General features: G+C 65.8%; 37 protein-coding genes and 1 tRNA gene. 15 read left to right on the top strand and 23 right to left on the bottom strand.

All coding sequences use genetic code 11. The features are described 5' to 3' along the window. Window positions 1–131: 131 nt before the first annotated feature. The 3 genes from AC0L3A_RS31035 to AC0L3A_RS31025 all read right to left on the bottom strand — a co-directional run bounded on the left by AC0L3A_RS31035 (window position 132) and on the right by AC0L3A_RS31025 (window position 4,593). Window positions 132–2,456 carry a xanthine dehydrogenase family protein molybdopterin-binding subunit gene (locus AC0L3A_RS31035; protein ID WP_473255804.1) on the bottom strand — a complete coding sequence of 775 codons (2,325 nt, stop codon included), beginning with the start codon at window positions 2,454–2,456 and terminating at the stop codon, window positions 132–134. A gap of 231 nt (window positions 2,457–2,687) precedes the next feature. Continuing rightward, the gene (locus tag AC0L3A_RS31030) at window positions 2,688–3,563 is read right to left on the bottom strand and encodes a dihydrodipicolinate synthase family protein (RefSeq protein ID WP_354169414.1); all 876 of its coding nucleotides are present in this window, start codon (window positions 3,561–3,563) and stop codon (window positions 2,688–2,690) included. Window positions 3,564–3,627: 64 nt separating this feature from the next. Then, entirely contained in the window at window positions 3,628–4,593 is a 966-nt protein-coding gene (locus tag AC0L3A_RS31025; protein WP_007596546.1) for a VOC family protein, read from the bottom strand. A 199-nt stretch (window positions 4,594–4,792) separates the two neighbouring features. On the opposite strand from AC0L3A_RS31025, the gene AC0L3A_RS31020 reads away from it, so the two are divergent. Both AC0L3A_RS31020 and AC0L3A_RS31015 read left to right on the top strand, forming a co-directional pair. Next, the gene (locus AC0L3A_RS31020) at window positions 4,793–5,659 is read left to right on the top strand and encodes a S1C family serine protease (RefSeq protein WP_473255802.1); all 867 of its coding nucleotides are present in this window, start codon (window positions 4,793–4,795) and stop codon (window positions 5,657–5,659) included. Next, the gene (locus AC0L3A_RS31015) at window positions 5,656–6,027 is read left to right on the top strand and encodes a response regulator transcription factor (RefSeq protein WP_007596549.1); all 372 of its coding nucleotides are present in this window, start codon (window positions 5,656–5,658) and stop codon (window positions 6,025–6,027) included. Before AC0L3A_RS31020 ends, AC0L3A_RS31015 begins: the two co-directional genes overlap by 4 nt. Here the strand turns inward: AC0L3A_RS31015 and AC0L3A_RS31010 are convergent. The 4 genes from AC0L3A_RS31010 to AC0L3A_RS30995 form a co-directional block, all read right to left on the bottom strand. Continuing rightward, window positions 6,024–7,097 carry a sensor histidine kinase gene (locus AC0L3A_RS31010; protein WP_473255801.1) on the bottom strand — a complete coding sequence of 358 codons (1,074 nt, stop codon included), beginning with the start codon at window positions 7,095–7,097 and terminating at the stop codon, window positions 6,024–6,026. The genes AC0L3A_RS31015 and AC0L3A_RS31010 overlap by 4 nt on opposite strands. Continuing rightward, on the bottom strand, window positions 7,084–7,776 hold the full coding sequence (locus AC0L3A_RS31005) for a response regulator transcription factor (protein WP_219683023.1): 693 nt from the start codon (window positions 7,774–7,776) through the stop codon (window positions 7,084–7,086). The genes AC0L3A_RS31010 and AC0L3A_RS31005 overlap by 14 nt, the downstream gene beginning before the upstream one ends. Before the next feature lie 97 nt (window positions 7,777–7,873). Further along, window positions 7,874–8,377 (bottom strand): hypothetical protein, encoded by a 504-nt coding sequence (locus AC0L3A_RS31000; RefSeq protein ID WP_007596555.1) that lies wholly within the window; start codon window positions 8,375–8,377, stop codon window positions 7,874–7,876. A gap of 300 nt (window positions 8,378–8,677) precedes the next feature. Next, window positions 8,678–11,014, bottom strand: a complete 2,337-nt coding sequence (locus AC0L3A_RS30995) for a Tex family protein (RefSeq protein ID WP_354169407.1) — start codon at window positions 11,012–11,014, stop codon at window positions 8,678–8,680. A 399-nt stretch (window positions 11,015–11,413) separates the two neighbouring features. Between AC0L3A_RS30995 and atzD the strand changes: the two genes are divergently transcribed. Then, a complete protein-coding gene (atzD, locus tag AC0L3A_RS30990) occupies window positions 11,414–12,526 on the top strand; it encodes a cyanuric acid amidohydrolase (RefSeq protein ID WP_007596559.1) in 1,113 nt (370 codons plus the stop codon). A 125-nt stretch (window positions 12,527–12,651) separates the two neighbouring features. Then, window positions 12,652–14,121 (top strand): amidase, encoded by a 1,470-nt coding sequence (locus AC0L3A_RS30985; protein WP_354128968.1) that lies wholly within the window; start codon window positions 12,652–12,654, stop codon window positions 14,119–14,121. A gap of 38 nt (window positions 14,122–14,159) precedes the next feature. On the opposite strand, the gene AC0L3A_RS30980 is transcribed toward AC0L3A_RS30985, so the two are convergent. Next, complete coding sequence (locus tag AC0L3A_RS30980; RefSeq protein WP_007596563.1) at window positions 14,160–14,480, bottom strand: hypothetical protein; 321 nt, start codon at window positions 14,478–14,480, stop codon at window positions 14,160–14,162. Between the two features lie 150 nt (window positions 14,481–14,630). Here AC0L3A_RS30980 and AC0L3A_RS30975 point away from each other — a divergent pair, with 150 nt between their 5' ends. Together AC0L3A_RS30975 and AC0L3A_RS30970 are read left to right on the top strand one after the other, a co-directional pair. Continuing rightward, window positions 14,631–15,539 carry a PaaI family thioesterase gene (locus AC0L3A_RS30975; RefSeq protein ID WP_007596564.1) on the top strand — a complete coding sequence of 303 codons (909 nt, stop codon included), beginning with the start codon at window positions 14,631–14,633 and terminating at the stop codon, window positions 15,537–15,539. 68 nt (window positions 15,540–15,607) lie between these two features. Continuing rightward, window positions 15,608–15,973 carry a hypothetical protein gene (locus tag AC0L3A_RS30970; RefSeq protein WP_007596565.1) on the top strand — a complete coding sequence of 122 codons (366 nt, stop codon included), beginning with the start codon at window positions 15,608–15,610 and terminating at the stop codon, window positions 15,971–15,973. Here AC0L3A_RS30970 and poxB read toward each other — a convergent pair. The 3 genes from poxB to AC0L3A_RS30955 form a co-directional block, all read right to left on the bottom strand. Beyond that, window positions 15,970–17,706 (bottom strand): ubiquinone-dependent pyruvate dehydrogenase, encoded by a 1,737-nt coding sequence (gene poxB, locus AC0L3A_RS30965; protein ID WP_007596566.1) that lies wholly within the window; start codon window positions 17,704–17,706, stop codon window positions 15,970–15,972. The genes AC0L3A_RS30970 and poxB overlap by 4 nt on opposite strands. 80 nt (window positions 17,707–17,786) lie before the next feature. After that, window positions 17,787–18,419 (bottom strand): 2-dehydro-3-deoxy-6-phosphogalactonate aldolase, encoded by a 633-nt coding sequence (locus tag AC0L3A_RS30960; RefSeq protein ID WP_473255798.1) that lies wholly within the window; start codon window positions 18,417–18,419, stop codon window positions 17,787–17,789. 13 nt (window positions 18,420–18,432) lie between these two features. Then, window positions 18,433–19,347, bottom strand: a complete 915-nt coding sequence (locus AC0L3A_RS30955) for a 2-dehydro-3-deoxygalactonokinase (RefSeq protein WP_007596568.1) — start codon at window positions 19,345–19,347, stop codon at window positions 18,433–18,435. Between the two features lie 240 nt (window positions 19,348–19,587). Here AC0L3A_RS30955 and AC0L3A_RS30950 point away from each other — a divergent pair, with 240 nt between their 5' ends. After that, on the top strand, window positions 19,588–20,685 hold the full coding sequence (locus tag AC0L3A_RS30950) for an LLM class flavin-dependent oxidoreductase (protein WP_007596571.1): 1,098 nt from the start codon (window positions 19,588–19,590) through the stop codon (window positions 20,683–20,685). Between the two features lie 57 nt (window positions 20,686–20,742). Beyond that, window positions 20,743–21,312: a flavin reductase family protein gene (locus tag AC0L3A_RS30945; protein WP_007596573.1), complete on the top strand. Its 570-nt coding sequence runs from the start codon at window positions 20,743–20,745 to the stop codon at window positions 21,310–21,312. 211 nt (window positions 21,313–21,523) lie between these two features. On the opposite strand, the gene AC0L3A_RS30940 is transcribed toward AC0L3A_RS30945, so the two are convergent. From AC0L3A_RS30940 to AC0L3A_RS30925, 4 genes are all read right to left on the bottom strand, one after another. Next, complete coding sequence (locus AC0L3A_RS30940) at window positions 21,524–23,389, bottom strand: sigma-54-dependent Fis family transcriptional regulator (RefSeq protein WP_007596575.1); 1,866 nt, start codon at window positions 23,387–23,389, stop codon at window positions 21,524–21,526. Between the two features lie 109 nt (window positions 23,390–23,498). Next, window positions 23,499–26,804 carry a carboxyl transferase domain-containing protein gene (locus AC0L3A_RS30935; protein WP_007596577.1) on the bottom strand — a complete coding sequence of 1,102 codons (3,306 nt, stop codon included), beginning with the start codon at window positions 26,802–26,804 and terminating at the stop codon, window positions 23,499–23,501. Window positions 26,805–26,931: 127 nt separating this feature from the next. Beyond that, window positions 26,932–27,615 (bottom strand): aspartate/glutamate racemase family protein, encoded by a 684-nt coding sequence (locus AC0L3A_RS30930; RefSeq protein WP_007596583.1) that lies wholly within the window; start codon window positions 27,613–27,615, stop codon window positions 26,932–26,934. Window positions 27,616–27,626: 11 nt separating this feature from the next. Then, a complete protein-coding gene (locus AC0L3A_RS30925) occupies window positions 27,627–29,309 on the bottom strand; it encodes a methyl-accepting chemotaxis protein (RefSeq protein ID WP_007596584.1) in 1,683 nt (560 codons plus the stop codon). 445 nt (window positions 29,310–29,754) lie between these two features. Between AC0L3A_RS30925 and AC0L3A_RS30920 the strand changes: the two genes are divergently transcribed. Further along, on the top strand, window positions 29,755–30,105 hold the full coding sequence (locus AC0L3A_RS30920) for a hypothetical protein (RefSeq protein ID WP_473255795.1): 351 nt from the start codon (window positions 29,755–29,757) through the stop codon (window positions 30,103–30,105). A 12-nt stretch (window positions 30,106–30,117) separates the two neighbouring features. Beyond that, complete coding sequence (locus AC0L3A_RS30915) at window positions 30,118–30,591, top strand: hypothetical protein (RefSeq protein WP_007596590.1); 474 nt, start codon at window positions 30,118–30,120, stop codon at window positions 30,589–30,591. Window positions 30,592–30,653: 62 nt separating this feature from the next. Here AC0L3A_RS30915 and AC0L3A_RS30910 read toward each other — a convergent pair whose 3' ends face one another. Together AC0L3A_RS30910 and AC0L3A_RS30905 are read right to left on the bottom strand one after the other, a co-directional pair. Next, window positions 30,654–31,583: a CobW family GTP-binding protein gene (locus AC0L3A_RS30910; RefSeq protein WP_473255793.1), complete on the bottom strand. Its 930-nt coding sequence runs from the start codon at window positions 31,581–31,583 to the stop codon at window positions 30,654–30,656. Between the two features lie 3 nt (window positions 31,584–31,586). Further along, window positions 31,587–33,077, bottom strand: a complete 1,491-nt coding sequence (locus AC0L3A_RS30905) for an amidohydrolase family protein (protein ID WP_473255791.1) — start codon at window positions 33,075–33,077, stop codon at window positions 31,587–31,589. A gap of 1,027 nt (window positions 33,078–34,104) precedes the next feature. Here AC0L3A_RS30905 and AC0L3A_RS30900 point away from each other — a divergent pair. Next, entirely contained in the window at window positions 34,105–35,058 is a 954-nt protein-coding gene (locus AC0L3A_RS30900) for an alpha/beta hydrolase (RefSeq protein WP_007596595.1), read from the top strand. 96 nt (window positions 35,059–35,154) lie between these two features. On the opposite strand, the gene AC0L3A_RS30895 is transcribed toward AC0L3A_RS30900, so the two are convergent. Both AC0L3A_RS30895 and AC0L3A_RS30890 read right to left on the bottom strand, forming a co-directional pair. Beyond that, window positions 35,155–35,229: transfer RNA gene (locus tag AC0L3A_RS30895), tRNA-Glu, on the bottom strand. A gap of 188 nt (window positions 35,230–35,417) precedes the next feature. After that, window positions 35,418–35,762 carry a hypothetical protein gene (locus tag AC0L3A_RS30890; protein ID WP_007596596.1) on the bottom strand — a complete coding sequence of 115 codons (345 nt, stop codon included), beginning with the start codon at window positions 35,760–35,762 and terminating at the stop codon, window positions 35,418–35,420. Between AC0L3A_RS30890 and AC0L3A_RS30885 the strand changes: the two genes are divergently transcribed. The 3 genes from AC0L3A_RS30885 to AC0L3A_RS30875 all read left to right on the top strand — a co-directional run bounded on the left by AC0L3A_RS30885 (window position 35,761) and on the right by AC0L3A_RS30875 (window position 38,417). Beyond that, window positions 35,761–36,768, top strand: a complete 1,008-nt coding sequence (locus tag AC0L3A_RS30885; protein ID WP_473255788.1) for an RluA family pseudouridine synthase — start codon at window positions 35,761–35,763, stop codon at window positions 36,766–36,768. The two genes, AC0L3A_RS30890 and AC0L3A_RS30885, sit on opposite strands and share 2 nt — an antisense overlap. Window positions 36,769–36,985: 217 nt before the next feature. Further along, window positions 36,986–37,885 (top strand): RNA polymerase sigma factor RpoH, encoded by a 900-nt coding sequence (gene rpoH, locus AC0L3A_RS30880; protein WP_007596598.1) that lies wholly within the window; start codon window positions 36,986–36,988, stop codon window positions 37,883–37,885. Between the two features lie 190 nt (window positions 37,886–38,075). After that, window positions 38,076–38,417, top strand: a complete 342-nt coding sequence (locus tag AC0L3A_RS30875; protein ID WP_007596600.1) for a hypothetical protein — start codon at window positions 38,076–38,078, stop codon at window positions 38,415–38,417. Between the two features lie 182 nt (window positions 38,418–38,599). Here AC0L3A_RS30875 and AC0L3A_RS30870 read toward each other — a convergent pair whose 3' ends face one another. The 4 genes from AC0L3A_RS30870 to AC0L3A_RS30855 form a co-directional block, all read right to left on the bottom strand. Beyond that, window positions 38,600–39,226: a peptidoglycan recognition protein family protein gene (locus AC0L3A_RS30870; protein ID WP_007596601.1), complete on the bottom strand. Its 627-nt coding sequence runs from the start codon at window positions 39,224–39,226 to the stop codon at window positions 38,600–38,602. A 34-nt stretch (window positions 39,227–39,260) separates the two neighbouring features. Then, entirely contained in the window at window positions 39,261–40,472 is a 1,212-nt protein-coding gene (locus tag AC0L3A_RS30865; RefSeq protein ID WP_219683005.1) for a GGDEF domain-containing protein, read from the bottom strand. 566 nt (window positions 40,473–41,038) lie between these two features. Beyond that, window positions 41,039–41,650 carry a LysE family translocator gene (locus tag AC0L3A_RS30860; RefSeq protein ID WP_473255785.1) on the bottom strand — a complete coding sequence of 204 codons (612 nt, stop codon included), beginning with the start codon at window positions 41,648–41,650 and terminating at the stop codon, window positions 41,039–41,041. A 56-nt stretch (window positions 41,651–41,706) separates the two neighbouring features. Then, the gene (locus tag AC0L3A_RS30855; protein ID WP_007596606.1) at window positions 41,707–42,081 is read right to left on the bottom strand and encodes a response regulator; all 375 of its coding nucleotides are present in this window, start codon (window positions 42,079–42,081) and stop codon (window positions 41,707–41,709) included. 129 nt (window positions 42,082–42,210) lie between these two features. On the opposite strand from AC0L3A_RS30855, the gene AC0L3A_RS30850 reads away from it, so the two are divergent. Next, window positions 42,211–43,044 carry an SDR family NAD(P)-dependent oxidoreductase gene (locus tag AC0L3A_RS30850; RefSeq protein WP_007596608.1) on the top strand — a complete coding sequence of 278 codons (834 nt, stop codon included), beginning with the start codon at window positions 42,211–42,213 and terminating at the stop codon, window positions 43,042–43,044. Window positions 43,045–43,264: the final 220 nt, after the last annotated feature.

The following is a 43,264-nucleotide window of genomic DNA, read 5'->3' as shown; positions in this document are numbered from 1 at the left end:
CGTTTTCTTATTTCGTCTCTGTGTCCCTTCCCCCCCCTCCCCCCCCGCCCCCCCCCGCCGCGGCCGCCCCCCCCCCCCCCCCCCCCCCCCACGAGTTGGATTTGTGGCGACAGCCAGCACGACAATGGCCGCTAACCGCCCACCTTCGCATCCCGGATCGCCTGCCAGATCTTCTGCGGCGTCAGCGGCGTATTCAGCTGGGTGATGCCGAGTTCGGCGAGCGCATCCATCACACCGTTGGTGACGCAGGGCGGACCGCCGATGGCGCCGGATTCGCCGCAGCCCTTGGCGCCGAGCGGATTGGTGCGGCAGGGCGCGGAATCGTCCAGCGTCACAACGATCGGCGGAACGTCGTCGGCGCGCGGGATGCAATAGTCCTGATAGCTCGCAGTGAGCAGCTGGCCGTCGGCATCATAGGACACGCCCTCATACAGCGCCTGACCGATGCCCTGTGCGACGCCGCCGTGGATCTGGCCGCTCACTAGCATCGGGTTCACGGCGACACCGACGTCGTCGACGGTGGTGTAGCGCACGACCTTGGACACGCCGGTCTCGGGGTCGATCTCGACCTCGCAGATATGGGTGCCGTTCGGCCAGCTCGGACCGTCGACCTCGCCTTCGGAATCGACGCTGAGTTTCGCGCCGCCTTCTTTCTCGGCAATGTCGAACAGGCTGATGCGGCGGTCGGTGCCGACCACGGTGAGCATGCCGCCCTGGTATTCGATGTCCTCGATCGAGGTCTCCAGCACGTTCGCCGCCTTCTCGCGCGCCTTCTGGATCAGATCGTTGGAGGAGACCGCGACCGCCGTGCCGCCGACGAACAGCGAACGCGATCCGACGCTGCCGAAGCCCATCGCCAGATCAGTATCGCCCTGGACCACGTCGATCTTGTCCATGGCAATGCCGAGCGTGTCGGAGATCATCTGGGTGTAGGTGGTCTGCAAGCCCTGCCCCATCGCCATGGTGCCGGAATGCAGGATGACGCGGCCTTCCGACGTCGCGTGCAGGCTGACCTTTTCGGTGTGGGCACGGCCGCCGGTCCATTCGATATAGGAGGTGAGCCCGCGGCCATAGAGCAGGCCCTTCTTCTTCGCGGCCTTCTTGCGCGCGGCAAAGCCGTCCCAGTCCGCAAGCTTCACGGCGCGATCGAGCATGTGCGCGAAGGCGCCGGAGTCGTAAACCTGCCCCGCAGCATTGGTGTAGGGCAGTTGCGCCGGCTTGATGTAGTTGGCTTTCCGGATCGCGCGCGGGTCCATGCCGATTTTCCGCGCGGCCGCGTCGAACAGGCGTTCGACGATGAACACGGCCTCGGGCCGGCCCGCACCACGATAGGCACCGACCGGCGCGGTGTGGGTCATCACCGACTTCACCTCGAAATGCACCAGCGGCAAATCGTAGACGCCGGTCTGCACGAACGGGCCGAGCACCAGCGGAATGATGTTGGCCGCGCCCGAGGAATACGCGCCGGTACAGCCGATCGAGCTGACGCGGTAGGCCAGCACCTTGCCTTTCTCGTCGAGCGCGAAGGAAGCGGTCGAGGTGAGATCGCGGCCGTGGGTGCCGCCGACGAATTCATCGGTGCGGTCGCCGCGCCAGCGGATCTTCCTGTTCAGCTTGGTTGCGGCATAGGCGACGATGCCGTCCTCGGGATAGAGGTTGGTCTTCTGGCCAAAGCCGCCGCCGATATCGCCGACCAGGACGCGCACGCTGTCCTTCGGCCGCTTCAGCACGGCCTCGGCCAGCACGTCGCGGGTCGAGGCGGGCGTCTGCGACTGCACATGCAGCAGAAGGCGGCCGGACGTCTTGTCGATCTCGGCAATGGTCGAGCGCGGCTCCATGGCCGACGGCACCAGGCGCTGGCTGACGAGATCGAGCTCGACGGTATGCGCCGCCTTGGCAAAAGCCTCGTCCACCTTGGCGGCATCGCCGTAGCTCATCGCGCCGACGATGTTGTCGGGCGCCTCCGGCCACACCAATGGCGCACCGGGCTTGACCGCCTCGACGGGATCGACCACGGCCGGCTGCACGTCATATTCGACCACGATCGCTTCGGCCGCGCTCTGCGCGTCGGCACGCGAGGAGGCCACCACGGCGGCCACGGCCTCGCCCGCATAGCGCACGATTTCGTGCGCCAGCAGGCGGCGTGGCGGCACCGTCATCGGCTTGCCGTCGGGGCGCTTGAAGATATTCAAGGTCGGGATGATTCCGATGTCGTCCTTGACGAGGTCGGCGCCGGTGTAGACCGCGGTCACGCCAGGCATCGCCGTGGCGGCGGCCGTGTCGATCGAGACGATCTTCGCGTGGGCATGCGGCGAGCGCAACAGGTACAACCACAGCGCGCCATCTTCCGGCTTGTCGTCGATGAACTGTCCCTTCCCGGTGAGCAGTCGCTGGTCTTCCAAACGCTTGACGGGCTGCCCCGCTCCGAAACGCAAATTGCCGGGAAGAATGTTCATTCCGTGGGGTCCTCAGGGTCTTTTCGAAACTGCGGGCCGCCTTTTAGCGGATCGATCAAGGGCATACCAGCCGCGCTTTTAGGCGGTATATCCGCGATTTCGTCATGCCCGGGCTTGTCCCGGGCATCCACGTACTTTTCGTGTGGAAGCGCGTGGATAGCCGGGACATAGGCGAGCGAAAGCGACGCCGTCCTTCGGACGGCTATGCCCGGCCATGACGAGAGGGGATCGCTACGCCAACTCCCGCAAGGCCGCTTCCACGACCTTGCGCGCATCGGCGGTGAGAGCGGTCTGCGGCGGGACGGGATCGCCGACGTCGTAGCCCTGGATGGCCAAGCCGGCCTTGATGCAAGCCGCCAGGTTGAAGCGGGCAAAAGCCTCGTTAATGCGCCACAGCCTGCGCTGGAGCGCCATCGCCTCGTCCCAGCGACCGGCCTTGCAGAGGTCATAGAGCGCGACGCTCTGGCTTGGGATGATACAGGCGGGGCCCGCCATCCAGCCGAGCCCGCCGATCAGCATCACTGCGGCCGGAATGTGGGCGGAGGCCGAGAACACCCGCAAGGCATCGCCGCAGCGGTTCATGATCGAGAGCAGCCGGCCGGTGTTGGTCGAGGCGTCCTTGATGTAGCCGATGCGCGGATGCTCGGCGAGGCGCGCGATGGTGTCGAGGGTGAGATCGGAGCGCTGGAATTGCGGATTGGTGTAGATCACGACGGGGATGTCCACGGCATCCGCGATGGCGCGAAAATAGGATTCGATTTGGGCATCGGCGAGCGGGAAATACGCTTCCAGGATCGCCAGAATGCCGTCGGCACCGAGCTTCTGATACGCCTTCGCCTGCGCCACGGCGTCAGCCGTCGAGGTGGAGGCGACGCCCGCGACGACAGGCACGCGTCCCCTTGCCGCCTCGATCGTGGTCTGCACGACCGCGGTGCGTTGGGCGGCATTGAGATAGGCGAACTCGCCGGTCGAGCCGAGCGGGGTCAGACCGTGGACGCCGGCGCTTATCAGATCGTCGCAGAGCCTTGCGAGCACGTTCGTCCGCACTGCGCCGTCGGCAGCGACGGGCGAGACGAGATAGGGGAAGACGCCGCGAAAATCGGACATGTCAGCTGTAAATCCCGGAAACTGGCTTGCGCCTGACCGGTCTTACCAACGCTCGCGCCCGCGATCAAACCCTGATCAACCGCACCCGCGTGCCCCAGGGATCGATCGCCTCCACGCCATTCGCCAGCGCCGTGACTTTCGCGCCGCCCTTGCGCAGGCGCTCGTCTTGGGCGGCAAGCAGGTCCGGCTTCTCCGTCACCAGCGAAAACCAGGCGAGCCCCGTTGCCTGATCGTCGCGTTGGCCGGCACCCTGGCTCTGCCAGACGTTCATGCCGAGGTGATGATGATAGTGCCCCGACGACAGGAACGCGGCGCCGTTGCGGCTGCGGGTCGGGTCCAGGCCGATGGCACCGTGATAGAAGCGCTCAGCCTGCGTGAGGTCGCCGACGCGCAGATGCATGTGGCCGATGCGCATTCCGTCGGGCGCCTTGGCATAATCAGGCACGCGTGTATTGGTCAGCGACAGCAGGTCGGGAATGTTGAGCTCGTCGGCCGCCATCTTCACGCTGCCCTCGCTCCACTGCCATTGCGAGGGATCGCGGTCGGCATAGACCTCGATGCCGTTGCCTTCGGGGTCGTCGAGATAGACGGATTCGCTAACGAGGTGATCGGCAAAGCCCGACAGCGGCACACGATGCGAGGCCGCTGCGACCAACCAGCGCGCCAAGTCCTTGCGGGTCGGCATCAGGAACGCAGTGTGGTAAAGGCCGGCGGCGCTGCGTGGCTCGATCTCGGCATCAGGACGGGCCTCCAGCACCAGCAGGGTGATACCGGCCGTGCCGAGCCTTGCAGCAGTTGCCGAGCGCTCCATCACGGTGAGTCCGATGACGTCGCGATAGTAGTCCGCAACCTTGTCGAGACTCTTCACCCGGAGCGTCACCATGCCGACCCGCATCGGGGTGCGGCTGGCGTAGGTCGGCCCACCGCCCTGTGGTGCGCCCTCGGCGCGCGCCGCGCCCGCCGCCGCCATTGCAAGCGAGGTGGCGCCGGCGAGTTGAAGCAGGGTGCGGCGGGTGAGGTCGATGGTCATCGGTCAGGGCTCGCTGAAAGGTTTAGGGCCGTGCGGCGCAATTTCTCGATTGCTACACGTTGCCGTGAGCGGCTCCCAATCACATGTTCGTCGGCCGTGGTCTTACGGACCAGCTTTCCCTGCTCATTTCCTGGCCATCCGGCCAGTTTCACAATCGGCCGCGACATCCCAGATTGGGCGCAGCTTACAGGAGCCCCCCATGACCGACTCAACTCCCCTGACCTCGCTATCGTCGGCGCTCGCTGACGTCGTGGCGCGCACCGCGCCCTCCGTCGTCGCCGTGCATTCGCATCGCTCCCGCGCCACCGGCTTCATTTGGAAGCCCGGCCTGATCGTCACCGCCGACGAGGCGCTGGCTGACGAGGGCGACGTCGAGATCGGCCTCCCCGACGGCAGCACCGCAGCCGCCACGATCGCAGGCCGCGACCATACGACGGATATCGCACTGCTGCGCGTCGATAGCGCGATTGCCCCGGTCAAGCTGGCCACAATTGTGCCGCCCCTCGGCGCGTTGTCGGTTGTTGTCGCCACCAACCGCGATGCGCCGAGCGCCGCGCTCGGCATGGTGTCGCTGTCCGGCAAGAGCTGGCGCTCCTTGCGCGGCGGCGACATCGACGCGCGGATCGAGCTCGACGTCCGCTTGCGCTCTAGCCAGCAGGGCGGCCTCGCGCTCGATGCATCGGGCGAAGCCTTCGGCATGGCCGTGCTCGGCCCGAGGCGTGTGCTGGTGATCCCGACAGCGACGATCGAGCGGGTCGCGGCCCAGTTAGAGGCGCGCGGCCGCATCGCACGCGGATATCTCGGCCTCGGGCTGCAGCCGGTCCGGCTCGACGACGGCGTCGGCGCGATGGTGATGAATGTCGACAAGGCCGGCCCTTCGGCGGCGGCCGGCATCCGCCAGGGCGACGTCATCGTCGCCGTCAACGACCAGAAGCTGTCCGGCGTACGCGCGCTGTCGCGGACGCTGGGTCCGGCTAGCGTCGGAGCGGTGGTCGATATCGCGGCGCGCCGCGGCGGCGAACCGGTCAGCTTCAAGGTCACGATCGGCGAGAGGCCGGCGGCGTGAGCGAGGATATCGCCCCCGAGATCGTTCTGGCCTTGGAGATCGACGATCCCGCCCTCGCCGATCGCCTGGCGGCTCTGCTCGGCCATATCGCCGGGCTTCGCCTCGCCGAACCCGGCGAGAAGGCGGCCGCGACGATTGTCACCCGCGATCCGCGCATCATGCCTGAGGACATCGCGCTGACACAGCGCGAGCTCGATGTGCTGGCGTTGATGGCGGAAGGTGGCTCCAACAAGATGATCGCGCGTCAGCTCGGCATTTCCGTCCACACGGTCAAATTCCATGTCGGCTCGCTGCTTGACAAGCTCGACGCCACCGGCCGAACCGATGCGGTGGCACATGCGGCCCGCCGCGGCGTGATCGAACTCTAGGGCAGGTGCGGCGGGAAGCTGAGCTGAACCGTCAGCCCCGGCGCGTTGTCGTGCAGGGCAATCTCGGCGCCATGGAGGCGGGCGACCGCGGCGACCAAGCTTAAGCCGAGGCCGTTACCGGGGGTGTAGCGACTCTGTTCGAGCCGGTAGAAGCGCTTGAACACATGATCGCGCTCATCAGTGGGAATGCCGGGACCATCGTCGGCGATCGCGATCGTCGCACCGCCGTCGGTGCGGCGGCAGGTGACGATCACCTGCCCGCCTTCGCAGCCGTGCTTGATCGCGTTGTCGACGAGATTGGCGATGGCGTCGAACAGGAGGTCGCGATCGCCCGTGATCGCCACCTCGCGATCGCCGCCCAGACTGAGCCGCGTCGCGACCTGTTCGGCGGCGGCATCGTAGAGCTCGACGACCTCGCCGGCGATTTCGGCGAGATCAAGCGTGCGAAACGCGCTGCGGCGGGAGCGGGTCTCGATCTCCGAGATGCGGGTGATCGAGGCAAACATGCCGAGCACCGCGTCGAGATCGGCGATGGTGTCACCAATCAGAGCCGCGTCGGCCTCGCCGTTGCGAGGGGCGTGATAGGCCTTCTCCAGCCGGCCCCGCATGCGCGTCAGCGGCGTACGCAAATCATGGGCGACGTTGTCGCTGACCTGCTTGACCTCGCCCATCAGTGTCTCGATGCGGTCGAGCATCTGGTTGAGGTTTTCGGCGACGCGGTCCCACTCGTCGTGACTGCCGCGCAAGGGAATGCGCTGGTCGAGGCCCGACATCATGATGGCGCGGCTGGTGGCGTTGATCTCCTCGATTCGCCCGACCGTGCGGCGCGTCACCAGCACCGCGGCGAGCCCGGCGAGCACCAGCATCAGCACGGCGACAGCGGCCATCGCGAGCTCGATCATCGCGGTGAAGCTGCTGTGGTCGCCGGCATCGCCGATACGGCTCTGCACATAGGCGATCGTGCCGAAATAGACATAGGCCATGATCGCCGCGACGATCAGCCCAAATGCTGCGATCGCGATCAGCGCAAGGCGGAAGGTCGAGGAGCGGAGCGTTTTAGCCAGGAGCACGGAGACAATATCCGATGCCGCGGATGGTGTGGATCAGCGGATAGGCCTGGGCATCATCGACCTTGCGACGGACGCGCCCGACATAGACGTCGATGATGTTGGTGGAGGGATCGAAATGCAGATCCCAGACATGCTGGAGCAGCATCGCACGCGAGACGACGCGGCCCTCGTTGCGGACGAGATATTCGAGCAGTTGGAATTCCCGCGGCAACAGCGGAATCTTCCGGCCGCGGCGGCTCGCGCTACGTGCGATCAGGTCGACGGCGAGATCGCCAACCCGCAGGATGGTCTCCTTGGCAACGGTGTCGCTGCGCCGGCCGAGCGCCTCCAGCCGCGCCAGCAATTCGGTGAAGGAGAACGGCTTGACCAGATAATCGTCGCCGCCGGCGCGCAAGCCGCGCACGCGGTCGTCGACTTCGCCAAGTGCGGAGATGATCAGGAACGGCGCGGCGATGCCGTCGTCGCGCAACTGGCGCATCACACTGATGCCATCGATGTCGGGCAGCATGCGGTCGATGGTGATCACGGCATAGTCGCGCGCGGCGCCGTGGCTGAGGGCCTCGCGCCCGGTGGCGGCGAGATCGACGTCGTAGCCGGAAATCGTCAGCTCCTCGACGAGCTGGCCTGCGGTTTCCGCGTCGTCCTCGACGACCAGAATGCGGCGGTGACCTCCGGACATGACAAACTCCGCGCGACGATCGCCACCAGACTATCCCGTTCCGGGGCTGAGCGGAACCGTCCGATGACGATCGCGACAATGGTGCGGTACGGCGATGCTAGTACCAAGAGTCTCCGCACACATTGACCCATTGCCACCCATAGGGCGTCCAGCTCCTGCGCCAACAGCCGTCATTGTAGCCGGCATAGATGAAAGGTGCTCCGAAGAAGAAGCGATGGTGGTGCCGGAAGAAGGCGTGGCGGCCGATGAAGGGCCTGCCGTGCCAGCCAGAACCAGCGAAGCGCGGCCCGATCGCCGCATGCGCGAAGCGGGCGCCGCCGAAGCCCGGTCCGCCGACATGGGCGAAACGGGCGCCACCCATGCCGCCAACGTGCATGCCGCCGAAGCCACCGGCGTGCATGCCACCCCCAAAGCCTCCCGCGTGCATGCCGCCGCCACCGAAATGCCCGCCACCGCCAAAGCCGCCATGACCTCCGCCGCCAAAACCACCACCGCCGTGGCCGCCGCCTCCACCGCCGCCGCGGGCGAGCACCGGTGAAGCGAGCGCCATCACCGCTGCGATCGTCACCGCGGTGAGGCCTTTGAAAAGCCTGTTGTCCATCGAAGCATCCTCCGTACTGCGCGGCGATATTTCTGCCGCGCGAGAAGGATCAGATGAGAGGAAGAGACCGGCACCTTCAACTTACAAACGCGCCAGATTCTGACGCGGAAGTTAGGGAGACGGACCCGCGCTCTCTCCTCGTCATTGCGAGGAGCCCTTGCGACGAAGCAATCCAGAGTCCCGCCGCGGAAAGATTCTGGATTGCTTCGCTGCGCTCGCAATGACGACGCGGATAGAACTCTCGATATATCGAGCAGCGATCCGACACCTCCCAGCAGAAGAGCGGGGAGAGGTTAGAAGCTACGCCCGCTTGCCGCCGTTTTTCTCGGCCGCGCGGCGCAGCGCTTCCGCGAGGGCGCCGCCGCCGGCAGATTCCTGCTGGCGCGGGGCCGACGAGGTCATACGGGACGGATTGCGCGAGCTGTTGTCCCGCTGCATGCCGGGCGCGTCCTTCTTGGCGCCGACCTCGTCGTCGAGCCGCAGCGTCAGCGAGATGCGCTTGCGCGCGACCTCGAAGTCCAGCACCTTCACCTTGACGATGTCGCCGGGCTTCACCACCTCGCGTGGATCCTTGATGTAGGTCCTGGACATCGCCGAGATGTGCACGAGGCCGTCCTGGTGCACGCCGATGTCGACGAAGGCGCCGAACGCGGCGACGTTGGTCACGGTACCCTCGAGGATCATGCCCTTCTTGAGGTGCTTGATCTCCTCGACGCCGTCCATGAACACCGCGGCCTTGAACGCCGGACGCGGGTCGCGGCCGGGCTTCTCGAGCTCGCGCAGGATGTCGGTGACGGTCGGCAGACCAAACGTCTCGTCCACAAAGTCTTTCGGCTTCAGCGTGCGAACGATGTCGCTGCTGCCGATCAGCGCCTTGATGTCGCTTTTGGTGGCGCTGAGAATCCGGCGCACCACCGGATACGCTTCCGGATGCACGCCGGAGGCGTCGAGCGGGTCCTCGCCGCCGAGGATGCGCAGGAAGCCCGCGCACTGCTCGAACGCCTTGGGGCCGAGCCGCGGCACGTCCTTCAGCGCCTTGCGCGACTTGAACGGACCGTTAGCGTCGCGGTGTGCCACGATGCTCGAGGCAAGGCCGGAACCGACGCCCGACACGCGCGCGAGCAGCGGAGCGGACGCGGTATTGACGTCGACGCCAACCGCGTTCACGCAGTCTTCGACCACGGCGTCGAGTGATTTGGCGAGCTTGGCCTGACCGAGGTCGTGCTGGTACTGGCCGACGCCGATCGCCTTAGGTTCGATCTTGACGAGCTCGGCGAGCGGATCCTGGAGCCGCCGCGCGATCGACACCGCACCGCGCAGGGTGACATCGAGGCCCGGCAACTCCTCCGAGGCGAAAGCCGAGGCCGAATAGACCGACGCGCCAGCTTCCGACACCACGATCTTGGTCATCTTCAAGTCGGGCAGGCCCTTGACGAGGTCGGCCGCGAGCTTGTCGGTCTCGCGCGAGGCGGTGCCGTTGCCGATCGCGATCAGCTCGACGCGATGCTTCAATGCGAGCTTGCCGAGGATCGCAAGCGCCTCGTTCCACTGTCGCTGCGGCTCGTGCGGATAGATCACGGCAGTATCCACCACCTTGCCGGTCGCATCGGTGACGGCAACCTTGACGCCGGTGCGGAAGCCGGGATCGAGTCCCATGGTGACGCGGGTGCCGGCCGGCGCGGCCAGCAGGAGGTCGCGCAGGTTCGAGGCGAACACGCGCACGGCCTCGGTCTCGGCCGCATTCCACAGCCGCATGCGCAGGTCGATGTTGAGATGCACCTGGATCTTGGTGCGCCAGGCCCAGCGCACGGTGTCGATCATCCAGCGGTCGCCGGCGCGCTTGAGGTCGGCGATGCCGAACCGCTTCATGATCTTCAGCTCATAGACGCTCGGCACGCCCGGCGGCGATGCTTCGGCCTCGGCCTGGATCTGGAGATCGAGGATCTCTTCCTTCTCGCCGCGGAACATCGCGAGGATGCGGTGCGAGGGCAGCTTCGTCAGCGGCTCGGAGAACTCGAAATAATCGGCAAACTTTTCGCCCTCCGTCTTCTTGCCGTCGCGCACCTTGGAGGCCATGCGCGCATTGGTCCACACCTCTTCGCGAAGCGCGCCGATCAGGTCGGCGTCTTCGTCGAAACGCTCGACGAGGATGGCGCGGGCGCCGTCGAGCGCCGCAGCGGCATCAGCAACACCCTTCTCGGCATTGACGAAGGCCTCAGCGACGACCTTCGGATCGTTGGTGGGGTCGGCCATGAGCTGATTGGCGAGCGGCTCGAGGCCGGCTTCCTTGGCGATCTCCGCCTTGGTGCGGCGCTTCGGCTTGAACGGCAGATAGATGTCTTCGAGGCGCGCCTTGCTGTCGGCGGCGAGAATGGAGGCTTCCAGCGCGGCATCGAGCTTGCCCTGCTCGCGGACCGATTCGAGGATGGCCTTGCGGCGGTCCTCGAGCTCGCGCAGGTAACCCAGGCGCTCCTCCAGCGTGCGCAATTGCGCATCGTCGAGCGCACCGGTCGCTTCCTTGCGGTAGCGGGCGATGAAGGGAACCGTGGCGCCGCCGTCGAGCAGCGCCACTGTCGCCTCGACCTGCTCCGCCCGAACCCCAAGCTCCTGCGCAATTTTCTGGTTGATATTTGCCACGCGAGAACCCCTCTATCCAAGCACGCATCGCGGAGGCGAACCACCGGCTGCGGGACGCCGCTTATGGACCAATCGGGGTTGATTCATCAAGGTGCGGCGGACGATCGTCGACAAGGGATTTTTTGTCGAACCGATGCGATCTCGCCACAATCGTGAGGGGCGGCGAGGACGACGCACATACTCCATCGTCGTCCTGGCGAAGGCCAGGACCCATAGCGCGTGATTCATCGATTGTAGGCGGTAGGCGTACCGAACGACGAGACTTCGCCAAATGCCCCCTGGGTCATGCGTCCTGGCGCTCGCCAGGACGACGATGGGATTGCCTCGACACCTTGACAGGCGCCCCGGTTCAGCGGCTGTTTTGTCGGCCGGGCTCCTGAACCCCATGTGAGGACTATCATGCGGACGACATCGGTCGGCGTCTTCAAGGTCGCCACCAAAGGCCCCGGCGACGTCTCCGGATTGATGGCCATGATCGGCTCCGGCGCGATTGATCCGGCATCCATCCTGGCCATCCTCGGCAAGACCGAAGGCAATGGCGGCGTCAACGACTTTACCCGGGAATATGCCGTTGCCGCGCTGTGCACGGCGCTGGCGCCGCAGCTCGGCCTGTCGCCGCAGGAGGTCGAGCAGCGCATCGCTTTCGTGATGTCCGGCGGCACCGAGGGCGTGCTGAGCCCGCACATCACGGTGTTCACGCGCCGAGACGTTCTGCAGCGCCCGGCAGGCATCTCCGGCAAGCGCCTGAGCATCGGCATGGCGCACACGCGGGATTTTCTCCCTGAAGAGCTCGGCCGCTCCGCTCAGATCACGGAGACAGCCAAGGCCGTGAAGGCCGCGATGGCGGATGCCGGGATCGCCGATCCCGCCGACGTCCATTTCGTGCAGATCAAATGCCCGCTGCTCACCAGCGAGCGCGTCGAAGCGGCGAATGCGCGCGGCCACAAGACGGCGACGACCAGCGCCTACAGTTCGATGGCCTATTCGCGCGGCGCCTCCGCGCTCGGGGTTGCAGTCGCGCTCGGCGAGATCGCAACCGACCTACGAGACGACGACGTGCTGCGGCGCTACGATCTGTTTTCGAACGTCGCCTCGACCTCGTCCGGAATCGAGCTGACGCACAACGTCGTCATCGTGCTCGGCAATTCGATGTCCTCGACGAGCGAATTCGAGATCGGGCATGCCGTGATGAGCGATGCGATCGACGCTGCCGCCGTGCTCGCGGCGCTGGAGAGCGTTGGGCTCTGTGCCGCGCCGCAGACGACGACCGGCCGCGAGCTCGTCAACATCTTCGCCAAGGCCGAGGCCTCGCCTGATGGCAGCGTGCGCGGCTTCCGCCACACCATGCTGGAAGATACCGATATCAGCTCGACGCGCCACGCCCGGGCTGCCGTCGGCGGCCTGATTGCCGGCCTCGCCGGCACCGGGGCGGTCTACGTCTCCGGCGGCGCCGAGCACCAGGGCCCCGCTGGCGGCGGGCCGGTCGCGGTGATCGCAAAGCTCTCGGATTGATGCGTGCGCATGCAATGGAGGATTACCTCTCCATCCCGCGCAACCCTGCCCTTCGCGCCGCCTCAGTTGATTAAAATGTTCCCGTGCGAAACTAAGGTGGCGCCGCACGAAGAGGTTTGGATCGCATGACTTTCCCGATGAGCTGGAACGAATGGGCGCAGCACGATGGCGTGGGACTGGCCGCGCGCGTCCGCAAAGGCGAGCTCACGGCAAAGGAGTTGGCGCGCCAGGCCGCTGCGGGCGTTGCCAAGGTCAATCCGGCACTGTCGGGCGTCGTCGAGCTGTTCGATGACGTGATCGCCGATCCGGCCAAGGACGGCGCCAATCTCGCCGGCCCGTTCGCAGGCCTGCCCTTCCTGATGAAGGACCTCGGCCCGACCATGAAGGGCCGGCTCCAGGAGATGGGCTCGCTACTGATGCGCGGCAATCGCGCTGGCGCCGACACGTTCCTGACCGGCAAATTCCGCCAGGCCGGGCTGAACCTGATCGGACGCACCACGACGCCGGAATTCGGCGTATGCAGCTCGGCCGACAATCCCGCCGTCTATGTCACGCGCAATCCCTGGGATACCGACTACACCACCTGCGGCTCGTCGGCCGGCAGCGCCGCAATGGTGGCGGCCGGCGTGGTGCCGATCGCACATGCGACCGACGGCGGCGGCTCGATCCGCATTCCCGCCGGGGTCAACGGCAATATCGGCCTGAAAGTCTCGCGCGGCGTGTTCTCGCTCGCACCGCACATGTCCGATCTCACCGGCCTCGTCTCGATCCAGGGCTGCCAGTCGCGCTCGGTGCGCGACACCGCCGCCTTCGTCGATCATGCCAGGGGAGCGGCGCCGGGCGAGTTCATGCCGTTCTGGACCACGGCGCAACCATACTCCGAGATGATCAAACGCGATCCGTCAAAACTTCGCATCGCGCTGTCGCACAGCTGGGGCGACTACACCGCGACGCCAGAGATCGCGGCCGAGCTGGCAAAGGCCGGCCGCTTCCTCGAAGGCCTCGGCCATCACGTCGACTACGGCCTGCCCGAGCTCGACTTCCGCGCCGCGTTCGAGGCGCAGACCACCTGCTATATCTCGAATTTTGCCGTGGTAATCTCCAACATGCTCGCCGCGCGCGGGCTGGAGCGGCCCCCGGAAGACCTCATCGAGCCCATGAACATCCGGATCTGGGAAGCCGGCCGGCATACGAGCTTCGCCGAGCGGGCGAAGATGCAAGGCGTGTTCAACACGACCTCACGCGCCTTCGGCGCCTTCTTCGAGCAGTGGGACGTGATCCTGACGCCGATCACCGCGCTGCCGACGCCGAAGGTCGGCACCCGGGAATATCTCACCATCTCCGACAATCCTGACGTGCTCGACTGGTTCGGCAATCTCTGGCGCTTCTTCGCCTTCACGCCGCTCGCCAATCTCTGCGGCATGCCGGCGATCTCGATGCCGATGGCCACGCAGGACCACGGCCTGCCGCTCGGCATCCAGGCGATTGCGAAACAGGCCAATGACGGCCTGCTGCTGCAACTCGCCGCCCAGATCGAGCGCGCGCTCGACGGCAAGTGGAACGATGGCAGGAAGCCGAAGGTGCATGTGAGCTGAGCGAGTTGATCGCATTAACTTGCGATCCGCCGCTTGCCTCAGTTCTTCACCGTCGGAATTTCCTCCGGCCGGGGCTCCTGCTGACCCTGCTGGTACATCGCCAATGCCTTGTCGAGCGCTTCGCGCAGGGCCAGCGCGGCGGCCACGCTGCAGCGCAGATGCGCGGTCTGGACCACGTCGACCCTGACGGCGGCGCCGACCGGCATCAGAAGGTTCGCAGCAAGCTCGATCTGGATAGCGCCGTTGTGGTGGCCGAAGCAGGACGCACCGTCGAAATAGATGATCGGCGCCCGCTCCGAGCTCGAGGTCGAAATGATGACGGGCCCCTGGCTGGTGGCGGGCATTTCGGGATCGGCCATGGGCACTCCTTGCGGCTGGTCGAACGAACGAGGCGCCCACCATCGTTGCTTCGGCCGGCCCTGTCGAGGCCAAACCGGCCTCGGAACTCCTGCCGCGGGACGCCCATCCGGGGTTTTGCACCGCGCCCGCCGCTGGTTTAGAACGTCCTCATGTCCAGCTCACCGACCACACTTTCGTTCGAGGACCTCGCCGAGGCGATCAAGGGCCGCCGCTCCGATTACGGCCAGATCAGCGGACTCCAGCTCGACCGCTTCGCACCTCGCGAGGCCTGGTCCAGCCTGCCCTACCGGCCCGTCTTCGTCGGCGACACGGAGACCGGCGTCCTGCATGGCGGCGTCGTCACCGCGATGCTGGACGAGAGCTGCGGCATGGCGGTGCAACTCGCGCTCGACGGCACAAGCGCGATCGCGACGCTTGATTTGCGCATCGACTATCAGAAGCCGGCAACGCCCGGGCTCGACATCAAGGCGCATTCGGTCTGCTACCGCACCACGCGGTCGATAGCCTTCGTGCGATCGACCGCCTATCAGGAGTCCGAGGACGATCCGGTCGCGACCGCGACCGCCTGTTTCATGATCGGCGCCAACCGCACCAACATGCTCGTGGACCGCAGGATGGATTTGCCCAGCATCCCGTCGCTGGAGGCGCCGGACGATCCGGACGGTCCGTTCGCCAACAGCCCGTTCGCGCGCTGCCTCGGCATTCGCGTCAACGACGACGACACCCTGACGATGCCGTTCTCGCCAAAGATCATCGGCAACCCGATCCTGCCCGCGATCCATGGCGGCATGACCGGCGCCTTCCTCGAGACCACCGCGATCTTCGGAGTGGCGCGCGAGCTCGGCGCCGCCGCACTGCCCAAGCCGATCGGACTGACCGTCAACTATCTGCGCTCCGGCCGCGCGCTCGACACCTTCGCCAACGTCTCGATCGTGAAGCAGGGCCGGCGCATCGTCGCCTTCGAGGCGCGAGCCTGGCAGGACGATGCGAACAAGCCGATCGCCACCGCCTTCGGCCATTTCATGCTGCGGCCGACGCCCGGAAACGACGAGGAATAGGCGCATTTTCCCTTGACGGCCCAGGTCCGGGCCACAACGATAGTGCGTTTTCTGCGAGAGGTATTGGGTTGCGGCATCCGCTCGACATCGTCGCCATGTTCGCCGCGCTCTGGCTGCTGGCAGCGATGGTGCTCGACGCGCTGACGCCGAAGGAGCTGACGACGGTGATGATCGGCATCGCCATTGGACCCGCCGTCGTCATCACCGCCGTGTTCTACTATCTGCGCTGCCCGCGCACCGATTTCGCGGTGATGTTCGCCGCGCTCTGGCTGATCTCCGACATCGCCATCGCGTTCATCTCACCGGCGCAGCTGCCGCATTTCCTGATTGCGCTCGGCTTCGTGCCGGCGCTCCTGATCGGCATCGTCCTGCACTGGCAACGCTTCCAGCGCCGCCATGAGCGGCTGCCCCTGCCGTCGGTCAAGCGCGGTTAACGCGGCAGCAAATTGGTCTTGGCGAGATCGACGACCTCGTCGCCGCGGCCGTTCATCACGGCGCGCAAGACCCAGAGGCTGAAACCCTTGATCTGTTCGGGCGTGATGGTCGGCGGCATCGACAGCTCCTGCTTGGCGGTGACGACATCGAGCAGCGCCGGCCCGTTGTGGGCCAGCATGTCCTTCACCGCTCCCGGGAGCTCGCCGGGATCCTCGACGCGCCTTGCGAAGATACCCATCGCGCGCGCCATCGCTGCGAAGTCCGGATTCTCCAGATCGACATTGGTGTCGACGAAGCCGGCCGCCTTCATCTCCAGTGCCACGAAGCCGAGCACGCCGTTGTTGAAGATGACCACCTTCACCGGCAGCTTCATCTGCGTCAGCGTGATCAGATCGCCCATCAGCATGGTGAAGCCGCCATCGCCCGAGAGCGAGATCACCTGGCGGCCGGGCTGCGCGGCCTGCGCGCCGATCGCCTGCGGCATAGCATTGGCCATCGAGCCGTGCACGAACGAGCCGATCAGCCGGCGGCGGCCGTTCATCTCGAGATAGCGCGCGGCCCACACCGTCGGCGTGCCGACATCGGCGGTGAACACTGCATCATCGCTCGCATGGTCGCTGATGACCTTTGCGAGATATTGCGGATGGATCGGCTTTGCTCCGGGCGTGCCCTTCGCAAGCGAATCCAGGCCCTCGCGTGCCTTCTTGTAATGCACGATGGCATCGTCGAGATGCCTGCGCTGCGTCTTGGCCTCGAGCAGCGGCAACAGCGCCTCGATGGTGAGCTTGACGTCGCCGACGAGGCCGAGATCGATCTTGCAGCGCCGCCCGAGATTTTCCGGACGGATGTCGATCTGCGCGATCTTCGCATCGGTCGGGAAGAACTGCTTGTAGGGAAAATCAGTGCCGAGCATCACGAGCGCGTCGCAGGCGTGCATGGCGGCATAGCCGGAGGAGAAGCCGATGAAGCCGGTCATGCCGACGTCGTAGGGATTGTCGTATTCGACATGTTCTTTGCCGCCCAGCGCATGCACGATCGGGCTCTTCAAGGCTTCCGCAAGCTGCATCAGCGGCGCATGCGCGCCAGCGCAGCCGCGGCCGCAGAACAGGGTGATGCGTTCGGCGCCGTTCAAGAGGTCCGCGAGCGCCTTCAGCTCATCGGCCTGCGGCACGACCTTCGGCGCCGACAGCGCAAGGCCACGCGCCGTCGACAGCGCGCGCTTCGGTGGGCTGCGGAAGGCGACGTCGCCCGGCATGGCGACGACGGCAACGCCGCGCATGCCGACAGCCGCACGGATGGCGTTTTCCAGCACGTAGGGCAGCTGACTCGGATCGGAGACCAGCTCGCAATAATGGCTGCACTCGCGGAACAGGTTTTGCGGATGGGTCTCCTGGAAATAGCCGCTGCCGATCTCGGCGGTCGGGATCTGTGCGGCGATCGCCAGCACGGGAACGCGACTGCGATGGGCATCGAACAGGCCGTTGATCAGATGCAGATTGCCGGGACCGCACGAGCCCGCGCACACCGCAAGACTGCCCGTCATCTCCGCTTCGCCGGCCGCGGCAAAGGCCGCAACCTCTTCATGCCGGACATGGATCCACTCGATCGTTCCGCGCCGCCGCAGCGCTTCGGTCAGCGCATTCAGGCTGTCGCCGACGATGCCGTAGATGCGCTTGACGCCGGCCTGTTCGAGCGTTGCCACGAACAGATCGGCCACGTTGTTGATCGCCATGTCGGTCTCCTGATCCCGCTGGTCCAGCAAGATAGGATAACGCGCGACCGTGACGGGATCACGGCTTGTTTATTGCGATCTCACTCTTTCGCAATCGCCCGATCGTAGGCCGCAATCGTCTCCTTTACGCGAGCGGCAACGTCCGTTGCCGTCATGCCGGACTTGTAGAGGCTGGAGCCGAGCCCGAACGCAGTGACGCCGCCCTTGATGTACTCCGCGAAATTCTGGTCGGAGACGCCGCCGACGGCGGCGATCATCGCCCCGGCAGGCAGCACGGCGCGGATCGCGGCAATACCGGACGCGCCGAGCACGCTTGCCGGAAAGAACTTCAGGCCAGAGGCGCCGGAGCGCGCGGCCAGCAGCGCCTCGGTCGGCGAAAACACGCCCGGCAACGTGACCATGGCGTATTGGTGCGCACGCGTGAGCACCTGCGTATCGACATTCGGCGAGACCATCAGCTTGCCGCCGACATCGTTGAGACGGTCGACATCCGAAGTGGTCAGCACCGTGCCGGCGCCGATCAGCACGCCGGCCGGCGCCTGTTTCACGGCCGTTGCGATGGAGCGGAACGGGTCCGGCGAGTTCAGCGGAATCTCGATTGCGGTCATGCCGGCTTCGATCAGCACGCCGACGATAGCCTGCGTTTCCTCGGGCTTCACGCCGCGCAGGATCGCGACCAGTGGCCGCTTCATCGCCGGAAAGGGAACGCTCATCTCGACAGTCCTCTCATTGCGTCCAGATCGCGGCAGCCGCCATCGACAGACCGCGGCGGACCGCTTCATCGGCATCGACTTGGTTCACGGCGACCGACAGCGCGTCGAAAGCCAGCCTATACAGCATCGCGAGCCGCCCCGAGGCAATCAGCGTGATGCCAGCTTTCGACATCGCGCCGGAAAGCCCCGCCGCCAGCTCGACGCCGATCAACGTGCCCGACAGCGTTTCGCGCGCCGCGGCCGGTGTGCTCCCGAACAGGAGCTGACGCGAGCGTGCGCCGAACAGAAAATTAGCCGCGAAGGCCGGTGCTTCGTACGCGGCCTTCACCGCCGCCTTGAAGCTCGCGAAATCCTCGGCGTCTTCGGCCCCGGCGACTGCAAGCGACAAAATCGTCTCGCGCGACACGACGCTGAAGAGCTCGCCGGTCATGAAGGTGGAGAAATGCGCGACCGTGCCGTCCTTCACGCGCACCCATTTCGAATGCGTGCCGGGCATGCAGACTAGCGCTTCGCCAGCGGTATCGAGCCCGAGCGCGCCGAGCAGCTGCGTTTCCTCGCCGCGCATCACGTCCGGCGCTTTTGCATCGCGCTGCGCGATACCCGGCAGGATGCGAATGTCGCGCGCTTCGCCGGGCACGTGCGCGGCCTGCTTCAGAACAGCGGAGAGTGGTGCCGGCGTGTCGACATAACCGGCCTCGACCCAGCCGGTACGCGCGCCGGCCATGCCGCAGACGAGGACGGGCAGATGATCGGGAGCCTCGACTGCCGCGAGATGCGATTGCAGCACGGCGGGAAAGCCGGCCTTCGCGGCGGCCAGCATGCCCTCATCGCTGCGGCGCTCGGCCAGCACCTCGCCGGCGCGGTCGATCAGCCAGAGTCGAAAGCTGCTGGTGCCCCAGTCTACCGCGACATAGGCAGGTTCAGTCATCTCGATTCGTATCCTCGTCTCACCGCCGAGACGCCGTCTCGCGACAGTGAGACGAGGCCCCCGTAAATCTGTCCCGGGATATCGGCTATTGCCGCCGCAAACCAGCCTTTTCTCGCAGGTCTGAGGCGCCGTTCGCGCTGGCCCACCACTCGCGAAGAGCTGGCACACCGCTTGCTAAAGCGTTTCCGCTCACATCCGTGAACCGCGCAACAAGACGCGTCAATTGTGGAGAGGAAACCCATGGAGATCGGTTATTTCACGATGCCTTCGCACCCGCCGGAGTGCGGCCTGAAGGAAGGGAACGACTGGGACCTGCAGGTCATGCGCTGGCTCGACGAGCTCGGCTATCAGGAGGCCTGGGTCGGCGAGCACCATACCGCGCCCTGGGAACCCAATCCGACGCCAGACCTTCTGATCGCACAGGCGCTGATGCAGACCAAGAATATTCGCATCGGACCAGGCGGCTTCCTGCTGCCCTATCACCACCCGGCCGAGCTCGCCAACCGCGTCGCCATGCTCGATCACCTCTCCGGGGGGCGACTCAATTTCGGCGTCGCAGCTAGCGGCCTGCCGAGCGACTGGGCGATGTTCAACGTCGACGGCATGAGCGGACAGAACCGCGACATGACCCGCGAGGCGCTGGAGATCATTCTGAAGATGTGGAGCGATCCCGCGCCCTGGACCTACAAGGGCAAGTTCTGGACGGTGACCAAGCCGGACACCATGTTCGACTTCCTCAAGCCGCACATCAAGCCGTTGCAGACACCGCATCCGCCGATCGGCGTCGCCGGGCTCTCGAAGAATTCGGACACGCTGAAGCTCGCCGGCGAGCGCGGCTTCATCCCGATGAGCCTCAACCTGAACCCGGCCTATGTCGGCAGTCATTGGGATTCGGTCGTAGCCGGTGCCGCCAAGACCGGACGCAAGCCGGACCGCGCGGATTGGCGGCTGGTGCGCGAGGTGTTCGTCGCTGATACCGACGAGGAAGCGTGGAGGCTCTCGACCGGCGACATGATGGGCCGGATGATGGGCGAGTACTTCCTGCCGCTGCTCGGGCATTTCGGCTTCAAGGACTATTTGAAGCACGCGCCCGACGTGCCCGATAGCGACGTCACCGTCGAATATTGCGCCAAGCGGAACTGGATCGTCGGCTCGCCCGCGACCGTCGCCGAGAAAATCGAGAAGATCTACGAGGAGGTCGGCGGCTTCGGCGTGCTGCTGGTGTTCGGCTTCGACTACAAGCACAAGGCTGAAGCCTGGCATCACTCGCTGTCGCTGCTGAGGAACGAGGTGATGCCGCGCCTGAAGCATCTCGGCTCCGCGCAGAAGGCGGCTTGACCCGACGCGGGTGCGGCGCGATCGTGCCGCATCCGCATCCATTTCGGAGATTTCCGCGTGAGCGTGGACGCCAGTGCTTTCGACGCCAAGGATTTCAAGCAGGCGATGCGCCAGTGCGCCGGCGCCGTCGCGCTGGTGACGGTCGGCGCCGAGCACGGCAAGCGCACGGGGTTGACTGTGACCTCGGCCTGCTCACTGTCGGACTCGCCGCCATCCCTGATCGTGTGTGTCAACCGCAACGCCAGTGCGCACGCGCGTATCCGCGAGGAAGGCGCGTTCGCGATCAACTTCCTGCACGAGGACCATGCGGCACTGGCGCTGACCTTCAGCGGCCAGAAGGGCGTCAATGGCGACGACCGCTTTGCGTTCGGGGAATGGACGCGCGGGGTGACCGGCGCGCCGGTGCTGACGGATGCGGTCGCCGCGTTCGACTGCGTGCTGGCGCAGGAATTCGAGACCAAGACGCATTCGATCTTCGTCGGCGAGGTGCGCGGCGCATCGCATTCCGACGGCGCGGCGCCGCTCGTGTATCTGCGCAGCAGCTTCCACGCCCCGCGCGAAATCCGCGGCACCGTAACCGTCGGCGACCTCGACTCGCGACATCTGAGCTGGAGCGATTTTTCGTAAGGCAGCGGCGGCGTTGATGGTGCGCTCTTCCCTTCTCCCCTTGCGGGAGAAGGTGGCGCGAAACGCCGGATGAGGGGTATCTCTCCGCGAATCCAGAAGCCAGAGAATCAGGTGCGGAGAGAGACCCCTCACCCGTCTCGCCGCTGTCGCGGCGAGCCACCCTCTCCCGCAGGGGGAGAGGGGAAGAAAGCTCGCCGCATGCAGCTGAGTGCTACTGCGCTGTCTCTATCTTCAACTGCTTGATCTTGCGATAGAGCGTCGCGCGGCTGAGCTTCAGCGCGCGCGCCGCTTCGATCACACGACCACCATGCTCGCGCAACGCCTCCACGATCGTGGCGCGCTCCGCCGCCGCGAGATCCGGCTCCGCCCTTCCACCAAACGGCGGCAAATCGAGGTCGGCATCGGTGATGACACCGTCTTCCGCCGTGCAGCCGGCGAGCCGCAGCACGTGCCGGAGCTGGCGCATGTTGCCGGGATAGGGATAGGCCGAGAGCTGCGCCCAGGCCTCGTCCGAGAGGGAACAGTTCGGCGCTTCCTCGCGCGCAATCTGGCGGATGACGTCGTCGCGGTCGGCGCGCTCGCGCAAGGCCGGCAGCCGCACCTCCATGCCGCGGAGACGAAAATAGAGGTCGGTGCGGAAGGCGCCCTCCTCGGCCATGCGGCCGAGATCGCGATGCGTGGCGCTGATCAGGCGAATGTCGACCGGCACGGGCTTCAGCGCGCCGAGCGGCCAGACTTCGCGGTTCTCCAGCACCCGTAGCAGCCGCGTCTGCAGCGCAATCGGCATGTCGCCGATCTCGTCGAGGAACAGCGTGCCGCCGTCGGCCTGCACGATCAGGCCTTTCGAGCCGTCGCGGCGCGCGCCGGTGAAGGCGCCGGCCTCGTAACCGAACAGCTCGGCATCGATCAGGCTGTCCGGCATCGCAGCGCAGTTCAGCGCGACATAGTTGTGGCGCGCGCGATTGCCGGCCGCGTGGATGGCACGGGCGAACACATCCTTGCCGACGCCGGTCTCGCCATGCAGCAGCACCGGCAGATTGTGATCGCCGATGCGTCTGAGCCGCTTTACACTCTTGATCAGTCCTGGATCGCGGCCAGCGAGGCGCTGCAGCGCATCGAAGGGGTCCACAGGAACGTCACGACGCTGCGTGGACGCCCGTGGCCGCAGCGGCGGCGCGACATGGCCATGCCCCAACGGACTGCCATCGCCCCGGCGCAGCTCGACGAGATCGTCCGCGTCGCGCGCGGCGGGATGGTCGAATTTGACATAGCGCGACAGATCGATGCCGGAGGCGATCAAGCCGTCGGTGAGACCCAGCAGTGCGCGCGCCGAACGGCAGGCGCCGACGATGCGGCGATCGTCGTCATAGGCGAGCAGGCCGCTGCCGCCATCGCCCGGCACGGTCGCGATCCAGGCGTTGCGGAAATGACCGCGGAAGATCGCGCCCTCCATGCGCCGCGTTGCCTCCATCGTCACCGCCAGCGCGAGCTGATGCGCGGTGCGTTCGAGGTCCTCGCGGCAGGAGGTGATGTTCACGGCGCCTGCGAGCCGTCCGGCCTGGTCGAACAGCGGCGTCACGGCGCAGGAAAACATGTGCCACTGCGCGCGAAAGTGCTCGTCGCGATGCACCAGGATCGGCTTTTGCTCGGCAAGCGCGGTGCCGAGCCCATTGGTGCCTTCAAAGGCCTCGGAAAAATTCGAGCCGGTGTAGATCTTCCAGTCCATGAACAGTCTTGCGTCGGCCTCGCCGGGCAGGCGGCTGAACAGCATGGTTGCGTTCACGTCCGCCAGGTTGACGCAATAACCGGCATCGCGGAGTACCCGGGCGAGATCGTCGAGCTCCGGTGTTGCAAGCCGGATCGTCTCTTCCATCGGCTCGGCGACATGCCGGATCTCGGCTTCGGTCAGCGTCTGCGGCGGGCCTTGGCGGGCGGGATCGAGCTTGTGGCTGACCAGGCAGCGCCGCCAGGAATTGGCAATGCGCGAAGAGGCATCGACGTCGGCCAAGCGGTCTGCAACCTGATTGGCGACGGACAAGACACGGGCGACATGGTTCGAGGCCGAAAGGCTGGCCATCGCGGACGTCTCCACCCTGTATTATTGTGCAAAGTCTGGCAGCGCAGGCGGGGATGTCAATCGGGAACCGGGAACGCGGCGAAGCGCAATCATAATTGCTGCACCGCCCTCACCACGTATCGATGCAGGGTCGCTTCTTCGCCGTCCGCGTCGGCGGCTTCGGCACCGACCGCAGGCCTGCCATGATCCACCGCCGCGTCTCGGCGGGATCGATGACGTTGTCGATCTCGAACACGGAGGCGATCGAGACCGCCTTGCCGTTGGCGTAGAGCTCGGCGACCTTGTTGCGATAATAGGTCTCACGCTCGACGGGGTCGGCGATCGCCTCCATTTCCTTGCGGAAGCCGAGGCGGACGTATCCCTCCAGGCCCATGCCACCGAACTCGCCGGTCGGCCAGGCCGCGGTGAAGAACGAGGCGTGGAAGCCGCCGCCGATCATCGACTGCGCCCCGAGCCCATAGCCCTTGCGCAGGACGATGCCGAACAGCGGCACTGTCAGGCTCGCGCCTGTCACGAACATGCGCGAGACGTGGCGCACGATCGCCGTCTTCTCGGCTTCCGGGCCGACCATGAAGCCGGGCGTGTCGCACAGCGAGACGATCGGCAGATCGAAGGCGTCGCAGAGCTGGAGGAAGCGCGCGGCCTTGTCGCCGGCATCGGCGTCGATCGCACCGCCGAGATGGCGCGGATTGTTGGCGATCAGGCCGAACGGCTTCCCCTCGATGCGGATCAACGCGGTGATCATGCCGACGCCGTAGTCGCGGCGCAGCTCCAGCACGCTGTCCTTGTCCGCGACGAGGTCGATCACGCTGCGGATGTCGTAGACGCGCAGGCGGTTCTCGGGGATCGCGCGGCGCAGCAGCCGCTGGTCGGCGGCCTGCCAGTCCGTCACCTCGCCCTGGAAATAGGACAGGTATTTTTGCGCAACGGATGTCGCCTCCTCTTCGTCCTCGACGAGGATGTCGATGACGCCGTTCGGCGACTGGAACGTAACAGGACCGACCTCGGCCGGGTGATAGACGCCGAGCCCGCCGCCCTCGATCATCGCGGGGCCACCCATGCCGATCGAGGCATTTTTGGCGGCGATGATGACATCGCAGCAGCCGAGCATCGCGGCATTGCCGGCGAAGCAATAGCCGGAGACCACGCCGATGACCGGCACAAGACCCGAGAGTCTGGCGAACTGCACGAAGGACGGACCATCGAGCCCGGTCATGCCGAGCCGGTCGGTATCGCCAGGCCGGCCGCCGCCGCCTTCGGCATAGAACACCAGGGGCACGCGCCAGTCTTCCGCGAGCGTCAGCATGCGGTCGATCTTCTTGTGGTTCATGTGGCCCTGCGTGCCCGCGAGCACGGTGTAGTCGTAGGCCACGACGATGCAGCGCCCGCCCTCGGGCCCGAACTTCTCGGCGTTGACGGTCGCGACGCCCATGACGAGGCCGTCGGCCGGCGTGTTCTTGACGAGATCGTCGAGCTTGCGCCGGCGCCGCTGCGCCGCGATCGCAAGGCTGCCATACTCCATGAACGAGCCGTCGTCGACGAGCTGCGCGACATTCTCGCGCGCGGTGCGCTGATTGGTGTTGCGGCGGCGCTCGACCGAAGCAGGGCGATTTTCGTCGAGCGTGTTGGCCTGGCGCGCGATCAGTTCGGCGAGATCGGGACGGATGTGGTCGAGATCGATATCGGTTTCCGTTGCAGACGCATCAGCCGCAACCTCGAGCGGCTGCAGATACATGATCGGCTCGCCATGCATCAACGTGACACCGTCGCCGGCGAGTAGCTTCATGACACGGCCGCCCTGCTCGGCCATGACCAGATGTTCCATTTTCATGGATTCGATCACGGCGAGCTGCTGGCCCGGACGCACGATCTCGCCTTCCTTCACCTGGATGGTGACGATGGTTCCCTGCAAGGGTGCTGCGACCATCACCGTGCCTTCGGGCACGATCTGTGCGGTATGCGCCTCGATGCCGGGACCGCCGCTTCGCTCCGTCGCCGCAAAATAGAGTGGTTTGGCCGCGCCATCGGCGGCTTCGACGAGCTTGCCGATGTTGCGATCGATGAAGTCTGTCGCGATGCGGTTAGCCCTGAAATCGGGATGCGCCAGCACGGCCTGGAGGAAAGCGATGTTGGTGACGACGCCGTCAATTCGAAACTCGCGCAAGGCGCGCGCGGCTTTGGAGACAACGTCGTGCCAGGCTTCACCCGGCGTATGAACGATGACCTTTGCCAGCAGCGAGTCGAAGGCGGCACTGGTCTTGTAGCCGGCGTAACCGAAACTATCGACGCGGACGCCGGGGCCCGACGGCGGCTCGAACACGGCAAGCACGCCGCCGGTCGGGTGCGTCGCCCCCAGCTCGTCCAGCGTCTCCATGTTGACACGCAACTGCATGGCATAGCCGCGCGGTTTCGGGATCGAGCCTTGCGCCAGGCCGAGCGACGCAAGCGAGGCACCGGCGGCGACCGCGAGCTGGGCGCGGACGAGATCGAGGCCGAGCACCTCTTCCGTTACGGTGTGCTCGACCTGGAGCCGCGGGTTGGCCTCGATGAAGGCAAAACTGTCGTCGGCAGTGCCGTCGACCAAGAACTCGAACGTGCCGAGATTGTCGTAAGACGCGGCCACGGCGAGTTGCTTCGCCGCCTCGCTGATACGGCCACGCAAGCCGTCGCTGAGCGACGGGCTCGGCGCCACCTCGATCAGCTTCTGGTGCCGGCGCTGAATGGTGCATTCGCGTTCCCAGAGGTGGGAGATCGCGCCGTGGCGATCGCCGATGATCTGCACCTCGATATGGCGCGCCTGCCGGATCAACCGCTCGGCATAGACGCCGTCGAAGCCGAACGCGGCCTTGGCCTCGGACTGGCAACGCGCATAGGCCTCCGCGAGATCGGCAGCGCGCTCGACCACGCGCATGCCGCGCCCGCCGCCGCCGGCCATCGCCTTGATCACGATCGCCGGCTTGCTGCCGAGCGAGGTGAAGAACGCCGTGATGTCCTCCAGCGAGGAGGGCCCGCTGGTGCCGGCGATGATTGGCACGCCGCAGCGCTTTGCCAGTTGCCGTGCCGCAACCTTGTCGCCGAACAGTTCGAGCGCCGCCGGCTTCGGCCCGACGAAGGCGATGCCTGCATCGACGCAGGCCTTCGCGAACGCAGCGTTCTCGCTGAGGAAGCCGTAGCCGGGGTGCACGGCGTCGCAGCCTGCGCTCCTCGCCGCCTTCACCACGGCCTCAATGTCGAGATAGGCCCGCGCGCCGCGGCCGGGGATTTCGACCGCCTCATCGGCAAGGCGCACATGCAGCGACAGCGCATCGTCCGCGGGATGGATCGCGACCGTCGCGAGGCCGGAATCGGCTGCGGCGCGCGCGATGCGGATGGCGATCTCGCCGCGATTGGCGATCAGGAGCTTCTTGAACGACATGCAGCGTCTCCATGCCCGCGTGCCCAAGCGCGGGTCGGCCGGTCCGATTGTTCTGCTTCGTCACTTTAACCGAGGCCGTCAAGGGCAAGAACGCCGGTCCCGACGACCGTTCCCGCCGGCCGGAATTTCAGTCGGTCGCGCGTGCCGTGATGAGGCGAATAATCCGCGCCACGGCAGACGGGATCGGCGCGATGACCGGCACGGTGAAGATCGGCTGAAGCTCGCGCGCGACTTCGCCCAGCGGCCCGCCGCCGATGATGACCGCCTCCGCGCCATCCTGCGCGATGCAGGCCTCGACCGCGCCCGCGAGCGCTGTTCGCAGCCGCGCCGGATCGCGCATCAGCTCCTGCGGATCGCCCTCCGCGAAGCGGACGCCGGTGTAATACGATCGCAGACCCAGCGCTTCCGGCCGAGCGTCGATCTTCGCTTCCAACAGCGGCGTCGTGGTCGCCACGCCGAAGCGGCGGCCGTTCTCGGCGGCTGCCACCATCGAGGACTCACCGATGCCGACCGCGGGCAGTTTCATCGCGGCCTTGATGCCGGCCAATCCGGGATCGCCGAACGCCGCGACGATGATACCGTCGCATGCATGCCGGTTCGACTGCGATATCTCCAGAACTTCGGCGGAAGCTGCATCCAGCGCATCCGGCGTCACGATCATTTGCGGCGCGCGCGTTGCGGTCGCGCCGTCGATGTCGAAGCCGTCGACGACGGTCGACCTCGCGATGGCGACCATCATCTCAGTGGTCGCCACGGAACTGTTCGGATTGATCAGGAGAATGCGCGCGCGCCGATCAGAACTCTGATTCATCCCCTGCTATACTAGGCCGCCCGCACCCCCGCAACGAAAGCACTGACCTCGTCTTCCAGCGATTGCAGCTTCTGCGACAGCCGGCCACTCGATTGCAGCACGAGGCCGGCGGCCTGGCCGGTCTCCGCCGTCGCGTCGGTCACACCCGAGATGTTCTGCGAAACCTGGTCGGTGCCGGAGGCAGCCTCGCGTACGCTGTGGGCGATCGCCGCGGTCGCGGCGCCCTGCTCCTCGACGGCTGCGGCGATCGACGAGGAAATCTCGTTGACCTCCAAGATGGTCTTGCGGATGCTGTCGATGTTGCCGACGACCTGGTTGGTCTCGGCCTGGATCGCGGTGATCTGCGCGCCGATCTCGTCGGTCGCCTTCGCGGTCTGGCTCGCCAGCGACTTCACTTCGCTTGCCACCACCGCAAACCCCTTGCCGGCCTCGCCGGCGCGCGCTGCCTCGATGGTGGCGTTAAGCGCGAGCAAATTGGTCTGCGAGGCGATCTGGTTGATGAGGTCGATGACCTCACCGATCTTGTGCGCGGCGGCGGCCAGTCCCTGCACGGTGTCGTTGGTGCGCTGGCCGTCGGCGGCGGCCTTGTCGGCCACGCTTGCAGCCTGCGCGACGCGCTGGCTGATCTCGGTGATCGAGGACGACAGCTGCGCAGCGGCGGAGGCCACCGTCTGCACGTTGCTCGAAGCCTGCTGACAGGCGGTGGCGACGAAGCTAGCACGGTCGGTCGCCTTGTCGGCGATCTCGGACATACCCTGCGCGGCCTGCTGCATCGCGCGCGCCTCGTTGAAGACGTCGCGGACGACGGCCTGAACGTTCGCCTCGAACTTACCGGCGAGGTCGGTCATCGTCTTGCGCTTCTCCTCGTCGGCCTTCTGCTTCGTCTCCTGCTGTTCGGCGTGCATCCGGCCGACCGCCGACGCATTGTCCTTGAACACGGCGAGCGCCTTGGCGAGCCCGCCGATCTCGTCGCGACGGTCGGTATGGGGCACGTCGAACGCGCTGTCGCCGGAGGCGAGGCGCTCGGTGAGCGCGGTGATCTTCGCCAGCGGCCGGGTCACGCTGCGGCCGATCACGAAGGAGGCGCCGAGCACGAGCACGAACACGGCCAGGCACACCAGGGCGAAGGTCATCGCATTCTGGCGGAAGACGGCGTCGACGTCGTCGAGATAGATACCGGTGCCGATGATCCAGCCCCAGGGCGCGAAGCCCTTCACATAGGAGATTTTCCCGACCGGCTGGTCGAAGCCGGGCTTCGGCCAGAGGTAGCTGTAGAAGCCCGCGCCCTGCTTTTTGACGACGTCAACGAAGCCGACGAACAGCGCGTTGCCGGATGGATCCTTCATCCCGGAGAGATCCTTGCCGTCGAGCTCGGGCTTGATCGGGTGCATGACCATCTTGGGGGTCATGTCATTGAGCCAGAAATACTCGACCTTGTCGTAGCGCAGGCTCTTGATCTCCGCGATCGCGCCGGCCTGGGCCTGCTCGCGTGGGAGTTTTCCTTCGCTCTCGAGCTTCTGGTAGTGCGCCAGGATGCCGTAGCCGACGTCGACCATGTGCTGCGTCTTGGCCTCACGGTCCGCGATCATCTGCGCGCGCAGGGTCGATAGCGCGATCGGCGCCAGCGCGATCATGCCAAGGAGGCTGATGCCGACAATCAGGACCAGCTTGAAACTGATGCGGGAGAAAAACATCGGAGCTCGCAAGAATTGGAAGGGCTGATATGCCAGTTTATCCCGCGCCCCTTAGCAAAGCTTTAAGCATTCGGGTTCCCCACCACCCGCAAAACTCCGTAGGATCCTACCGGCATGCTGCGGACGGCCTCGCAAGCTCGCGAGGCTGGCTGCATCCGAGATGCGAACTCTTCAAAACTAGAAGACCTCGACATCGCCCCTCCGAGCGTTGACTTGCAGGGGGCTCTGACGGAACGATCGGTGCAGATCATCAGCGCCGGTCGGGGCGTAGGCGCAGCCAGAGGCCAGAGGTTCAATGCATCAATCGACATCGACAGGGTCCCTCGAGCTTCCGGCGCTGAGCGCGGCGGAGCGGCTCTTCATCTGGGGGTTTCGGGCCAAGGCGCGCAGCGGAAGCGCTGTTCCGACCGCGGCCGATATCCACCAAGTCTACGACCACTTTCGCGTGGGCGACGCCGTGCCTTCGCTGGAATGCATCATCGAGATCTTTGCCTGCACGGCGCATACGGCCATCGCGGTGCACTGCCCGACCTGCCCGCGCATGTCCGACAGCGAGCACGGCATGTTGCGGGCGATCGCCGCCGCGCAGAAAGAGCGCGACGATATCGCGCGCGAGCAGTTCGAATGCTGGCTGCCGCCGGTCGGCGCCGATTGGGCTCTCGCGCCGGTGCGGGGGCTTGCAACGATCTTCCGCATGGCGGGTCTCATCCTGCCCGACCGGCACGTTCCGTCTTTCGACCATGACCGGACGATGGCGATGAAGAGCTGGCTGGTCGGAAGCCCCACCTTGCACTGACCGGGATCGCGCATGATGCATGATAGTTGCGGCTTTGTGCCCGTCACGGAAGCCGGCCAGGCGCGGCTCTGTCCGCTCCAGGCCGCGCTTGCGACGCGGCCTAATGTCGAGAGCTACGATGATTTTGGCCGCGTCACGCTTTCGCTGTTGCGGTTCATCGCTGCCGCCTATGCGACCGGCGCGTCCGATTGCTGGGAGGCGGCCTATCGCTTTGCCGACGAGGCGCCTGGCATCGCCGACAGCCCGCTGCTGGTCGCACGCGTTGCCGCGCTGGTCAGAATTCTGCGCAGCGGCCGGCCCTGCCAATTGTGCTTCATGCCGCCGTCGTGCCGGCGCCTGTCGCAGGACGAAACGGAATTGATGCGACTGCTGGCGGTGGCACGAGGCAACCAGCCGGGTGAGCTCGAATCCGCCGTCTGCCAGTTCGTCGGCAACGAGAACGGGATTGCGACGACGAGGGCCGTCAACGCGCTCGCGTTCTGCTGACACCTTAGCGGTCCTGCCAGATCACCGTGCTCGCCTCGCGCAATTCGCTTGAGGTGATAGCTTCACCGATCGGCAACACAGGTCTCCATGATCCCGTCGAGCTCCGCCTTTGAGAGCACGCCGAGCTCGGCGATGAAGACGATCCGCGCACGCGGCGCGCCCGACATCGGCACTTCGCCAGGGGCGAGCGTGGCGCGGCCGGCGGCGAATTGAAACACCATCTGGCGCCCGGGCTGCTCGACGGTCTCGAACAGGCCTTTTGCCCGCGCGAGTTTTGGCGCAAGCCGGCCGATCGCCTGCTGCAGGCGGGGCAGCGAGATCGGGCGGTCCGAGGTCCAGCTCAGGGTTTCGAAGCGTTGCTCTGCGGGACGTTTCGGTCCGGGCTCGCGTAGCGGTGGCGCGCGATCGACGGTTGCGGGAAACAGCAGCGCGGAAGGAATCTCGCCGTGCGGCGCATCGACCACCACGGCAGGAACGCGTTGCGCGCGGATGGCCTCGCGCATGCGGGAGCCCGCGCCCTCGTTCGCCAGATCCAGCTTGCTCAGCGCCACGATGTCGGCGACGCGCAATTGCGAACGATGCAGCGCGTCGTCCAGGGTGGCGGGCGGTGTCGCCGCGTCCATCACGCAGAGCACCGTTTCCAGCGGCGCCTCGCGCACGATCACGGGATCCATCAGGTTACGGACGATGTCGGCGGGATCGGCGACGCCGCTGGTCTCGATGACGATGTATTCCGGCTTCGGATCACGCCGCAGCAGCGTCGCGAGCGTGTGCAGCAGGTCGCCTTCGAGCGAGCAGCAGATGCAGCCATTGGCGAGGCTGACCACGCCGTCGCTCGCGCCCGCGATCAGCTCGGCATCGATGTTGATCGCGCCGAAATCGTTGACCACAGCGGCGATTCGCCGCCCCTCCGCATGCGCCAGCAGATGGTTCACGACAGTGGTCTTGCCGGCCCCCAGAAAGCCCGTCACCAGGAGAATGGGAACCGGCATGTCTCAGCCCCCGACGACAGGGCGGCGCACCGGACGGCCGGGCCGCGCCGCCACATCCAGCACACCATCTGTGATCAGTGGTTGGCCGCTGACCACGAGGTGCCGCACACCTTCGGACGGGCGGTTCATCGCCGCGAAGGTCGCGCGATCGCTGAGCTTCTCGTAGTCGAACACGACGATGTCGGCATCGGCGTCCTTGGCGAGCCTTCCCTTGGCGCGCATCGCGGGCGTGCTTTGCGACAGGATTTCCGCGGGGATTAGCGCGCATTTGCGCACGCCTTCGAGCAACGACACGGTCTTGCGCTCGCGTACCCATTCGCGGATGAATTTCGTGAAGCAGCCGGCCGAGCGCGGATGCGAGGTGGCGTCATCCGGCAGCGGCCAGGCATCGTCCGTATAGGTCTTGCCGTCCGACGTCGTCCACGGCATCGCGTCGGACGCGATCGCGCCGCCGGGATAGAGCACCGACATGTCGAGGAGGTCGCGGTGATGCGCATTGTTCTCGGTGTCGAGGATGTGCCACAGCACCAGCGACGACGGCTCGTCGGCCTGCGCCTTCAAGAGCTCCTCGCGATCGCTGAAGCGATGGCCGTCGGTGACCCGCTGCACGGAATCGTAACCCGTGCCGTTGCGCTCGACGAATTCGGGGTCGCTGAAGAACGCCGCCGCCAGCACGGTCGAGCCGGTGCCGTAGGGATAGGCCTCGACGGTGATGGGCAGGCCCTGCGCCTGCGCTTTCGCGATCAGCACGCGGCAGCGCTCGACGTCGGTCTTGCTCGACGAGTTGAAATGGCAGATGTGCATGTGCGCACCGGTGGCGCCGGCATAACCGATCAGGCGGATATAGGCTTCCGCCGCGCTCTCGGGATCAACGCGCGACATGTAGGCGACATGGGTGAAGGTCGGCACGTCCTGCGCGGCCGCGAGCTGGCAGACCGCGGTCAGCTCCTGCACGCCGGCGCCCGGCGCATACGCGTTCAAGATGCCGATGCCGATGCCGCCCTCGTTCAGACCGCGCGAAAGGCGCTCCAGAATGCCCGATACCTCCGCATCGCTCGCGACGTTGTCCATCCAGCGGCGATCGCGCATGGCGTTGCCGAACGCCTCCAGCGAGCTCTCCGCATTGGAGCCCGTCATTGCACCGATGCGCGCAAAAGCCCAGTTGGTGGCGGCGCCGTAGTTCAGCACGCGCCCCTTCCGCGCCTGGCGCTCATACCAGGAGCCGACCGGCAGCACACCCGCTTCGAGATCGAGCGTCGTCGTGACGCCGTCGAATGCCTGCATGCGATCGGCGGGGAGCGACTGGCCATGCGCATGAAGGTCGATGAAGCCGGGCGCGACCACGAGGCCGGTCGCGTCGATCACCCGCTCCGCGCTGCCGAGCGAGGCGCCGACCGCGGCGATCCTGCCGTCCACCACCGCCACATCGCCAACCGCGTCCATTCCGCTGGCGGGATCCACCACCCGGCCGCCAGAGATCACCAAGCCGCTCATATTGTCGCTCCCTCACGCTGATTTCGCATCAAGGCAGATTCCGGGAGGGACGACCACCTCCACCGATGCCGACGCATCATGCTCGCAAGGAAGGCTCGAAAGGGGGGGTGCAATTTGCATGCGGGGCGCGGACACGCGCTCGCAGTCTCGCGGCAGGTTTGCCCGAGCTATGCTTCTCGCTTCACGCCCTCCAAGAAAGGGCGCAGGGAAGACCGGGCGCCGGCTGGCACCCATAAAAACCCCCATGCGAACTGATTGCACACGCAATGCACAGGGGAGACACAGGGCAGCCGAGACCAGGCCTTCCCTGCGCGATGGTTTGACGGCCTATGCCGCGCTCTCCCCGGAGACGAGTTCCTTCTTGCCTCCGTCACCTCCGCGAAATGCACGGCACCGCGCCGGTTGACGCGCTGACGCCTTCGCAAAGGCTTGACCGTAGCAACGACGGCCAGGACCACACGGTTTCGCCGTACGCGAGCTGACCCTGCTTCGCCAAGAGGCTTCGCAGGGCTTCGGCGCCGTCCGTCGATGCGGTTCGTGACATGCTCACGAGGTTCATCTCGCCCTGCACGCCACTCACCCGCCTTTAACGCCGCCCGCGTCCACCGCAACTCCCAACCCGCGTTCGTGACGACGTACGACCGCCCCTTTTGTGGGCTGGGATGGCCGACACATACGATATTTCCGAATTTCGGTAAAGTGGAATATTTTTGTGAGGAGGGGTTGACGGACTTCGGCTGTGTTGCCCGACAGGCAGCACAGATCAAGAAGATCGCGGCTTACAAGGCGGCACGAGTTCTGTGCACCGTCACCTTAACTCTAGCCCGCCCCGCGGAGGTGATTGACCCAAGGCCAAGCAATGGACCGCGAAGCAGCTCCGCCGTCTTCTCGCCCCCATTGTCATTCAGGGATGTAGCGGGGCGCTACGGTGGACAAAAGTTCCCAAAGGTTTCGTGTGATCGCTCGGCCTCTTCTGCAACGCGACCCCTGTCATTCTATTTCGCGCCGCGCTCTCCTCGGCGGATTTATGTCGGCAGGGACCGCCCTCGCGCTCGGCGGATGCGCCGGCTTGGGTGCGACCGGCGCGCGTTTCGACGCGTCATCGCTATCCCTTGACCCCACATTGCTCGTCACCACCACGCGCAAGCCGGTGAACGGCGGTCGCACGAAGCCCTGGTTCGGCCCGGAGCGCGCGACGACCATGACAGTCGCGCGGGCGAAGCTGGGGGCGCCGGATGAGAGCCGTCTTTCTCTCGCCTCGGTTGGAATTGGCGATTGGCGCCTTGACCGGGTCGAACCGGTGTCGGCCGACGCCGGCGATCTCGTCGCGCAGGCCGGCGGAGGAGACGTGCTGATCTATGTGCACGGCTTCAAGCAGACGTTCGAGACGGCGGTGCTCGATGGCGCCCATCTCTCCGACGGGATCAAGTTCCGCGGCCGGACCATGGTGTTCTCCTGGCCTTCCAAGGCAGGACTGTTCGACTATGCCTATGACCGCGACAGTGCGATGTGGTCCCGCGACGAGTTTGAGCGCGTGCTCTCCGCACTCGTGTCGGCGCCAGGCACCGGCCGCGTGAACATCGTTGCGCACAGCATGGGAACCATGCTGTCGCTCGAAAGCCTGCGTCAGCTCTATGCGCGATACGGCGACACAGTGACGAGCAAGATCGGCGCGGTGGTGTTTGCCGCGCCCGATATCGACATGGACGTGTTCTCGTCTGCGATCCACCGCATCGGTCCGCTTGCCGGCAAGATCACCGTGATCGCCTCCACGAACGATCGCGCCCTGGCGCTGTCGGGACAGATTGCAGGTGGAATGACCAGGGTCGGCGCCGCCGAGAAAGCCGTCATCGCGCAGCTCGGTGTGCGCGTGGTCGATGCTTCGCAGGAGGGCTGGGGCATCATCAACCACGATCTGTTTCTGTCGAATGCAGAAGTACAGCGGGTGATCCGCCGCTCGATCGACGGCACGATCGCTTAGGAGAGCGCCCGCGCCGAGCCGTGCGAACTGCGCACGCCGGTGGGGGCTACAAGCGGAAATGGCCGGTTTTCGAAGTGCCCGGTCTGGCAGGAGAAATGGCGCTCCCTAGGGGAATCGAACCCCTGTTTCAGCCTTGAGAGGGCCGCGTCCTAACCGCTAGACGAAGGGAGCGTGAGGGAGAGGACATAGCCTCGAATTTTGCCGGCGGCAAGCGGGGATCGAGGGGTTTTGGACGTCTGCTTGGCGTCGTCCCGACGAAAGCCGAACCGCATCAGCCCGGATGCGGATGGTTAAGGCAAAGCGGAACGACGTTCTCGTTCACGCAAGCGCGACGATGGCGGCGAGTTCCGGGGCCAGACTCACGGCTCGTTCGCGAATTTCAGCTTTCCGGCCGGCCTCAAGGTATGGGCGTCGAAGGTGCGGATTTCGGTGACGCCGCCGACATCAAGCGTGATCACGAGCCGGTCGCCGGCCACACCGGTCGAGACGATTCTGGCGCCCTTGGGCAGGGTGGCGGTCACGTCGCCTGCTGGCTCGGGCGCCCTTCCCTCGGACTTGAAAAGGCGGTAGCCCACCGCGATCAGCACGGCGCAGATTGCCAGCGCCGTGGTCAACCCCGCGATCAGCATCATCCGCCGCACCCGCGCGAACAGCGCGGCCTGCTCGGGGCTCGGTTCGGGAACAACGGTATCAGACGTCGTCATGGAAAATTCTGGCTCTGCGCAAAGGTTGGAGATTGTCGTCGAGGGCTCCGAGGGCTCGACCCGGCTCGACCGCGTGCTGGCTGTGCACCTTGCCGAACTGTCGCGATCGAGGCTGAAAGCCCTGATTCTGGCGGGCGCGGTGAGCCTCAGGGACGCCGCGATCCGGGACCCCGCTTATCACGTCGCCTCCGGCGATACGATCACAATCGACGTGCCGGAAGCGGCCGCGCCGGAGCCGAAAGGCGAGGATATCGCCCTCGATATCGTGTTCGAGGACGACGACATCGTCGTCCTCAACAAGCCGAAAGGGCTGGTGGTGCATCCCGCGGCCGGCCACGAGACCGGCACGCTGGTCAATGCGCTGATCGCCCATTGCGGCTCATCGCTGTCGGGCATCGGCGGGGTGCGCCGGCCCGGCATCGTGCACCGGCTGGACAAGGACACCACCGGGCTGATGGTGGTCGCCAAGAACGACCTCGCGCATGCCTCGCTCACCGCGCAGTTCGCCGACCACGGCCGCACCGGGCCGATGCGGCGCGGCTACATGGCCTTCGCCTGGGGGCTGCCGGGCCGCCATCGCGGCACCGTGGACGCGCCGATCGACCGCCACCCGCATGCGCGCGAGAAGATGGCGGTGCGCCAGGGCGGCCGCGAGGCTGTGACGCATTGGGAGCTTCTGGAGAGTTTTAACGGGCGCGACGGCAAGCCGATCGCGGCGCTGCTTGCCTGCGAGCTCGAGACCGGGCGCACCCACCAGATCCGCGTCCACCTCGCCCATATCGGCCACCCCCTGATGGGCGACTCCGTCTACGGCCCGCATTTCAAGACCAAGGCAAACCAGCTGGGCCCGGAGTCGCAGGCCGTCCTGGCCGCGTTGGGGCGGCAGGCCCTGCACGCTTACCTGCTGGTATTGGAGCACCCGAGGACTGGAGAATTACTCCACTGGGAAGCGCCTCTGCCGGAGGATTTGCTTCTCCTCCAGGGGGCCCTGAAAGCGGCGCTATGACGCAGGCCGCTTCAGAAATGCTTTACATTACAAAAAGTTATAGCTGCCACACGGGGACGTGACGTCAGCAATCCTTCCCTTTTTGCCTCGCGATGGAGTATATTGCGCTTGCGTTGAAGACCAACGCGGAACATCGCAGCACCGATCGGCTTTAACCAAGCGGTCGTCTGCCTGGCCCGCCGCTATCGGGGGCCTGAACCTGTTTGGAGGGCGCACTATGGCCCGTACAGCTACCTTGCCGGTCCTTAATGGCGAATCCGGCCTTTCCCGTTACCTCGGCGAAATCCGCAAGTTTCCGATGCTGGAACCCCAGCAGGAATACATGCTCGCCAAGCGTTGGCGCGAGCACGATGATCGTGACGCCGCGCACCAACTCGTCACCAGCCATCTCCGTCTCGTGGCCAAGATCGCCATGGGCTATCGCGGCTACGGCCTGCCGATCTCCGAGGTCGTCTCGGAAGGCAATGTCGGCCTGATGCAGGCGGTGAAGCGGTTCGAGCCCGAGAAGGGCTTCCGTCTCGCTACCTACGCGATGTGGTGGATCAAGGCGTCGATTCAAGAGTACATCCTGCGTTCGTGGTCGCTCGTGAAGATGGGCACCACCGCGAACCAGAAGAAGCTGTTCTTCAACCTGCGCAAGGCGAAGAGCAAGATTTCCGCGCTGGACGAAGGCGATCTCCGCCCCGACCAGGTGGCCATCATTGCCAAGCGTCTCGGCGTCACGGCCCAGGACGTGGTCGACATGAACCGCCGCCTCGGTGGCGACGCGTCGCTCAACGCTCCGATCCGCGACGACGGCGAAGCCGGCGAATGGCAAGACTGGCTGGTCGACAATTCGCCCAACCAGGAAGCCATGCTGGCCGAGCACGAAGAGTATGATCACCGCCGCGACGCCTTGAACGGTGCCATGGGTGTGCTCAACCCGCGCGAACGCCGCATCTTCGAGGCCCGTCGCCTCGCCGATGAGCCGATGACGCTGGAAGACCTTGCCGCCGAGTTCGGTGTGTCGCGCGAGCGCGTCCGCCAGATCGAGGTCCGCGCCTTCGAGAAGGTGCAGTCCGCGGTCAAGGGCACGATTGCAAAGGCCGAACAGGCCGCGCTGGAAGCCGCGCTCTAAGCGCGAGTTTCTAGCGCCAGAGATTGGCGGATCGACAAGAGACAGAAAGCCGGCGGCAACGCCGGCTTTTTTGTTTGCGTGTGAGGCGCGGCATGTTCGCGAGGACGCGGACCAGGCATCTTGAACCCGCGCTGCCGGTCGACCGACCAAAAGCATCGGGCCGACAGCATCAAGAGAACGGACACGCACCGTGTCGATCATCCTGCAATCCACCGTCGGCGGCTTCTCCGCCCAGTTCATGCGCAAGCTGCCGCTGGTCGAGCAGGCGATGCGCGAGCACGGGCTCGAGCCCTCGGAGTTCGTGATCTCGAAGGACTATGCCTCGACCGCGACGATCCCGCTGATGGGTCCGTTCTTCTTCAATTACAGCGTCTATTTCGGCGACGAGACATTCACCGTCACCGAGCCGAACGACATGGTGTTCCTGGACTACTTCTTCAAACGCGTGCTGGCAGCGGACGGCCCGCCGGAAGTGCCGCGGCGGCCGGGATTGATCCGGCGGTTGTTCGGCTGGATGTCGGAGCCGGTGTAGCTGCTTTTCCCCTCTCCCCTTGCGGGAGAGGGTGGCTCGCGGAGCGAGACGGGTGAGGGGTTGCCTCCGCGAGCACGCCTCTCACATGGTCATTCGCGGAGAGATACCCCTCATCCGGCGCTTTGCGCCACGTTCTCCGGCAAGGGGAGAAGGGAAGAGCGCACCACCAGCGCCTCCCTAACCTACTCCCCCCAAACCCGCGCCAGCGTCGCGAGCCAGCAGCCTTCGCAATAGCGGGCGTCCTTGTAGTCGATCCAGTTGTGCGCATAGACGTGGTCGAGCGGGATGCCGTAGCGCGCGCGCAGGATTTGGACGAGGATCTTCCACGCCGCGACCTGCGCCGCGGTCGGGCCCGTGGTGACGTCGGGATAGTTGCCGGCGAACTCGACGCCGATCGAATTGTCGCGCACCACCTGGCGATAGGTCGGCTTGTTGTCGATGTACTTATTGTCGTTGCGGTTGGCACCGTCGCCGTGGGTCGGCACCAGGTTTTCCGCGACCGCCCAATAGACGGTGCCGTCGGTCTCGACCCACAATGTGACGCCGCGACGCGTGGGATTCTTAGCCTGCACCTGCGCGCCGCCGCGCGCCGAGCCTGCCGGTCCCTCGGTCTGGTGCACGATGATGTTGCGCCAGGGTTTTGCGTTGCCGACATCGCCCCATGGCGCCAGCCACACCATCTTCAGGCCGGGAATGTCGGGCGTGCCGGAGGCGCGCGCGAGCTTTGCGAGCTCGGCGTCGGTCGCGGCGGCGGGTGTGATCAGAATGAGAGCGGCGAGAACGGCCGCGAGCAGGCGAGAGATCATCATGCGGGTCCAATGCGGACCAGAGATTAGCACGCCCTTACGCGAATTTGCGCAAGGCCTCGCCTGGACCGATCGGGTCAGGCATGAGCGGCGGCGCCGGATCGTGGACCGCAAAGTCGTTCTTGCCGTTCTTCTTGGCGGCATAGAGGGCGTGGTCGGCATGCGCGATCAGGCGGTCCGGAAACTGGCCGACGCCGCGGTCCCACTGCGCCACCCCGATCGAGATCGCGATCGGGATGTCGATGCCGGTGCAGTTGACGGCATCCTGGCGGCAGACCTCGAGCACGCGGCGGGCGATCACAGCCGCCTCGCGCAAGGTCGACGACGGCAGCACGACGCAGAATTCGTCGCCGCCGGTGCGGGCAAGCATGTCGCCGGGCCTCAAGCGCGTCTGCGCCATCAGGGTGAAGTGCTGCAGGCAGGCATCGCCCGCGGCATGGCCATGGGTGTCGTTGACGGCCTTGAAGCCGTCGAGATCGATCACCAGCAGCGAGAACGGCTCGCTGCTGCGCTCCGAGCGGGCGCATTCTTCACCCAGCCGCTGCAACAGGTGCCGCCGGTTGGCGACACCGGTGAGATCGTCGAGCAGCGCGAGGTCGGCAACTTCGTTGCGCAGGCGGTCCATCGCCATCAGCAGGAAGCCGAAATTCAGCGTCATCGACAGGAACAGGAGCCCCAGCACCATGACGGCATGAGACTGCCCTCCGGAGACCGACGAGAAATCGCCGCCGAGCAGATTGCCGACCGCACGGGCCGCGAAGATCGCGATGATGGTGATGATCACGATGCCGGAGAGCCGGGCTCCCGGACTGGCGCGGCCTTCCGGCGGCGAGAGCAGCAAACGCAGCGATAGCGCCAGCGGCAGCGCCTGGCCGAGCGAGTAGCTGAGCATACGCAGCTGCATGTGATCGTATGCGACCATGAAGAACACGACGCCGCCGAGGCTGAGAATTCCCGTCGCGGTCATGAGGCGCCAGGACACCGGCCGACCGTAGAAGCGCTGAATGCCCATGGCGGCAAGGCAGCTCGCCGCGATGACACCGGCGGCTCCGAGCAGAAGCGGGACAGGCGAAACGACGAAAAGGCGGATCAGGGCCGCCATCGTGCCGGTCGCGCCGACGAAGCACGATGCCATCCAGAACCGCGCGGCCGCGAATTTCGGATAGGAGCGCGTCACGTAGGCCCAGATCAGGCCGAGCGCCAGGAAGTTGACGACGAACACGGTCCAGAGCGTCGGCACGTTCAGCATGGCGCGCGCCACACGCGCAGCGTCGCGCCCTCTGTCCCTGCCAGCTGTCCGTTCATGACCCGTCCCCGTTTTCTTGCGGAGGACAATGCGGCCGTCGCGCTTAACGGAGTCTCACTGCGATCCGCGAAAACATGCCTTTGGTTTTGGATTCATGAACGGCTGGCGCATTGTCGGATCGTTAGGCATGGCCGGCGATGCGGATTCGCGGGCCAAAATCGCCAGAAAACGCATCTGAGCTGTGGATAACGCGATGACACGGATGTGACAGCGCGGGGCAGAAGCGCGCGAATCTGCTGAGTTCGTCGTCGAGGATGTTGCGAGGCTGGCCCTCCGCCGAGCATCCCTCGTGTCGCGTTTCACCATTAACCCTGAAGAGGATCCTATGGCTAAGAAAGCGAAGAAGGCGAAGAAGGCGACGAAGAAAAAGGCCAAGAAGGCAGCGAAGAAGAAGTAACGAGGCTTCTTATTCTTTGCCCGGGTGGAGCTCGCTCCGCCCGGGCGTCGGGTGGGAGTTCTGAGTTTGAAGACGGCGGGCGCAAGGCCCGCTTTTTTATTGGCTGGAGAAACTACCGCTCCGCGAACGCCAGCTTGGCGCCGAGCGCGGCGAAGCCGGCAGCAAAACTCCGGCGCAGCCAGGCCATGACGCGCGGGCGGGAGATGACGCGCTCGCGCACCGAGGCCGCACAGAGGCCGTAGACCACGAACACCGCAAATGTCATCGCCATGAAGGCGCCGCTCAATTCCAGCATCCGCGCCAACACATGGGCTTCGTCCGCGGCGATGAACTGCGGCAGGAAGGCCAAAAAGAAGATCGACAGCTTTGGATTGAGGATGTTGATCAGGAAGCCAGTCACGATCAGCCGGCCGACCGAACGCTCGCGGATCTCGCCGTCGACTGCCAGCGCCCCGGTCTCGCGCAGCGCCTGCCAGGACATGTAGAGCAGATAGGCGACGCCGCACCACTTCAGTGCGGCGAAGGCGAGCGCGCTGGTGTGGAGCACGGCGGCGAGCCCCAGCATCGCGGCCGTCATGTGCGGCACGATTCCAAGGGTGCAGCCAAAGGCGGCCGCGATGCTCGCGCGCGAGCCGCGGGTCAGCGCGGCGGCCAGCGTGTAGAGCACGCCGGTGCCGGGCGAGGCGACGACGATCAGCGAAGTGAGCAGGAAGGACAAGGTCATGGACCGACCTTATCACCGCGCCCGGGACCACGAAAGCCGGCCAGCCGGACCGACCGTCAGGACAGCTGCGCGATCTCGGCCTCTCGGAGCACGTCGAGCGGCGCCCAGGGCTTGGCCCAGAACTTTGCGCCGTCGGGCAAGGCCTGCATCAAGGGGCGGCCGGAAGTGACGACGATGTCGAGCCTGGGGTTGCGGTCCTTGGCGACGTGCGCGAGCTCGACCCCGTTCATGCGGCCGGCAAGCTGGACGTCGGTCATCATCAGGCAGAGCACGCCCGCGCTTTTGTCGAGCACCAGCTCGGCCGCCTCGGCGCTCTCGCACTGAATGACGTCGTAGCCGCTTTCTTCGAGAAGAAGACTGAGCATCTCCCTCTGCATGAGGTCGTCTTCCACGATCAGTGCGGTGGCGCGAAATGGCTGTGCTTGTCCCATCGGCGGCTCCCAATGCTGCCTGTCTTCATCAAGTAACGTAGGTTAAGGTGGGAACCGCGATGCGGTTCGGTTCCAATATGAAAAAATGTAAATCATAGTTCCGCTCGAGAGGCTCGACGGGGGATCATCATGACTGCGATCCGCGGCGCCGCCGCCGTCACCGGAGCGGCAAGCGGCATCGGCCGCGCGCTGGCGATCGAGCTTGCGCGGCGCGGCTGCGATCTCGCGCTCGCCGATCGCGAGGAGGCCGGGCTGAAGACGCTCGCGGCCGAGATCGGAGCTGCATGCAAGGTCAGCCTGCATCGCCTCGACGTCAGCGAACCCGACGACATCGCGCAGTTCGCGCGTGAGGCGACCGTCGCGCATCCCGCGCTCGGCATCGTCGTCAACAATGCCGGCGTGGCGCTGATGGGCTCGTTCGAGGAGATCGACCAGGCGCAGATGGACTGGCTGTTCGACATCAATTTCTGGGGCGTGGTGCACGGCACGCGCGCCTTCCTGCCGCATCTGAAGACGATGGGCGAGGCGCACATCGTCAACCTGTCCTCGATCTTCGGCATCATCGCCCCGCCGGGACAGTCGGCCTATGCCGCGGCGAAATTCGCGGTGCGCGGCTTTTCCGAGAGCGTGCGGCACGAGCTTGCGATGGCGGGCAGCGCCGTGAGGCTGTCGGTGGTGCATCCCGGCGGCGTCGCCACCGCTATCGCCCGCAATTCGCACACCGGGGTCGGCGTCACCGACAATGCGCGCCGGTCGCAATCGATCGAGCGGTTCGAGAACGCAGCCAAGACCACGCCGCAAGACGCCGCGCTGCGCATCATCAGGGGCATCGAAAGAAACGAGCCACGCATCCTGATCGGTAACGACGCCCGCTTCATGGATCTCCTGCAGCGCTTCCGCCCGGGAACGTACTGGGCGCCGTTACAGCGCAAGCTGGAGAGAATGGCGAAGGGGACGAAGTGAGGCATGAGGCGAATGGCATCATTCACCCGCGGCCGTCGTCCTGGCGAAAGCCAGGACCCATAGCCACCGAATTCAGTTTGGCGAAGACTGCCAGTTACCAGGTACGTGACTGCCAGTCGTTGTAACGAGTCCCGCCTGGGGTAATGGGTCCTGGCTTTCGCCAGGACGACGGCGGAGAGACGTCACGCCCTCACTGCCCCGCCAGCCGATCGGCAAAATA

The organism is Bradyrhizobium sp. MI1.3 (assembly GCF_055811695.1).
The sequence above is the reverse complement of the archived record's forward strand: the minus strand, read 5'-3'. Positions and strand labels throughout refer to the sequence as shown.

Bases quoted from the DNA above. Each gene is read 5' to 3' on its own strand.
- AC0L3A_RS31035 (WP_473255804.1), bottom strand. From the start codon at position 2,456: ATGAACATTCTTCCCGGCAATTTGCGTTTCGGAGCGGGGCAGCCCGTC.
- AC0L3A_RS31030 (WP_354169414.1), bottom strand. From the start codon at position 3,563: ATGTCCGATTTTCGCGGCGTCTTCCCCTATCTCGTCTCGCCCGTCGCT.
- AC0L3A_RS31025 (WP_007596546.1), bottom strand. From the start codon at position 4,593: ATGACCATCGACCTCACCCGCCGCACCCTGCTTCAACTCGCCGGCGCC.
- AC0L3A_RS31020 (WP_473255802.1), top strand. From the start codon at position 4,793: ATGACCGACTCAACTCCCCTGACCTCGCTATCGTCGGCGCTCGCTGAC.
- AC0L3A_RS31005 (WP_219683023.1), bottom strand. From the start codon at position 7,776: ATGTCCGGAGGTCACCGCCGCATTCTGGTCGTCGAGGACGACGCGGAA.
- AC0L3A_RS31000 (WP_007596555.1), bottom strand. From the start codon at position 8,377: ATGGACAACAGGCTTTTCAAAGGCCTCACCGCGGTGACGATCGCAGCG.
- atzD (WP_007596559.1), top strand. From the start codon at position 11,414: ATGCGGACGACATCGGTCGGCGTCTTCAAGGTCGCCACCAAAGGCCCC.
- AC0L3A_RS30985 (WP_354128968.1), top strand. From the start codon at position 12,652: ATGACTTTCCCGATGAGCTGGAACGAATGGGCGCAGCACGATGGCGTG.
- AC0L3A_RS30980 (WP_007596563.1), bottom strand. From the start codon at position 14,480: ATGGCCGATCCCGAAATGCCCGCCACCAGCCAGGGGCCCGTCATCATT.
- AC0L3A_RS30975 (WP_007596564.1), top strand. From the start codon at position 14,631: ATGTCCAGCTCACCGACCACACTTTCGTTCGAGGACCTCGCCGAGGCG.
- poxB (WP_007596566.1), bottom strand. From the start codon at position 17,706: ATGGCGATCAACAACGTGGCCGATCTGTTCGTGGCAACGCTCGAACAG.
- AC0L3A_RS30960 (WP_473255798.1), bottom strand. From the start codon at position 18,419: ATGAGCGTTCCCTTTCCGGCGATGAAGCGGCCACTGGTCGCGATCCTG.
- AC0L3A_RS30955 (WP_007596568.1), bottom strand. From the start codon at position 19,347: ATGACTGAACCTGCCTATGTCGCGGTAGACTGGGGCACCAGCAGCTTT.
- AC0L3A_RS30950 (WP_007596571.1), top strand. From the start codon at position 19,588: ATGGAGATCGGTTATTTCACGATGCCTTCGCACCCGCCGGAGTGCGGC.
- AC0L3A_RS30940 (WP_007596575.1), bottom strand. From the start codon at position 23,389: ATGGCCAGCCTTTCGGCCTCGAACCATGTCGCCCGTGTCTTGTCCGTC.
- AC0L3A_RS30935 (WP_007596577.1), bottom strand. From the start codon at position 26,804: ATGTCGTTCAAGAAGCTCCTGATCGCCAATCGCGGCGAGATCGCCATC.
- AC0L3A_RS30930 (WP_007596583.1), bottom strand. From the start codon at position 27,615: ATGAATCAGAGTTCTGATCGGCGCGCGCGCATTCTCCTGATCAATCCG.
- AC0L3A_RS30925 (WP_007596584.1), bottom strand. From the start codon at position 29,309: ATGTTTTTCTCCCGCATCAGTTTCAAGCTGGTCCTGATTGTCGGCATC.
- AC0L3A_RS30915 (WP_007596590.1), top strand. From the start codon at position 30,118: ATGATGCATGATAGTTGCGGCTTTGTGCCCGTCACGGAAGCCGGCCAG.
- AC0L3A_RS30910 (WP_473255793.1), bottom strand. From the start codon at position 31,583: ATGCCGGTTCCCATTCTCCTGGTGACGGGCTTTCTGGGGGCCGGCAAG.
- AC0L3A_RS30905 (WP_473255791.1), bottom strand. From the start codon at position 33,077: ATGAGCGGCTTGGTGATCTCTGGCGGCCGGGTGGTGGATCCCGCCAGC.
- AC0L3A_RS30900 (WP_007596595.1), top strand. From the start codon at position 34,105: ATGTCGGCAGGGACCGCCCTCGCGCTCGGCGGATGCGCCGGCTTGGGT.
- AC0L3A_RS30885 (WP_473255788.1), top strand. From the start codon at position 35,761: ATGGAAAATTCTGGCTCTGCGCAAAGGTTGGAGATTGTCGTCGAGGGC.
- AC0L3A_RS30890 (WP_007596596.1), bottom strand. From the start codon at position 35,762: ATGACGACGTCTGATACCGTTGTTCCCGAACCGAGCCCCGAGCAGGCC.
- rpoH (WP_007596598.1), top strand. From the start codon at position 36,986: ATGGCCCGTACAGCTACCTTGCCGGTCCTTAATGGCGAATCCGGCCTT.
- AC0L3A_RS30870 (WP_007596601.1), bottom strand. From the start codon at position 39,226: ATGATGATCTCTCGCCTGCTCGCGGCCGTTCTCGCCGCTCTCATTCTG.
- AC0L3A_RS30865 (WP_219683005.1), bottom strand. From the start codon at position 40,472: ATGCTGAACGTGCCGACGCTCTGGACCGTGTTCGTCGTCAACTTCCTG.
- AC0L3A_RS30860 (WP_473255785.1), bottom strand. From the start codon at position 41,650: ATGACCTTGTCCTTCCTGCTCACTTCGCTGATCGTCGTCGCCTCGCCC.
- AC0L3A_RS30855 (WP_007596606.1), bottom strand. From the start codon at position 42,081: ATGGGACAAGCACAGCCATTTCGCGCCACCGCACTGATCGTGGAAGAC.
- AC0L3A_RS30850 (WP_007596608.1), top strand. From the start codon at position 42,211: ATGACTGCGATCCGCGGCGCCGCCGCCGTCACCGGAGCGGCAAGCGGC.